Source organism: Flammeovirga agarivorans (genome assembly GCF_012641475.1).
GTDB classification, from domain to species: Bacteria; Bacteroidota; Bacteroidia; order Cytophagales; family Flammeovirgaceae; genus Flammeovirga; species Flammeovirga agarivorans.
On record NZ_JABAIL010000015.1, the window covers coordinates 57672 to 115342 of the forward strand.

Below are 57671 nucleotides of genomic sequence, written 5' to 3' on the forward strand. Positions count from 1 at the left end.
ATTGTAATTGTAATTGGTCTGCTTTAGCAAGTATGTACTTCCAACTGTGGCTCCACTGTGGTCTGCTTCGGCAAAATCAATCATCTCATTGACAGACATAGGCTTTCCTCCAACAGTTGGACTTCCCGCATCATCACTTATAATAGGCTTGTTAATTGACATTTGCCAACCTAACTTTTTAAATACAATACCTCTACCGAAAACACCCATCTGACGTACAATAGCATCTGTTCTATTTACTTCAGGGTAGTTAAAACCAGGGTTGTCCAAGATGAGATAGTTGTTTGATCCTACTCTTGATAAACGAGCAAGACCTTGCCAGAAGTGAATACCGGCACCTATATAATTTTTTTCAGCGACTTTCATTTGACCTTGAAAGTCATGGACATAAACGTTGTTATAGATATTCGAATATGTACCATCACTAGTTGCACCAAAGTGAGCAAACAGAAGGTATTTGTTTTCAATATTTGCATAGAACATCGTACGAATTCTACGCATAGAAAAGTCACTAAAATTAGAGATTGGCTCCTCAGATAACTTATTGATAGTTCCTGGGTTAGTTTCTCCCATTCTCCACCAACTTTGGATACCAATTATAGTTTTTAAATAAGAAGTTTTACTCTCGTTTAAATCAAGACGTAAACCTCTTTTAAAGACATCGACAGATTTTTGATAACTTGTTTTTTCCACTTTTGGCATTTCTGCCACTGATTGGGTAGAATCAGCCAATTGAGCGAAAGAGGAAACAGTAAATAATGTTATGAAAAATGTAGATAATAAAAATCGATTCATTTTTAAGGATAAGTGAGTTCTTTCAAGAATCACAAAGGTAAATTGATGTAGTTGTATAAAAAAGATGAATGATCTCTTTATTATCAGTTATTTCTATGATTTCAGTCATGTATTTGACTTAACTCTGCATCAATTTTAGATAATTTGTGCTTGATAATCTTCTGAGTATGATAATCAACCCAAACATCTTTAGGTAATCTTGTTTTAGGATGAAGCTCTTCATATCGCTTATAACTTAAGCCTAAAGCTGTAAACTCTTCGTGTAAATGTTCTTCAATGACTACGAAATTAAGAAATAAGTTGCCACTCAATTGTTTTACCTCTTCCATCTCTTGATGCACACTTTGTTGTACCAATTGTCGAATTTTCGTAAGCTCTAAACGCTCATGATGCTTAAGTTGTTGAGTGTATTCGTGATTATGTTCTTTTAATGAACTCCAATAAGATTCGTATTGCTCATGGTTTGGATGTGCATGTTTATCTTGTCCATAAGCATTAGTCAACCCTTGTATAATTATAAGGGCGAGTAGACAGCAGATTGTCTTCATAAGTTTGAAAATGAGATATAGTAAACAAAATAGACTTTACTTTTACTATTTTGTTAGAAATATAATATACTGATTGTGTGAAATGTAAAGTAGTAAAATGTACTCTATAAGCAGGGATGTTTGAAGAGGTAATAGATTGATTATAAGTTGCTTTAAGTAGTACGAAGTTACAATAAAAAAGCCACTACACATAAAAAGTATAGTGGCATGTATCTATAATATTATAGAATCTTGGATGATTACAAGTGGATACACTCGTCGTAAGCTAACGCAGCTGCTTCCATCACCGCTTCAGATAAAGTTGGGTGAGGGTGAACAGCAGTGATGATCTCATGACCTGTAACTTCTAATTTACGTCCAACAACTGCCTCAGCAATCATTTCAGTAACGTTAGAACCAATCATGTGACAACCTAACCATTCGCCATACTTAGCATCAAAGATTACTTTAACAAAACCTTCTTTATGACCTGCAGCAGAAGCTTTACCAGATGCAGAGAATGGGAATTTACCCACTTTCACTTCATAACCAGCTTCTTTTGCCATTTCTTCTGTCATACCTACTGAAGCTACTTCAGGAACAGTGTATGTACATCCTGGGATGTTACCATAGTTCATTGGCTCAGGAGTTAAACCAGCAAGTTTCTCAACACAGATGATACCTTCGTGAGAAGCAACGTGTGCAAGAGCAGGACCTTTAACGATGTCACCGATAGCGTGAACAGTAGGGATGTTAGTAGTATAGTAATCGTTTACTAATACTTTACCTCTGTCGTGAGCAACACCTACTTCTTCAAGACCGATACCTTCCAAGTTAGTTTCAACACCAACTGCAGAAAGAACTACATCACACTCGATAGTAGTTTCTTTATCTTTTTTGTTGTCTTTTACAGTAACTACACAACCTTTGCCTGATGTATCAACAGTTTGTACAGCAGCATTAGTCATTACGTTAATACCTTGTTTCTTGAAGTTACGCTCTAATTCTTTAGAAACGTCAGCATCTTCGTTAGGTACGATACGTGGTAAGTATTCAACAACAGTAACTTCAGTACCGATTGAGTTATAGAAGTAAGCAAACTCAACACCGATAGCACCAGAACCCATTACAACCATTTTCTTAGGTTGTTTTGGTAATGTCATTGCTTGACGGTAACCAATGATTTTTTCACCATCAATCTTAATATGTGGAAGTTCTTTTGCTCTACCACCTGTAGCTAAGATAATATTATCTGCATCGTAAACAGTAGCTTTACCTTCAGCATCAGTTACTTCAACTTGTTTAGGGCCTACTAATTTACCGAAACCTAGTAATTTCTCGATTTTGTTCTTTTTGATCAAGAACTCAACACCTTTACTCATACCAGCAGCAACACCACGGCTTCTTTGTACCATTGCAGGGAAATCAGCTTCTGCTTCACCTACATTAATACCGAAGTCTTTAGCATGGTTGATGTATTGGAATACCTGACCACTTTTTAAAAGTGCTTTCGTAGGAATACATCCCCAGTTTAAGCAGATACCACCCACTTCGGCTTTCTCTACTACGGCTACTTTCATACCTAGTTGAGAAGCTCGGATAGCTGCCACGTATCCACCAGGACCACTACCGATAACAATTAAATCAAATTTCGTTGCTGACATAATTCAAATGTTGTTAATATATAACTTTTCGTTTTTCGTTTTCTTTAGGGAATTGATAAAAATTCCCATGCAAAAATACACGTTCGTAAACAAAATAAAAACGATGCATCAATTACCTTTAATATATCGTACCTTTGTATAGAAAAAATTATTAATAATAAGCGAGAAATCAGCAAAGTATTTACTTTAATCTTTATTACGAATTAATATCAGTATAACATTGAATAGATGAATTATCTTTAATTAATTGGTATTGAGGAGAAACTTCCGTTTTAGAAACCTGTTTACTTAAATAAAGAGATTGCTATGAAAAGATCACCGTTTTTTAAATTACTTCAACACCGTACCTTCGATTTTACCACTCGTTATTATGATGCAGAAAAAGAAGAACGTGATGCTAGAATAAAAGCTCTTCATGAGAAATACTCTCAATCGGACGAAGAGAAAGAGAAGAATATAGAGAACATTGAAGACAGAATTGACTTTACAAGATCAAGGCAAAGAAAAACAGAACATAAGCCTATGATTATAAGAGCATTTATTGTAGCAGCAATGTTTGGTCTTATGTATTATCTGTTTAAATAACAAGTAAATAATTGGTAATCAATTATTAATAGTTGTTTGCTCGCTTATTAACAGTCTTTCTTCAAATACAGATGTTTAGCAACTCGAAATACTATATATTTGCAGCAACTATTAAATTATAGGCAATAGCCATACAAAAATACTTCTTACTTCAGATATTTTAATTTCATGTATATAGCAATAGCCGGGAACATTGGGTGTGGTAAGACCACTTTAACGCGTCTTCTGTCAGAACGATTCGGATGGAGAGCGTTGTATGAAAGCACAGTAAACAACCCATACTTAGAGGATTTTTACCAAGATATGGAAGCATGGGCTTTCCATTTACAAACATACTTCTTAAACCATAGATTTGAACAGGTAAAAGAAGCTACTGTAGAAAACCCAATTATCCAAGATAGAAGCTTATACGAGGGTACTTATGTATTTACAGAAAACCTTCGCCGATCAGGTGTGATGAATCAAAGAGATTTTGAAAACTACACTGCTCTATCTAAACTTTATGAGGCTAAAGCAACACCTCCACATCTTTTAATCTATTTAAGAGCCGATGTTTCGAAATTACTTCAGAATATCGAAAAAAGAGGTAGAGATTACGAAAAGACAATCCCAGTTGAATACCTACAAAATCTAAATGATTTATACGAAGAGTGGGTAGACAATTACGATAAGGGAGGTTTAGTTGTTGTTGATGTTAATGACGTAGATTTCGTAGGAAACTCTCAAGACTTCGAACGTATTGCTTCAGCTATTGAATCTGCGATGCGTATCCGTAAAGTACCTCAAGGTTCTTTTGCTTAATTCATTACTAACAAAAAAACAAAAAACATGTATATCGCAATCGCAGGCAATATTGGTAGTGGAAAAACAACGCTAACGGGTAAACTTGCTGAGCACTTTGGTTGGGAACCGCGCTATGAAAGTGCAGACGACAACCCTTACTTAGAAGATTTTTATGAGGACATGTCTAAATGGGCATTCCCTTTACAGATATATTTCTTAAACAGTCGTTACCGTCAGGTAATGGAAGTTTCAAGAACAGAACAGCCTATCATTCAAGACAGATCTTTATATGAAGATGCACACATCTTCTCTCGTCAATTGAATGCGGATGGTCATCTTACGGATAGAGATGCAGAATGCTTTAAGTCTGTATTCGATTCTGTTACAGAAACAGCTCCGGCTCCAGACTTATTGATTTACTTAAGAACAAGCGTACCACAATTATTGGATCATATTCGTAAACGTGGCCGTGAATACGAACAAAGTATTTCTAGAGCTTATCTTACAGGTTTAAATGAGTATTACGAAGAGTGGATTTCCAATTATGATAGCGGTAAATTATTAATTATCGATATGGAGGATAAAGATTTCGTAGAGAACTCGGCAGACCTTCAACAAATTATTGGAAGCATTGATGCTGAATTGCACGCACAAAAAGCTCGTGTATAAATCTGAACAAGAGGAATACTATTTTAAAAGCGTGTGTTATCTAAAATGACACACGTTTTTTGTGACTTCTTATCGATTATTTATTAACCTACATCACAAGTTTAGACTTCAAGATATAATGCAATACATTGCCATAGCAGGGAATATTGGTTCAGGGAAAACTACGCTTACAAAAATGTTATCAGAACACTTTGGTTGGAAAGCGGAGTTTGAAAGTACTGCCGATAATCCATATTTAGAGGATTTCTATAACGATATGAAAAGATGGGCTTTTCATACTCAGATTCGTTTTCTAGATAACAGCTTTCAGCAAATGCTTGATCTTCGTACTAGCAACAAGGCGGTTGTTCAAGACCGTTCATTTGATGAAAATGCTCATATCTTTGCCCGTAACCTTCATACTTCAGGTATTATGGATGAAAGAGACTTTGAATCTTACTGGAAGCTTTTTGTCAGTATGTCGTCTCAATTGCCAAAGCCTGACCTATTGATTTACCTTGATACAGATTATGAACGATTAATCTCTCAAATTCAGAAGCGAGGACGTTCGTATGAACAAACTATCCCAGAAGATTATTTGAAGGGACTGAACGTATTGTATAATGAATGGATCGATAACTACGAAGGACCTTTGCTCCGTTTAAAAATGGAAGATGTTGATTTTGTAGAGCGATCAGAAGATTTTTATAAAATTGTATCAGAAGTGGATGACTTACTTTCTGTAGTATAATACACAACTGAGCTCAATTTTAAGTCATATAGTATGTACAACAGTATATAAACTATATGACTTTTTTATTTCTTGGTAACTTGTTGATTTATAGCTGTTAATAAGATCAATTTTTCAGTGAATAAAGAAATAATAATTACCTAGTAATAAGAATATTTCAAAACTAATTACTTACCTTTGTCAGCCGACAAGCAAAACTGGGTTTTCTTAGCTTAAATAATCAATGGAAAATATCTGTTAAGAATTAATTGATATTTTTTTCTGACTAATGTTTAAACTATGGATTCTTAGGTAAATAGGCCGTTATCAGTCAATTAAAGGCACTTTTTATAAGTTGTTTCTGTTAATGTCATTGAAATTCAATCATAATAATAGGATTTTAATTGATTGTCAGTCATATTTGGTTTGTCATTTTGCAGAAGTATGCTTACTTTTGCAAGCCGAAAAATTCTAATCTTACATAGTACGATGAAAAGAACATTTCAACCTTCGAACCGCAAGAGAAGAAACAAGCATGGTTTCCGTCAACGTATGCTAACAGCAAACGGACGTAACGTTCTTGCAGCGAGAAGAAAAAAAGGAAGAAAGAGCCTTACAGTTTCTGACTCAAGAAAACACAAGGCGTAGTTAGCACTCTAAAATAGAGTGTGTTTCAGAACACTAAAAAATTAATGTGATGAAAACTCGTATCGCAAAAAAAATCTTGAAAAATCAAGAGAAATTGAATTACAACAAAGGTCAAGTTCAAAAAGCTGAACGCCTTGTTGCAAAAAAACAAAAAGCTGCCGCTAACGCTTAATTGACTGACATAGTCTAGCAGCTTTTTATCTTGCGTCTCTGTAGAGCATCTTTATGGTGCTCTACGGAAGCCCGCGAAAAGGTTAAAGAGCTGAAGGTTCGGCGGCAGCAAGTACGACGAACCTTCACTTTTTATTTAAAGACCTTTCAAAAAAGTGCAAAGTAGTTTCTTATGGAGCAGAATAATTTGCCGACATATACAAGGTCCACTTTCCCAAAGTGTGAGCACCTTAAGAGTAAGAGTAGAATAGAGCAGATGTTCAAGAAAGGGCAATCTGTTTTTTGTTTTCCATACAAAGTATATTACACTTTGTCGGATGATCTTACTACAGCTCCAATACCCCCTCAAGTTTTATTCTCAGTATCAAAGAGAACCTTCAAGAATGCCTCTGATAGAAACAGGGTTAAACGTCAATTGAAGGAAGCGTATCGCTTAAATAAGAATATCTTAAACATAGAAAATCCTCAAAAAAGCATTGAGGCAATTTCGTTTGTTTATGTCTCTAAAAAGAAAGAGCCTTACAATTTCCTTGAAAGAAAAATGAAGGCATCTCTTTATAGATTAGTAGATCAATATATCGAAAAAGAAGAAGTTGAATAATTATTCTATTTCTTCCTTTTTAGTTTTTTGATTTTTCTAGCAAACTCAGCTAAACTCTCTTTTTTACTGGCTCGATACTTCCAAACCAAGTCAAAAGGCTTCAACTCTGGAGCATTCTCAGCACCAAAAGTAACAGCATAAAATCTACTGTCTTTTGATTGTGCTTTTCTCAATTTGTGCAAGATATCAGTAGATAACTCTGGAATTTTCCCATCTGTAATCAATATCAAATCTGCCATTTTATAGTTTGGTTGTTGCATCTGATCGATAGCTGCATGTAACGCGGGTCCTGCATTGGTACCTGCACTAAATGACATAGAAAGGAAATGTATTAGAGGTTCTAAGCCTTCCCTTAAGTTGCTTAGGTCAATCTTCTCAATTTCATCCTCAGTCGCACCAAAAGAAAAAAGAATACATTCTCGTTTATTTTCCAAAGCCATTTTCATAATTGCAAAGCATAGCGTTTTGGCAATTTGCTCTGGCTTTCCTAACATGGATGCACTGGTGTCAATACAAAGAATTACCGGCCCAGCAACGTCTTCCTTAGTACTTACTTTCTGACTTTTCTTTCCTTCTTCTTTTACTGGAGGACGTTCTTCAGCTTTTAGCTCGAAAGTTTGCAGTTTATGCTCAACAAACTTTTTGTAAAAGATCAACTCAGTGTCTTCATTTCCTAATAAGGCAGCTTCTGTTGGTAATATTTGTGATAGATCATCACTTTCATGTACACCAATCAAAGACTCTTTGCCATGAGTGAAAGTCCTTCTAAAAGGTTGAATTGATATTTCTTCCAGTTGTTCCTTTTCCTCTTCAAGTTCTGCACTGGCATATCTACCTAGTAATTCTACTAACTCTTTTAGCATCTCCTCATCTTCGAGTAGACGTTCGTACCGAGTGAGTACATCAAAACCAGTACTTTGCCATTTCCCTTTAGCCTTTTCAAACCCTAGCCCAAGATGGTCCATCAATTGGCTGATCAGGTGTTGACTTTTGTCGAACTTTGTGGCATTATCACTAAGCTTCTTTTTGAGGTCGTCTTGCTTTTGTTGGGTTTTACCTCCAAGCATTTTACGAACACTCTCAATCAGCTTCGACATCATTCCTTTAGTAGATCGACCTTTATCACCGTTGGCGTTACCAGAACGCATTCCGAATGGTAAACTAAGGCGTTTCCTCTGACGATCAATTTGTGGGGGTTCTGAAGTTGTTTCTGCAATATTTTCAATATGCGTAATCAACTCCTTTACCACATGATCTCTCAAAGATGCATGTCGATGAATGGAATCTTTTAAACCAGGTGTTTCTAAGATATCATCAATAATAAACTTATAGCCAAGAGCCATATCAGAAAATTCTGAGTTTCTAATATCAGGCTGGTGTCCTCTGGCTATTTCCGTTAAATAAGAAGCTAAAACCTGGCGGTCATCGGTTTCTCCAAGTGAAGAGAACATTTTAAACTTCTCGATTTCATCAAAAGAAGTTTTATCCTCCATAACTACGTTTTAACTTTTCTGTTTGAAGTTTATAATTAAGAATTTGTTTCCACAGATCATTTAAACTTTCATCGATCAATGAACGCCAATTTTCTGAAAGGAAGATGTTTTTACCTACACCTTCTTCTCTACTGTGACGTACTTCTTCGATTTCTGTTGAAATCTTATCCAAATATTTTAATAGTAGATCAGCTTCTTTGTTAAGTTGAACTTTTACATCGTCGGTGATGCTTCTTGCTACTTTACCTAAACGCTGTTCTTTAGAAGATCTTAATTGATATTTATGATATTCATGTCCCATACGTACTTCGATTTCAATATCTGAAATCTTACCAATCGTAAAGGTTTCCGTTCTGCCTGTAGATGAGTATAATATAACATCAGAAGCACCTCGGCCCATCATCTCAAAGTCATCTGCTAAGATACGGTTATTGATTCCGATGAAGTTTTCGATCATGTAATAATCATCATCGATAATAGTAGGTGTTTCAATAAGAAGCTCTTTTTCTTCTTTTGTCATACTATCAACATCTTTCTCAAAAGATACCAACTGAGAACGGACAGTTTCCATGCTATACTTCGCACTCCAACCATATTTTTGAACAGCTCTGGTTACCCATTGTCTCACCATATCAATTTGATCAGGAGTATGCCAAATACAATTGGAAATAAGGAAACAATCTGATAGATCGATGCGGTCTCGACCATTCATAAAGGCAGAGGTTCTTAATAAACGAACAATCTTATGCCATCTACGGTCAGAAACATAAATGCTTTCTTCATTTTCTCCTTTAGAAGATTGGTTGTAACGTTCTATATACTTTCTAACAATCGAAATGACACTAAGTATCTCTTGTGGTACTTTTACAGTGTCAATAATAGGGCTCCAACCGTCTACTTCAGTTTCATCGAACTTCAATGATTCGTCTACAACAGGCGTAGTAAGTTTAGAAGACGTAATCATATCGAAAAACTTTTGTTCATCGATAATTCTATCCACATAAACTCTTACTAGGAAACGGTCCCATATAGCTTCTAGTCCTTCGCCTTTAGCAGGAAGTTCGTTAGAAGCAGATAAAAGTGCATGTACTTTTACTTCTATTTCTTGATCACCATTTCTAAATACTTTTTCATTTAGTACAGTAAGAAGGGCATTCTGAATAGAAGGTCCAGCTTTCCATATTTCATCAAGAAAGACTACAGAAGATCCCGGAAGGTAATTGTCTGTTAATCTTTCGTATTTATCTTCTTTACTAAGTTTTGATATAGAGATAGGGCCAAATATTTCATCTGGAGTACTAAATCTATTCATTAGATATTCAAATGAATCGCCGCCTTTGAAGGCATATTTCAATCGTCTTGCAATCATACTTTTACCAACACCGGGAGGGCCTAGCATAAAAATACTTTCGCCGGCAATGGCACTTAACATCGCTAATGAAAGAACATCTTCTTTTTCATGAAGATCTTCTCCAAGTAAACCCAGTAGTTTCTTTGATCGCTTACGTACGTCGTAGGCTAAGTTTGAGAGTTCGCTCATCGTCTCGCTTATTCTATTTTAATATCAATCTCTTCGTGATGAGACCGATAATTCCGATCTAAATAATGAAATGCTAACCTCTTAAGTTAGCGATAAGTGTAAATTAGTGCCCTAAAATATTGAATATTTTTTTCTTGAAAAGCGATTTATGTTCTTTGACGAAAGAATTTTTGATGATTTTATAATCAAAACGGCATTTTATGAAAGAAAAACACTCTAACACTATGTAGAAGTAAATAAATTGAAAAAATTTTGATTACAGTGATTACATATCTGTAAACGCCTTGTCTAAAGTGTGAAATATGGGTAAAAGAATAGAACAGAATGATTGTTTTATTAAAAACTAACTTCACTAATTAATCTTAATGGCGAAAGCCGAACTGGTTAAAAACAGAATCTGATTACTGTACTTCTCGTATGAAAGTACCGAATTACTATCAATTTTGAAGCTTGTTAATTTAAGCTGGCAAAAAATGAGAAAAGCAACCTTTATTCTACCGCTGAATAAGGTTGCTTTATTTTTTATCTATCTATTTCGATAATCAAGAAAATTACATGTTCTTAATTCCTCTTTTTACTTGTTGATAATCCAAGAAATACATTAATCGAACAGAAAGTGTATTTACTTGAGCTTCTTTCCACATCTCATTTACATTTTCTGTAAAGTTATAATGTGAGTTATAAGAATTTGACCCTAGTTCATTTCTCCACATAGCAGTAACAAAACTGCCAGGAAGGAATTCCCAACTATACGATACTTCCATATTAAATGTATTATAGTTGGCATCATGTTCTTTTTCTCCATCTTCATTGACATCAGAAAAGTCTGAAGTTAATAACTCTCCTGATTTAGCTAAATCGAAAAATTCATCATAAGCAACTTGTCTCCAATAATGTCTTAATCTCAATTTTAAGAACATCTTATTGTTGAAAGTATATTGCGTCCAGAAATTATTTTCTAAGGTCTTTACATTTCTATCTCCATATATTACTGCTTCGACATTATCACTTTCATCTTTTTCGGTAGTGACATATCCTTTTTCATTTCTATTTTGGCTCCATGCAATTTGGTGGTTCAAATCCCATTTGTCATTTACCCTATATGTTTGCCCATAACGGTAATAATCATCCAATTGATTGAAATGTTGTCTTTGCCATATGCTAGCTCTCATACTGATAGAGTACCTTTTACTACCATCAGAGTTAAGTGTAACCCCTGTATCATGTGATGGATATTGAGCAAAGCGATAGCCTTCTTCTCTTGGTCCGAAGTAATCGTAACTCATTTGCGGCGTAATAGCTGCATTTAACCTTACACTCCAGAAGTTATTGAAAAGCATGTCTGCATCACCCCATAGGTTCCTATACATAAATGCTTTAGGTGCATAAAGATGATCCTCGTTGTATCCAACCCTTACCCAATATCTTTGGTAAATTCCTTTTCCTTTATATTGATTCCATGAAGTATTTGCTCTTACTTGAATGGCGTTATTAGAACTATTATATCCTAAATCGTTAGGGTTGTAAGTATCCGATTCTACATTTGTAGATACCCAGTAGTGCCAGTTTCCTGAAACTTTACCATGTCCTAAATCAAAGCGATGTCCTAAAGTTGTTAACCTCTCGTCTTCACCATTATTGCCTACTTCAGTATTGAATTCTTGACTCAAAGCCCCAAAACCTCTAAAGCGGAACATGTTATTTCTATCATACAAGTTGAAGTGACCAGAGGATACATTAGAAGATTTATGTCCTTGGCCTCTACGAACATTTGTGTTGATCACACCAATAGATGAATTATTAGGTAAGTTTTGATCAACAGAAATGATATTGAAGTTGGTAAGAGGATCAGCTTCTACAGTTCTTGTTTCATTTGTTAGCGTATCTTCAATAATTGCATAACTAACATTAGTGATGGAATTAAGAATACCAACACCGAGTCCTTTTTCTGTTCTACCAGTAAGTTTTATAGAGTTGATTAAAGGAGCGTCATTAGGTTTGAAGATAAACTCTTCATTGTCTTGTAGGTGATCATCAGAAGGAGCAACATGACTCTGACCAATTCTTCTTGAATAAAATTGTCCCCACTTATTAAAGATTGAAGTACCTTGTCTAAAGAAATCCCTAAATTCTCCGTATTGAACTTCATAAGCCGATAGGTTGAGTACCTCATTATCTGCTTGAACTTGAGAGAAATCGGGAACTAAACTAACATCTAATGTAAAGCTTTGTCCTAACCCTAGTTTTAAATCGGCACCACCAGAGAATGTATTCGCAATTTTATCAGAACCTTGTTTACTTACTGCCACATTACTGATATAAGGTGATAATGTAAGTCTTAATGGAGGTTTGATGTCATATAACCCTCTTAATGACCCAAACTGATTAACATATCCTTGTTTTTCTGCATCAACATTATTCCAGAAAGCCGTCTCGTTAGAACGTTTAATTACCCTACCAAAGTTGACACCCCATACCATTTCTTTGGCGTTAGGCATTCTTAAAGCTCTGTAAGGTATTGCCATTTCGACAGCCCATCCTTCTTCATTCTTCTGAACTGCAGATTGCCATACTTCATTCCAGTTGCCATCCCAGCCAGACATACCTCTCATTCTGTCACTTTGTACACCAGCCGCAGTTACTTCGAATTCAAAACAATCCTGTTGTTTGTTGTATGTATCAAAAGAAACAATAAATGAATCTGCCGCTCCACTTCCAGAGTCTCTACCGCCTAGGTTTGTTCTTACAGAATCAGGAGCAGTATCGTATAGTTGAGCACTTACATAAATAGCATAATCATCATAGGCTACCTGTAATCTGGTTTTTTGTCTTGAAGGTTGATTATTGTTCGGCCAGTTCTGAGTAAAATATCCTTCATAGATATACTTATCAGCCTCATCATTATTTAAGTAATGGCCGTTAAGACTTGCCGTCAGATTTGTCATGTTCAATGGATCACTCCAGACTTCATCGTCTAGAATACCATCAATTTTCGGAGCATCATGTGTGTTCCATGCATGTATGTTCATGCGATGTAATTGTGCAAAAGATATACTCGGAAGGAATGCACACAGAAAGATGATATAGCTTCTGAAAGGGGACAAAATGGTAGTGGAATATTTAATTAAAAGTTCATTTATTTAGTTACACACTACAAAATGTACAATTCATAATAATTAATCAATGCGATTAATTAATATTAACTAATAAACTTATTTTACCTTAATTATACAGGTTGTTTTTATGATTTATTATCAATTTTTAAAACGGTAAAAATATATTTTCAGTAAATACTTTTAAATATCCTTTTTTAAAATCAACTCGAATAATAACGTGAATGTCAATGAATTCTAAACAAAATTGTTGATTGTATTTTGAAATGTTATTTTTGCGATCGGAATTAACACTTAGATGTGTATTAATTAATTTTTGAATCATTAAGCTCAGAATTAGGAGGACTGAAAATCCTCAACCTTCTGTCTTAAATTCCTAACGTAATGAGCGATTTAATTAAGGATATCAACTTTGTTGGTGAAGAAGTTGATAAGAAAGCTGTGACTTGTGAAGTTAAGGTAACTGACAACACTGCAGCTGAAGGACAACGTAAGTTATACATTGAAAGTTACGGTTGTCAGATGAATTTTTCTGACTCTGAAATTGTAGCTTCAGTAATGCAGGAAAATAACTTCGGAACAACAAATGATGTCGAAGAAGCAGACCTAGTTTTTTTAAATACATGTTCAATCCGTGAGAAAGCAGAGCAAACTGTTCGTAAGCGTCTAACTGTATTTAATAAGATAAAGAAAAGAAAACCTGGAATGATCATCGGTGTATTGGGTTGTATGGCTGAACGTCTAAAAACTCAATTACTGGAAGAAGAAAAAATGGTAGATATCGTGGCTGGACCCGATGCTTACAGAGATCTTCCTAAACTTGTCGGTGATGTTGATGAAGGAGATAAAGGTGTCAATGTATTTTTATCTAGAGATGAAACGTATGCGGATATTGCTCCAATCAGATTGAATTCAAATGGTATTACAGCAATGATCTCTATTATGAGAGGTTGTGATAACATGTGTTCTTTCTGTGTAGTGCCATTTACTCGTGGTCGTGAGCGCTCTAGAGATCCTCATTCTATTGTACAAGAAGCAAAAGAATTATTCGAACAAGGATATAAAGAAGTTACTTTATTAGGCCAAAATGTAGATTCATACAAGTGGTCTGGTGAAGAAAACAATAAAGCTCGATTAGAGAAAAAAGAGAAGGAGGAAGAAGTAGAAGAAGTGGTGAACTTTGCTAATTTGTTAGAAATGGTAGCACAAGTTTCTCCTGAACTTCGTATTCGTTTTTCAACTTCTCATCCTAAGGATATTACAGACGAGGTGTTATATACTATGAAAAAGTACGAAAACATCTGTAAGTTTATCCACCTTCCAGTACAGTCTGGAAACTCTAGAGTTCTTGATATTATGAACCGTACTTATGATAGAGAATGGTACATTAATAGAATTGATAAGATTAGAGAAATTTTAGGAAACGAGTGTGGTGTTTCTTCTGATATGATTGCTGGTTTCTGTACAGAAACAGAAGAGGAACATAAAGATACCTTGTCATTGATGGAGTATGTGAAATTCGATTTCAGTTATATGTTCTTCTATTCAGAGAGACCAGGAACATTAGCAGAAAAGAAATTTGAAGATGATATTCCTGAAGAAGTGAAAAAACGTCGTTTACAAGAAATTGTAACATTACAACGTATACATTCAGCAGAACGTAATGCTTTAAATGTTGGTCAAACTCAAAAAGTATTGATTGAAGGATATTCTAAACGTTCACAAGAACACTTCCAAGGTAGAAACTCTGCAAATAAAGTAGTAGTATTCCCTAAAGGAGATGCACAAATCGGTACATATGCACATGTTAAAGTACATGACTGTACAGGTGGTACATTGTTAGGTGAACTTGTAGAAGTTTAATACTTGAAATAAAAATCACAAGATTTGTGATGTTTATATTAGGGGTTTTAGAAGGGTAATAAGTCTTCTAAGACCCTTTTTTTATTCTTTATAACCCATTACTTGGAGAGCAACATCATCAATTACTATCTCAATATTTTGTATCTTCCCTTAAAATCAGTGCTTCACTATTAATTTACTTTTTATCTCAAAAAGCCATGTTGATAGAATTTTCTGTGACCAATTTTAGGTCTATTAAAAATGAACAGGTGTTGTCATTACTTCCATCAGGAAGAGTAAGAAAAATTTCCAAGGATAATAGATTGTTAACCCATTCCAATTATCCACAAACAGAGACTTTGGCTTCTGCAGTTGTTTTTGGTGCTAATGCTTCGGGAAAAAGTAACTTATTACGAGCGTTGGAAGCACTTAGCGTAATGGTACAAGAGGGACATGATAGTGTGTTAGGAGAAGGAGCTAAAGCTTATGTTCCTTTCCGTTTGGACCGAATGTCAAGAGAGCTTCCTACAAATTTCTATATTCGATTTATAGCTTCTGATGGAGTTCAGTATGAATATGAATTGTCTAGAGACGCCGAAAGTGTAACACATGAAGCTTTGTATTCTTACCCCAAAAACAGAAGAGTTAAGCTTTTTGAAAGAAGTGAAAATTTGCCTGTAGTCTTTGGTAAGAAACTTAAAGGTGATAAACAGTCTATAGCAAGGCATGTACTACCGCATCAGTTAATGTTAGCCAAGGGAGCTCAATTGGGTTTAGGTCAATTAATGGCTCCATGGAGGTTTTTCAAGAGTCATTTGAGAGCATATATCCTTTATCGATCAGTATATGATGATGCTTTATTACAAGGAATCGCAAAACACATTGTTAATGATGAATCAGGAAGATTTCTGAAGAATTTAAGTCAATTAGTGTATAATGCTGATACAGGGATAAAAGGCATTGATGTTGTTCAGGAAGATTCGGAGTTAATGGGGCTTTTTGAAGGAAGAAGAAGGTTTCAAATCAAAACTTTGCATTATTCTGAAGATACTGAAAAACCAGTATTATTTGAGTTGAAAGAGGAATCTATTGGTACTAGAAAACTAGTAGCTTTAGGAGGGTTAATATTAAGAGTATTAGAAGCGGGAGATACACTTGCTATTGATGAACTTGATCAGAGTATGCATCCTCACCTTACAAGAGCACTAATTAAACTTTTTCATAACCCAAATACGAACCCTAAAAGAGCACAATTGATATTTTCTACTCACGATGCTTCTTTATTAAATGATGATCTATTTCGTTTCGACCAAGTTTTTCTTTCAGAGAGATCAGAAGATGGAGAGACTGAAGTGTCATCGGTTTCTGATATTCCTAACTTGAAAAAAGAAGTACCACTAGAGGAATGGTATCTGACTGGTAAATTTGGAGGAACACCTGCAATTAATCAATTAGGTTTAGAGTTTGACTTTAACATACAAGGCGATGAGGAACAGAAGGAGAGATAAGAATAATTCCCTTCGCCAAAGAGTATTGATTCTTTGTGAGGGAGCTAAAACAGAACCCAATTATTTTAATGGTTTAAAACATGATGCAGCAAAAAGAAGAACTTTATCTGCTGTTGATATTGAAGTATATCAACCTAAAAGTCATAGCCCATTAGGTTTAGTGAGAGAAGCGATATTCAAAAAAAAGAAAGCCTTAACAAAAGGAAACCCATACGAAACTATTTGGCTAGTCTTTGATAGAGATTATCACAAACATATCGAAGAGGTGATCATTTTAGCAGGGAAAAATGACATCAAAGTAATTATCTCTAATATCTGTTTTGAGTTATGGTTTTTACTGCACTATGAAATGGTGGATGTCAATAAGCGCTATTTGAAATGTGGAAATTTAATCAAATACATCCAGCAAAATTATGTATCCCGTTACCATAAAAATGCAAAAAACTACCACGAGCTAAAACCTCTGACTGATTTGGCTATAGAAAGGGCAAAAAAGTTAGAAGAGCATTTTATCTCTGGTGTAAAATCAAATACTAAATTTCATGAAAGAGAACCATACACGAATGTCTATGTATTGGTAGAGTATCTTTTGGATTTATAATTTATTCCCACCCCATTGATTGCCAGATGACCAATTTTACAAAATAGGCAACAAGAAATACAACACTAGTCAGTAATATGAACATTAACCCTGCGAATATCATTAACCCTGTGGAGCTTTTTTGTACTTGGTTGATTGCTTGAGGGTTCTGATTATAATATCCTTCAATCAATTTTACATTATTTCTATTAGCTCTGTAGAATACATCTATGAAATCTCCAATGCCTGGTATTATTCCAATGAGGTAATCCAGTAATAGATTAAAAGTCATTGCCATGATTAGTCTTGCGGGTAAACCATTTCTTGCCACTGTAAATAAGGCAACTCCAGAAATAAAAACAGAGATAGTGTCACCAACTCCCGGGATCAACCCAACAAACGCATCTAATCCTATACTTTGTTTTGTTCCAGGAATTGGAATGGCCTCATCCATGATAGAACTAATTCTTTTTAAAGTTTTATAAGAGGGATCGTTGGCATACTGGGAAGTCTGATTTGTCATATTATTTCAATAAATATATTTTTTTTACGTATTTTCATATAAATAAAAATAAGCATCTACCATGAAAGATACCATAAAAGCTATTGCTTTACTTTTTGTTTTACTGATGTTCAGTGGAAACTTGTCTGCACAAACTTATGATTATGTGGAAGATAGTACCAAACAAAAAGATGCCTATACTCAACAACAGTACAAAAAACCTACACAATCGGAGGTGAATGCCCTTAAAGATCAAAAACATTCTGATAAACCGTTAAAAGATAAAATATTTTTTGGTGGAGGTTTAGGGTTTGGCTTTTCAAATTATTACACCCAAATCGCAGTTACACCAATGGTAGGTTACTTGATTACTCCAAACCTACAATTAGGTATTGGATTTGTATATGAGTACTACAATTATAAGTCAGATATCGGACCAGATTACAGCACTAATAATTATGGATTTAGACCATTTGCTAGATACATGATTAACGTAAGAGATGGTTTAAAAATATTTCCACAAATAGAATACTATGCCTTTAGTTACGAGCACATCGAAGATTATGATGCTTCTTCTAGAAGATATATTACGGATAGAAGATGGCAGGAACAGTTCTTAATTGGTGGTGGTGTTTCTCAAGGAGTAGGAAGAAAAGGAGGAGTGAATATTATTGCTTTGTATGATGTAGCCTACGATTCAAATAATGCATATTATGGTTCTCCTTATGTAACTTACGGTTCTCCTTGGGTAATTAGAGTCGAAGTTGCATTCTAAAATGTAAGAAAATATTAAAGGATTTGTAAAGCGGCTTTTTAGTCGCTTTTTTTGTTGTATGAAATTTGAAATTAGAGATATTACTGCTGCACAAACTTGGGCAATCCGACATAAAGTAATGTGGCCGAAAGAACCACTATCTTATGTCAAAATTCCAGATGATGATAAAGGAAGACATTTAGGATTATTTGTTGGAGAAGAATTAACATCTGTGATTTCATTATTTATGGATCCTGACAAGAATGTTCAGTTTAGAAAATTTGCCACTCTTCAAGAACAGCAAGGGAAAGGATATGGAAGTATTCTACTAAAGCATGTGATAAAGCTAGCAAAAGAAGAAGGAGCTAAAGTATTGTGGTGTAATGCAAGAGCAACAGCTACAATCTTATATGAAAGAGAGGGATTACATCAAACGGATACTTCTTTTATACGTAAAGGTATTCTATTTGTAAGAATGGAAAAACAACTATAAATAATCACCCTTAATTTTACTTTAAGTAAAAAAGGAAAATATAATTATATGTAGATGCTTGAATTTGATTTGGGCATCTACTTTTTTTATAAAAAAAATCGATTTGAGTGAATTAATTTTAAAAAGGCTGTGTTATAGTGTTATTATGTAAATATTTAATAACGTTATAATGCGACCACTCAACCTATTATCAATTAGCATTGTTCTGTTTCTTTTAATTGGTTGTACCAATGAGAAAGATAAAGAGATCAACACAGACGACCCTATTTCAGAAGGTAGCATTAATGATGTGACTGTCCCTTCTGGTTTCGATTACAAAACCACAAAAACAATTTATGTAAAAGTATCCTCATCTAATTTCGCAGGATCAAACCTAATTACAGCTTATTTATCAACTCCAGCAGGAGAGAAAATCAAAATGTTTTCAGGACTCAGTGATGAAAACGGAGTGCTAAACATGGAATTGTCGGTACCAACCTATATCGACGAACTGTACATTTCAAAGCAAGCAGCAGGATTGGAGTTTTTCGAAACTGCTTCTATCGCTACTGAATATGTAAATGTAGAATTTGATGTGGAATCAGAATTAGTACCATTTGAAGCATCACAAGCAAGAAAATCTAATACTTGTAATGACTTTATTTATGTAGTAAATGGTAATGGAGAATTCTTTTCTATCAATTTGGACAACGATTTAGCAATAACTGATTACCCGGATTTGTCGGGGGGAAGTTTTGCAGCTACGTATGACAGAGAGAACAATATCATTTATTATGATGTTAAAGGAAAACTCTACAGCTATGTAAAGGAAACAGGTACATCTACCTTGATTGCATCACTGAACACTTCAAGTAATAATCTAAATGATGGTTATCCAAGAATGGTAATCAATCCAAGTGATGGTTATTTATATATCGCAGCGAAAGAAGACTTCGCAATTATTGATCCTTCAGATGGTAGTGTTGTTAAAAATGCTAGAATTCAAGGTATCTCAGGTTCTCAAAATGGAGGAGGTGACTTTGACTTTTCCTCTGATGGTACATTATATCAAGTGTCTAGTGGAGGTATGTTCCGAATGGCATTTAATAGTGACTCAACAATTATCAACGCTACGCGTATTAGTGCTGATAATTTCCCTCACTATCTAACAGGTGTTACAATTGACAGGTTTGATCGTCTGTATGCGTCAACAAACCATTCAAATAGTAAATTGATCCAAATGGATATTAATGATGGATCTTATGTGATCCTTAGGAATATGGGAAGAAAAATGAACGATTTAAGTTCATTTAGATGTACTGAAGAAGACTTTGCAGGCCAAGATGCAGATGGAGATGGAGTTGTAGATGGTTTCGATTTATATCCTAATGATTCTACAAGAGCATTTGAATCTTATACTCCAGGTGAAAATGGCTTTGGTACTTATGCATTTGAGGATTTATACCCTGCTAAAGGTGACTACGATTTTAACGATATTATAGTACATTACAGACATACGAGTGTGAGTAATGCTGATAATAAAATTGTAGAGTTCAAGACAAAGTATATTGTAAAAACAGTACAGTCTGATTTGCCATCAGGTTTTGCCTTCGAATTACCGATACATGCAGATTCTATTTTAAGTGTAACAGGATCTAGAGTTACAGCAGGTGCCGTAACCTTGGATTCAAAAGGATTAGAAAGTGGTATTGCTCCTGAAAAACCAGTAGTGGTAGCTTTCGATGATCACTTTGCATTGATAAGTAGACCTGGTAAGATCAGTAAGAGTGATGAATTCGAAGTAGTGATCACCTTTACAGAACCTATTGATCCGTCATCATTACCGATTGGTGCATTTAATCCATTTATTTTCATCAATAAAGATAGAACGAAAGAAGTCCATTTAGCTAATTTCCCTACTACATCGAAATTCAATCAATCATTACAAACAGATGGCGTTGATGATGGTAATTTCAAAACAGCAGAAGGGCACCCATGGGCGATTCACTTACCGCACAAATTCCATCCACCGAAAGAAGCTATTGATATTACGAATGCGTATTCAAATTTTGAAAATTTCGTTGAATCCAGCGGTAGTGCAAATTCTAACTGGTATACTGATGATACTGGTAATAGAGTAGAATCAAAAATGCACTTAGATAACGAAGAATAACCCTAATACTACTATCTACTAATAAAAGAAAAACCCTCATCTATAAATGGTTCGCCATTTTAAGATGAGGGTTTGTTATTTTTTTGAAAAGTAAAACCTTTATAAGCCTGCAGCCAAAATTAAATCGAGATTCTTTAATGGTAGGTTGAACTTTTCCGCAATTGCTTGGTTTGTGATACTCCCTCGGTAAGTATATACTCCTTTTGAAAACCATGGATGTCTTCTCATCATGGTGTCCACATTCATTTCATCATTTATTTTCATAAGGATGGGAGTGAAGATATTACTAATTGCAGCTGTTGCAGTTCTAGAAACTCTTGATGCAATATTGGGAACACAATAATGAATTACACCATGTTTTTTGTACACAGGGTGTCTGTGATTTGTGGGTTCTGAGGTTTCAAAACAACCACCTTGATCGATACAAACATCAATAATGATAGAATTTTCCCTCATATCCATGACCATTTCTTCAGTAACGATCGATGGAGTTCTTGCCCCGTGAGTATGTATTGCTCCAATAACAACATCCGCTCTTTTTAAAGCTTCATTAATAGAGGTGCTATCTAAGGCAGACGTAAATAGATGAGGGTAATTCAGTTCTTTCTTTAGTCTTCTGAGTTTGTAAATGGCATTATCAAACACCTTTACCTCTGCACCCATACCTATAGCAGTTCTTGCCGCGTATTCGGCAACAGTACCGGCACCTAGAATCACAACTTTTGAAGGAGGGACACCTGTAATGCCGCCTAGGATAATTCCTTTTCCGCCATTATAACTACTTAGATATTCTGCAGCAATAAGCATCACAGTACTACCAGCAATCTCACTCATAGCTCGAACAAGAGGTAGTCCACCTACTTTATCTTCAATCAATTCAAAACCTAAGGCAGTGATTTTTTTCTTATTCAGAGCTACTAAGACATCTTTCTTGATTTCCCTCATGTGAATGGTAGAAATGATAGCCTTACCTTGTTTCATATCTGCAATCTCATCGATAGTAGGAGCTGAAATCTTAATTACGATATCACATTCCATCACCTCTTTGTGAGAATACACAATAGTAGCACCTGCTTCTGAATATTCGTTGTCTAAGTGATTGACATGCTTTCCGGCATTTGTCTCCACATAAACTTCGCATCCATTATTAATTAGAAGAGATATTGCTCCTGGTCGAAGAGCACATCTTTTTTCATCAAGGTTGATTTCTTTAGGAACACCAATTTTAAGAGGGTTCCCTCTTTTATGAACTGGACCTTCCATCACTTCTTGAGGATGGAATTGAAAATAACTTTCGGTAGCTTTTTCAAAGCCTTCACGTTGTTTGCCCATTTTAACTCAATAAAAAGTTACATGATAGTGACGATAATTTCTCTTGAATTTTCGTCGATAGTAGTGATGGAAATTTCAGTACAGTCATCAGGTAGTAGGCGTTCTACTTTAGAAGGCCATTCAATTAAACATAGATTCTGACTATAAAGATATTCTTCAAAACCAATATCAAAGGCTTCCATCTCATCCTTTATACGATACATATCAAAGTGATAAACTGTATCAGCATCATTGGTCATATATTCATTTACTAATGCAAACGTTGGACTGTTTACATGGTCAAGTACTCCTAATTCATCACAAATTGCCTTAATCAGTGTTGTTTTACCTGCTCCCATTTCTCCTTCGAAGAGCCAAACAGGAGAGCTGCTTTTAGTGAAATCTAATATTTTCTTTGCTGCTTCTGGTAAATCAGTAAGGGAATTCGTTGTGATTTTTAATGTATTAGCTTTCATATCCTTCAAAGATAACTGTTAGATCTTTATAGAGATAAGTTCAGAAACTGAATTTAAGTAAAATTCTTTTGAAAAAACCATGATGAATAATATTTCTTGAAGTCAGTGAATTATAATATACAATAAAGCCTTTCTTATACTTGAAAATATAAGAAAGGCTTTATTAATATTGGCGTTTGAACTTTTAAAAATTGGAGATGGTGATTCCTACAGTAATAGGTCTATCCTTAACGTTAATTAGGTTGCCATTAGTATCAACAAGAGTATTGTCTTGAAAAGTGTTAGTTAATCCATAAGTACAGAAAAAGTTAATCCATCCGTAACCTATTCGTCCTACAAGACTAGCTTTGAAGCGATTTAGATTAAACTCCCCTTTATCTTTTGCGATTCTTGTTTCACCATTGTCTTCATATTTTACTTTCGTATGCCCTCCCATTAATACACCTACTTTTGCTCCTAAAGCAAAACGGAAAGCATTTCTGCCAGGGTAGGTTCTAAATCGGAATTCAACAGGGACATCAAAATAATTGCCCACTAATTTCGATTTTTTTGTATTGTCATAAAGGTTATTAGTAGGTGTTGCTATTGTCTGGTCTCCTGCATGTGTTAACGTCATGCCACTTTTAAAGAATAAGTTTTCACCAGTATAACCTAAACCAGGATTGAATGTGAATTGACCACTAGGTGATAAAGAAAACTCATACATATAAGAAATCGAGATTGATCTTGATTGAGATTCTAAAGGTAGTCCGCTATCATCTTCCCAAAAAGTTAAGCCGAAGTCAACATAAAAATTACCAGGTATTTTTGATAATGCACCTTGTCCGAAGGAAGCATAGGATAGTACGATACAAAAAAATATAAGACTTAGTTTTTTCATGTTATGAAGTTTTAATTGTGATATCAAATATAATGTAGAAACAATGGATATCACGATAATTTGACAGTAAAAATTAAAGAGTAATTGATATACTATTTATATAAAAGAAAATTGATTTTGATAGTATGACAAGATTAGGTCTTATTTCTCTGTATCGTTAAAACTCTTCTTCTATTGATCCAAAGTTGGAGTAATGCACAAGCAGAACTTGAGTTTCTCTGGTGTACACATTTTTGTACAGTAAAAGATTAGAAAAGTACTATATAGGATATCTGTTAAATATCTTTTAGAAATAATACAATAAATTTAATCTACTGATTTTTAATTACTTATGATTTATTTTTTTAAATACAAAAAATGTAATAGTTTTTTTATTGCGTTGGATAGAAAATTTGACTAATAGTTTCTATATTTGCAAGTTCAAGAAAACCGCAAATTGCAAATGGCGTTCAGAAAAAACAAAAAGATCAACAACGATTTTACTTCAGTAACAGTGAGTTTAGCATCTCCAGAGTCAATCTTGGAGAGCTCACATGGTGAAGTAACTCAACCGGAAACCATCAACTACCGTACGTACAAGCCGGAGATGGGTGGTTTATTCTGTGAAAGAATTTTCGGTCCTGTAAAAGACTGGGAATGTCACTGTGGTAAATACAAGCGTATCCGTTATAAGGGTATTATTTGTGACCGCTGTGGTGTAGAAGTAACAGAGAAAAAGGTTCGTCGTGAGAGAATGGGTCATATCCAACTAGTTGTGCCAGTAGCACACATTTGGTACTTCCGTTCTTTACCGAACAAGATTGGTTACCTATTAGGTTTACCAACTAAGAAACTTGATCAAATCATATACTACGAGCGCTATGTAGTTATCCAAGAAGGTATTAAAGCTGCTGATGGTATCGCAAAAATGGACTTCCTTACTGAGGATGAGTACCTAGATATCATGGATAAACTTCCTAGCGAAAACAGACAATTAGAAGACGACCATCCAGATAAATTTATCGCTAAGATGGGTGCTGAAGCATTAGAAATGCTATTAGCTCGTACTCAATTGGATGATATGGCCGCAGCATTGCGTGACCAAGCTAATAATGATACTTCTCAACAACGTAAGGCGGAAGCTTTAAAGCGTCTTAGAGTAGTTGAGGCATTCAGAGATGCAAGAACAAGAATCGAAAACCGCCCAGAGTGGATGGTAATTCGTATGGTTCCTGTAATTCCACCAGAGTTACGTCCTTTAGTACCTCTAGATGGTGGCCGTTTCGCAACATCAGATCTTAACGATTTATACAGAAGAGTAATCATCCGTAACAATCGTCTGAAGCGTCTGATCGATATCAAAGCACCAGAAGTAATTTTACGTAACGAGAAGCGTATGCTTCAAGAAGCAGTTGATTCATTATTTGACAACTCTCGTAAAGTAAATGCAGTTCGTTCTGATGGTAACCGTCCATTGAAATCACTTTCAGATATGTTGAAAGGTAAGCAAGGTCGTTTCCGTCAAAACTTATTAGGTAAGCGTGTGGACTACTCAGGTCGTTCTGTAATTGTAGTAGGTCCAGAGCTTAAACTTCATGAGTGTGGTCTTCCTAAGAATATGGCAGCTGAATTATTCAAGCCGTTCATTATTCGTAAGTTGATCGAGCGTGGTATCGTAAAAACGGTAAAATCAGCGAAGAAAATCGTTGATCGTAAAGATCCAGTAGTTTGGGATATCCTAGAAAATGTATTGAAAGGACACCCAGTACTTCTAAACCGTGCCCCTACACTTCACAGATTGGGTATTCAAGCTTTCCAACCGAAATTAATCGAAGGTAAAGCAATCCAATTACACCCATTAGTAACAACAGCCTTTAACGCCGATTTCGATGGTGACCAGATGGCCGTTCACGTTCCTCTTGGACATGAAGCTGTATTAGAGGCATCTTTATTGATGTTAGCATCGCATAACATCCTTAACCCAGCCAATGGTAAGCCTATCGCCGTACCTTCTCAGGATATGGTATTAGGTCTATATTATATGACAAAAGGTCGTCGTACAACCGATACTGAAGTAGTAAAAGGTGAAGGTATGACGTTCTACTCTTCTGAAGAGGTGATCATTGCATTAAACGAAGGAACTATCTCTCGTCATGCTTGGGTCAATGTCAAAACAAAAGTATTGAATGACGAAACTAACGAACTTGAAGAAAAGTTTGTTGAGACTGTTGCTGGTCGTGTGTTATTCAACCAACACGTTCCTGAAGAAGTAGGTTTCGTAAACGAACTACTTTCTAAGAAAGCTTTACAGGTAATTATCGCGAAAGTGGTAGATATCGTAGGTATGGCACGTGCTGCACAATTCCTAGATGATATCAAGCATGAAGGTTTCCAAATGGCCTACAAAGGTGGTTTGTCATTCGGTCTTGATGAAATCATTATTCCAAAAGAGAAAGTAGACTTAATTGAAGAAGCGAAAGGTGAAGTAGATATCATCCGTAACAACTTCATGATGGGTCTTATTACTGATAACGAACGTTACAATCAAGTAATTGACGTTTGGACGAAAACAAACAACACGTTGACGTCTACAGTAATGACTCAAATGGAAGAGGATAACCAAGGATTCAACTCAATCTATATGATGATGCACTCAGGAGCTCGTGGTTCAAGAGAGCAGATTCGTCAGTTAGGTGGTATGAGGGGTCTAATGGCGAAACCTCAGAAGAACTTAGGTGGTGCTTCAGCAGCAAACATTATTGAGAACCCAATTCTTTCAAACTTTAAAGAAGGTCTTGACGTTCTTGAGTACTTTATCTCAACTCACGGTGCTCGTAAGGGTCTTGCCGATACAGCCTTGAAAACAGCCGATGCGGGTTACTTAACTCGTCGTTTGGTAGACGTTGCTCAAGATGTTGTAGTAACTGAGGTAGATTGTGGTACTCTTCGTGGATTGACTGTAACAGCATTAAAAGAAAACGACGAAATTAAGGAAGCATTAGCAGATAGAATTGAAGGTCGTACTTCTCTAAATGATGTTGAGCATCCAGAAACTGGTGAAATCATTGTTCCTGCAACGGGTTCAATTACTCCAGAAATTGCTCAGGCTATCGAAGAAGCGGGTATCGAAGAAGTAGAGGTACGTTCAGTACTTACTTGTGAAACTCGTAAAGGTGTTTGTGAGAAATGTTACGGTAAAAACCTTGCAACTGGCGGTGTAGCTGGAAAAGGTGAATCTGTAGGTGTAATCGCAGCACAATCAATTGGTGAGCCAGGTACACAGCTTACTTTACGTACGTTCCACGTCGGTGGTGTGGCATCAAACATTGCGATTGATGCATCATTAAAGTCGAAGAAAGCAGGTAAAGTAACATTTGAGGAAATGCGTTCTGTAAAATCGAAAGATGCGAACGGAGATCCTAAAGATGTAGTAATGGCCCGTACTGCCGAATTGAATGTAATCGACGAAGAAGGTAAAGTAGCTTTCAACGCTCACGTTCAATATGGTTCATATCTTCATGTTAAAGAAGGAGATATGGTTGAGGAAGGTGATGTAATCTCTAACTGGGATCCATTCAACGCCGTAATCCTTGCTCAGTACGATGGTGTTACTGAATTCGAATCAATCGAAAGAGATATTACTTACCGAGTAGAAACAGACGAAATGACTGGCTACGAGGAGAAAGTAATTATTGATACTAAGGACAAGACGAAAAACCCAATTATCCACATCGCTGGTGATAAAGGGGAAACAGTAGCGTCCAACCTTCCAACAGACGCTCGTCTGATTGTTGAAGATGGTCAGAAAGTAAAAGCAGGTGACATTCTAGTGAAGATTCCTCGTTCAGCAGGTAAATCACGAGATATTACTGGTGGTCTTCCACGTGTGACGGAATTATTCGAAGCGCGTAACCCATCATCTCCAGCTGTAGTTTCTGAGATCGACGGTATTGTTACTTATGGTGCGGTAAAACGTGCAAACCGTGAGTTATTCGTAGAGTCACGTGACGGTGTGAAGCGTCGTTACATGGTGAACTTGTCGAAACATATTTTAGTGCAAGAGAATGACTATGTGAGAGCGGGTATGCCACTTTCAGATGGTGCAATTACTCCTGCAGACATCTTGAAAATTAAAGGTCCTACTGCAGTTCAGGAGTACCTAGTAAATGAGATTCAAGATGTATACCGTTTACAAGGTGTAAAGATCAACGATAAGCATATCGAGGTGATCGTTCGCCAAATGATGCAAAAAGTAGTTATCGAAGATAACGGTGATACTACATTCTTGCCAGGTCAAGTAGTAGAGAAATTTACTTTCCGTGAAGAAAACGACAAGGTGTTAGCCATGAAGATCGTTACTGATGCGGGTGATTCTGCAAGATTCAAAGCGGGTGCTTTAATCACATTCAGAGAAATGAGAGATGAGAACTCGAACTTGAAGCGTAGAGACTTGAAAGAAATGAAGGTTCGTGATGCACAGCCAGCTATTTCAAGACCAACGTTACAAGGTATTACTCAAGCGTCATTGGATACGAAATCGTTTATTTCAGCTGCCTCTTTCCAAGAGACAACTAAAGTGTTAAGTGAAGCTTCTATTAGAGGTAAGCGTGACGAATTAGTAGGCTTGAAAGAAAACGTAATTGTAGGACACTTGATCCCTGCTGGTACAGGTCTTCGTGATTATGATTCAATCCGCGTAGGTTCTAAAGAAGAATACGAAGCGTTAATTGATTCTAGAGAAAGACATACTATGCACTCAGGTCTTTAATATTTGCAAGCGGTTTTAAAAAAAAAGCCCCTCCCGAAAGGTGAGGGGCTTTTTTTATGTTAATTGTATTATTCTAATATATCATATAATGATCTAGTTGTAAGGTTATTCTTGATATATCAAATTGTGATGATTGCTATCTCAGAGATAGCCGAGTTATTAACTTTTGTTTTGTATAATTCTAAACGATGTTTTACACCCTTGTTTGAATTATAACTGAATGATCATTTTTGTAAAGTTGCATTTTGAGTAGGTAAATAAAAGTAAATAAAATAAGTGTATTTTTGAAACTTTTACAAAAATACCCTATGTTGATTATTATCATTGTAAAAAATTCATATTTTTATTGTATATTTGCTAAACTATGAATGGAAAACATATCAAATGTTTTAATTATTCATTACAACAAACAGACTAACATAAAAGGTGGGGCAAGTTGCTCCGTTCTATTAGATATTACTATTTAAAATCGCATCGGTATGCTATTTGGAATTTTAAGAGAAAATGATCACCGTGTGTCCGTTACTCCAGAATTAGCTAAAAAGTTTATTTCTGAAGGTCACGAGGTGTGTTTTGAAATTGGAGCTGGGACTACAGCTTATTTTAATGACAGTTCATATACTGCTGTTGGAGCAACTGAAAAATCTAGAGAGGATATTTTAAAGACTGCAAATGTTTTAATCACTCTTGATCCTATTTCTAAAGAAGAAGTAGAGCTATTGAGTGAAGGAACGTTTTTGTTCTCTTCTTTCGAGCCTTTTCAAGACGCATCAATCTGTGAATTGTACGCTACTAAAGGAATCTCAGCATTTAGCTTTGATATGATTCCTAGAACTACTATTGCTCAATCTATGGATGTATTATCATCTATGGCTTCAATTGCTGGTTATAAAGCGGTGTTGAAAGCAACAGAATTGCTTCCTCGTTATATGCCAATGCTTTCTACTGCGGCAGGCACTGTACCTCCTTCAAAAGTATTGATTTTAGGTGCTGGTGTTGCAGGTTTACAAGCAATTGCAACTGCTAAACGTTTAGGTGCTCAAGTAGAGGCTTTTGATACTCGTGCTGCATCTAAAGAAGAAGTACAATCATTGGGTGCGAAGTTTGTTGAAGTAGCGGGAGCTAATGATGATACAAATGCTGGTGGTTATGCTGTAGAGCAATCAGAAGAATATAAAAAGAAACAAGCAGAATTAATTAATCAGAAAATTGAAAAAGCTGATGTTGTTATTACTACTGCTCAGTTAAGAGGTAGACCTGCTCCAACACTGATTTCGGAAGAAGCAGTGAAAAGCATGAAACCTGGTTCAGTAATCGTTGATATCGCATCTTCTACAGGTGGTAACTGTGCCTTAACAGAAGACGCTAAGGTGGTGAAGAAACACGATGTATTTATCGTTGGTAACTCAAACCTAGCAGCAGATATCAGTGAGCAAGCTTCAGTACTATTCAGTAAGAACGTTCAGAATTACTTTAAATTAATGTTGACAAAAGAAGGTTTCAACTTTGATTTTAGTGATGAGATTATTCTTCAAAGCTGTATAGTATACAAAGGTGAAGTGATTTATGGTAATGAGGCAAAGCAACAAGCTTTAGTTCCTGCCCCTCAAGTTGAAGAAACGGCAGAAGCTTAATCATTACTACTGAACAAACAAAAAACACAAACAATGGAACAATTAATTCAATTTTTAGATGATAATACTCTAGCAATGTTATCATTGTTAGTACTTGCTTCATTCTTAGGAATGGAGATTATTGGAAAAGTACCTACCGTTTTGCATACTCCTCTTATGTCGGGTGCAAACGCAATTTCAGGTGTAGTTGTTATCGGTGCAATTATTCTAATTCGTAAGGCATCAGCGGATGATTACCTAACTCTTTCATTAGGTTTTATCGGTATTGCATTAGCTATGATCAACGTAGTTGGTGGTTTTGCTGTAACGAACAGAATGCTTGACATGTTCAAGAAAAAAGACCGTAAAGCTTAAGTTAAACTCTAAAATCTGAAATTAAAAAACAATGGAGTATTCTAATATCATCGACTTATTATACTTAGTAAGTATAGTCGTTTTCATTATAGGATTAAAAGGTCTGTCTCACCCGGAATCAGCTCGTAAAGGTAACTTAGTCGCTGCTTTAGGTATGGGTATGGCTATCGTAATATCTTTATTTGCCCCTCAAGCTTCAGGAGATAATAACTATCTGTGGATTTTAGGAGCAATGTTAGTAGGTGGTGGTATCGGTATGGTATCAGCAAAGAAAGTAGCCATGACAAAAATGCCAGAGATGGTATCTTTATTCAATGGTTTAGGTGGTGCTTGTGCCATGTTAATTGGTATTGCTGAATTCAACAACTTACCTGCTGGTACTGAAATGATGAGTGGTGCTGTTTTAACAAACATCTTTGCGATGTTTGTAGGTGCTGTTTCGTTAACAGGTTCATTAGTAGCTTATGGTAAATTGAATGGTTCTTTAAGAGATAACTTCTCGTTACCTGCTCCTCAATTAATCAACATTGCTTCTTTAATTGGTGTATTCGTTTTGGCTGGTATGATCATGACTCAACCAGAATTGAACATGCCTTTAGTATATGCTTTATTAGGGTTATCATTATTCTATGGTATTGCTTTCGTAACGCCAATTGGTGGAGGAGATATGCCAGTAGTTATTTCATTACTAAATTCAGTAACTGGTATTGGAGCAACTGGTGCGGGTCTTATCTACAGTAACAATATTATGATCATTGGTGGTATCCTTGTAGGTGCATCAGGTATTATTCTTACTGTGATGATGTGTGAAGCTATGAACCGTTCATTAGTTAACGTATTAGTAGGTAACTTAGGTGCATCAGGTGGTGGATCTGGATCATCTCGTGAAGAGATTGTAAAAGAAGTAAATGTATCGGATTTAGCGATCCAATTAAAATATGCAGACAGAGTATGTATCGTTCCTGGTTACGGTTTAGCTGTAGCTCAAGCACAACATATTTGTCATGAAATTGAATCAGTATTAGAAGAGGAAGGTGTTGAAGTAAGATATGCAATTCACCCAGTAGCAGGTCGTATGCCAGGTCATATGAACGTATTATTGGCAGAGTCGGATGTATCTTATGACAAGTTATTAGAACTTGAGCCTGCAAACGATGCATTCCCTTCAACTGATGTTGTTTTAGTAATTGGTGCAAATGACGTTGTTAACCCATCTGCAAAAGATGATACTTCGTCTCCAATCTACGGTATGCCGATCTTAGACGTTGAGACTGCTAAAAATGTAGTAGTATTTAAGCGTGGTATGAGTACAGGTTATGCTGGTGTTCAGAACCCATTATTCTTTGGGGATAGAACAAAAATGTTATTCGGTGATGCTAAAGCTTCATTGAATAAATTAAAAGATGAAATTGCAAATGCTTAACCAAGCAGATGAAATAAATTAAGTGTGAAGCCCTGTACCTAATACGTACAGGGCTTTCTTTTTATATTAATTTTGTGATTGATCCATTTCAACTTGTGTTTCTACTTGAGCGATAAAGTCTAATAGATTCTCCCCTTTCTCTAAATTCAGTTTCTTTCTTAATCTATATCTAGACGTTTCAACGCCTCTAACAGATAAGTTAAGTGCATTGGCGATGTCTTTTGTTGACATATTCATCTTGATGTAAGCACAAATCTTAAGTTCTTGTGTACTTAATTGTGGATAGTTTTCTTTAAAATATTCAAAGAAATCTGAGTGTATCAGGTTGAAGTGATCTTTGAATCTAGCCCAATCTTTTTCATCATCAATTTCTTTCGATATTCTAACAGCAAGATGGTGTAATTCTTTAGATGTACGAACATCTTCTGCAGAAGTGGATACTTTAATCAAGTCTGTTTTTATAGAAGTAAGCAATGCATTTCTTTGTGATAAATGAAAAGCAGAGAGTGCTAGTTCTTTATTTTTAAAGTCAATTTCTTGGTGGTGCTTTTCATCCAAAAGCTTTTTAATGGTACCATCTTGATCTTCAATTTGCTGTTCTTTTTGACCTAGTATACTTAACCATTTTTTACTATATCTCTTTTTAGAAATTCTTGTGATTAAGAATACAAATCCAGCAGTAAGTATAAGATAAATAAGATAGGCAAAACTAGTTCTGTACCAAGGTGCCAAAATGGTAAATTTGACTTTCTGCATTTTACTCACCTCACCATAAATATTTTTTGAAGTTACCTGAAAAGTATATTCTCCCTCTTTTAAGTTGGTATAGGATATATTAGGCTGTGTATTCCAAGGTTTAGGCAGTTTATCAAAACCTTCTAGAAAAGTTTGGTATGAATTGTATTCCAGTCCATCAAAGAAAGGTGTAGCATAGGAAAAACTAATATCGTTATTGGCATAGTTGATTTTAATATCAGCTCCTTCATTGAGTTCGTTTTTGTAATCAATACCATTACTACTACTAAATTGAGTAATACTCAAAGGTATATTATTATGAACTACTTGTTTAAAGCGCGGATTGTAACGGATAAAACCTTCTTTGGCAGTAATAAGTACATTGGAAGGGTCAATAACAATAATGCTTTCAAGGTCATCTGAAATGTATTTATTGATCCTCTCGAATAGTTGACGCTCTACGTAAGGACTGTTGGATTTTGGAGAATAAACTGCTCCTACTTTATTATTTTGAATGAAGTAAAGGTTTCCTTCTTCATCGTTTGTAAGACTAGAAACTCTTTCCGTTCCTAATAGCTTTGTATATAACTCATGGATGATAAACCTATCACTCTTTTGATCGTAGGTATATACACCATTTTCACCACAGAAAATCAGTTCATTATTTACGGTAAAGAGGTTAATCAAAACATTGGAGTAAAAACCTTTTTCTTTACCATAAAAATCAGCTTTTGTGATCTGATTTGTCGAATAATCAATCTTTAGACGAAAAACACCCTTGAAGCCATGACTCATCCAAATGGTATTGTAGTTATCTACTTTTATTAATCGGCAAGACTCATTAAAACCTTTTAGTTTTTGTGTATTCCATTGGCCATTTTTAAATCGATGAATTAACAACCCGTCATAAGCTCCTTGTAAATAGGCATCTTTTTCTGGAATATATATGGCATTCCATGCTCCCTTATTGGAAGTGACAATATCATTTTTAGTGTCTTTTAGTGCGTATAAACCTTCATGTTGACCTTGGAATAAATAGCCATTACTTACTGTTAAATTATAGGTGTGTCCTATATTTATTTTATTATAATTTGGTTCAAGAAAAGGGCCTTTAGGATCATATTTAAATACTCCATTTGATGTGCCTAGGTAGAGTGTATTTTGAAAAAATGAAGCAGCATATCCACCACCATCGATACCAATTTGCTCATTGATTAATGAAAAAGGAGAATGAATCTCAATATATGATAGACCATTACGGTGTGCTAACCATAGGTTTTCTGTTTGATCTTGGAAAATTTGGTATACTGACATATCAGAGAGCCCATTTTTCTTATTGATATGCAGCTGAACTTTACCTTCTTCGTCTAAGATGTATACCCCATCATTTTGGGTTGCAATCGCTAGAGAATTATCCTTTAACAATAAAGCAGAGTTTATTTTAGCATCTTTAAAAGTATCCCAAGTGTCTGTTGCCCAAGGTTCAAAACCATCACCAGAATTCATTAATAGTTTACCATCATGAGATAATGCTAACAACAAGCCATTGGGAAAATTGATAATGGACCGAACCATATGACCTTTAAGTAATTTTGTGCCTTTATATTGGGGTAAGATTCTTTTATTATTCCAATTTAGTAACCCAATTTCAGGGCTACTGGAAATAAAATCTCCATTGATATAAAAGGTGTAAAAAATATTTTGAGGAGGGGTGATACTCGTAATCTTTGAGCCATCAAACCTAAAGACTTTTCGGTGTGAACAAAAGATGATTTCATTATCATTACGTCCAGAATATATGTTCCATATTTCGTCAAACTCTTCTTTACTATCAATTAGTGGAAGTAGTGATACATACTTCAGTTCATGTTTTGTGTTTCTTTCGAAGTACCCAAATTCATGCTGTCCTCCGACATATATTCTTTTATTAATAGCTAGTACAGACTTTAAATTGTTATTCCCTTTATTCATGGTAAAGGTATTCCAGTTCACTCCATTAAATTCTAAGAGGCCAAAGTTGTTAGCGATATAAATAAAACCATCTTCGTTTTGTGAGATGCCCCAGTTCTGAGAACCAGCACCATACTCAGATGCAGAATATCTATTAACTATAGGAATACCGTAATGCTCATTGGATGAAAATGCAGTGAGAAAATTAAATAATAATAGAAGTAAAATGTATAACCTAGTGATCATAATGTAACTGTTTTCGTCGTCAAGAATAGCCTTAAAAAGTATTATTGGTCTTTGTTTAATTAGTGTAAGATGTACGTTAGCAATATCAATATTTTATTTTAGAATGTCTTACGCCAAGTGTGAATCAAGGTACTTCAAAACTACGTCAACCTTCGAAAAACACTACTTCTTCCTTGTTTTTGTGTGTTTTTGATACACTTAAAGCTGTATACTCGAATTGTGAACATGAAAGAAGTGAGTTGATTGAGATTAAAGTATTGGTCTCAGTTTATCTTAAAAGACACTAACATTATTAAGTCGAGTACTATGAAAAATAAGAATATCATGTATCCTATTATGGTTGCTTCTATTGTAGCGATAGGAGGTTTCCTTTTAGGGTTTGATGGGGTAGTAAATTCAGGGGCTATTCCTTTTTATAAACACACCTTTGATATAGCAGAAACTCCTTTATTAATAGGTATCTCTAGTAGTATGATTATCCTCGGTGGTTTTTTAGGAAACTTGATGGCGGGATTTATTAGTGATAAATACGGGAGAAAGAAAAGCCTTTTACTAACCTCATTATTGTTTAGTGTTGGAGCATTAGGAACTGCTTTAGCTACCGATATCTATTTCTTTATATTGTGCAAATTTATAGCAGGTTTAGGAGTTGGTGTAGCCATTTTGGTAGCTCCAATGTATATATCAGAAATAGCTCCTCCTAAACAGAGAGGATGGTTGGTCACCTTTAATCAATTGAATATTGTCTTAGGTTTATCTATCGCTTACTTCTCTAACTATTATATATTACAAATGATAGAAGATCCTGATCTGAATTGGAGATGGATGTTAGGTGTAGGAGCTATTCCTGCTTTGGTATATATGTTATTGTTATTAATAATACCTGAAAGTCCAAGGTGGCTCATTCAGCAATCAAGTCATGATGAAGCAAAGGCGGTATTGTCTAAGATTGGAGGAGAAGATTATGCACAAAAAGAATTCGAACAAATAAAAGCAGCTTTAGACAAATCAGGGAAGAAACAATTAGATAGTAAAGCATTAAGAAAAGAACTTTTTAGTAAAAAGCTCAGGTTAGTAATGATGATTGGTGTTGGACTGGCAGTTTTTCAACAAGTATCAGGTATTAATGCAATTCTATATTATGCTCCTATGATTTTTGAAATGACAGGTGAGGGGCAGGATGCAGCATTTATGCAGTCTATTATTATTGGTTTAGTATTCGTAGTAATGACTGTATTATCAATGTTTTTGATAGATAGATTAGGTAGAAGACCATTATTAATTATTGGTTCTACGATAATGAGTTTTTCTTTGTTTATGACAAGTTATTACTTCTCTGAAGCTACTTACAGCTTAGATGCGAGGAATATTGATAACATAAAGTCAGGTTTATCTCATCAAATTGTAATGGAAAAAGCGAAAGTTGAAGATCCTTCTTTTGAAGGTTTTGATCATTATCAATGGATAGAAGGAGAATTAGTCCTTACGAAAGATGGAAAAACGGTAAAGAAATTAAGTACAAACATTGATCAAACATTGGGAGAATTGACGCAAGTGGAAATTCTAACAGCTGCAATGAATACTTTAAAGGGGCAAGAGTTTAGTTCCGAAATTGCTTTTTTCGATGAAATAAAGGTGAATATGAAAACTCTTTTCTTTAATGAAACAATCAATGAAATGAGTAATTCTGCATCTTCTCCATTCTTTAGTCAGGCAAGAAAAGACATATTGAAAGGAAAGGATTATAAGGAAGCATTTAATTCAGCAATCAATAAGGTATTCTCAAGAGATTATCAATCGCCTATTTTAAATGCAAGTATTCATATTAATGCTTTATGGGTATTACTTGGGATTTTAGGGTTTATCTCTGGTTTTTCAATTTCTGTAGGGCCCGTTATGTGGGCGATGCTACCAGAGATCTTACCGAATAAATTAAGAGGAATAGGTATTTCAATTATTGGAGGTGTAAACTCAGCAACAAGCTTCTTGGTAGCAACCATGTTCCCGTTAGAACTAGAACTATTAGGTGCTTCTACCACTTTTATGATATTTGGTTTTGGAATGATTGCCTGTTTACTATTCTCTTCTTTGATCGTAAAAGAAACAAAAGGCAAATCATTAGAAGAAATCGAAAAAGAGCTAATTGGTGAGCAAATAAGTTCATCATCTGATGAGGTGGAAGGCATTACTCCAATGGCACATTAATAAATTATTATGACAAATATTATACAAAACCCTATCTTGAAAGGGTTTAACCCTGACCCTTCGATTGTAAGGGTCGGGGATGATTACTTTATAGCTACATCAACATTTGAGTGGTATCCTGGTGTTCAGATTCATCATTCGAAGGATTTAAAAAATTGGAAACTGATAGGTCATCCTTTGAAAAGCTTATCCCAATTGGATTTAAGAGGTGTTCCGGATTCATGTGGTGTTTGGGCTCCATGTTTATCTTATGATAAAGGAACATTTTATTTGGTGTATTCTAATGTGAAAAACTTTGAAGGACCATGGAAAGATACCCCAAATTATGTGGTAACGACTAATAATATTTTTGGGGAGTGGAGTGAGCCGTCATTCCTTACTTCTTGCGGTTTTGATGGTTCATTATTTCATGATGATGATGGTAAAAAGTATTTTTTAAGTATGATCGTTGATCATAGAGGAGGAAAATTCTTTGGAGGAATCGTAATTCAAGAATATGATGTAGAAAGCAAACAATTAGTAGGTGAAATGCATCATATCTATGAAGGTTCTGAGTTGGGTTTAACCGAAGGGCCGCATATAATTAAGAAAGATGGCTATTATTATCTAATTACTGCAGAAGGAGGAACGGAATATGATCATGCTGTCAGTATAGCTCGATCAAAGGAGCTATTTGGGACTTACGAGACGGCTCCTAATAATCCATTAGTATCAGCAAAAGATTTTCCAGATAATGCACTTCAGAAATCAGGTCATGGTGATCTATTCCAAGCGGAAAATGGAGAATGGTATTGTGTCTTTCTTACAGGGCGACCGTTAACAAAACGAGGAAAGTGTACACTGGGAAGAGAAACATCCATAGAGAAAATCATTTGGGAAAAGGGAGAATGGCCGAGAACATTCTCAGGGTCTAAAGCGCCTAGGTTGGAAGTAGAAGGTATTGGAAAGAATTACACATTTTCAAATGAAGATCCTTTCCAAGAAAATTTTGCAAATGAAAAGCTATCACCACACTTCGCGTCACTACGCGAACCTTTTGATAAGTCTTGGATAAACATTGAAAACGGTGAGTTAGTGATAAAAGGGAGAAGCTCTCTATCATCATATCATACACAAAGTATGGTGGCGAGAAGAGTACAATCTCATGCTGTAGAAACAGCAGTGAAATTAAATTACTCTCCTGAGAACTTTCAGCAAATGGCAGGGTTAGTCTGTTATTATAATACTCAGCATTTTCATTATTTATATCTTACTTCTCATGATAATGGAAAGACAAAACAATTACAGATTATTTCTGCGAATAGATTTCAATACGACGAAGTGGATGTGAAGGAAACATCTTTTCCAATTGATCAGACGGTTTATTTAAAAGTAAAATTTGAAAGAGAGAACATTCAGTTTTACTATTCTCTGAACGATAAAGATTTTATTGAGTTTGGACCAATGCTAAATGGTTCCATTCTTTCTGATGATTATATACAATACGATGGGACTGGTAGATACCGTCCTGCTTTCACTGGATCATTTATAGGAATGACTTGTCAAGACTTATCTGGACAGCTAAAAGAAGCTGCTTTTGGTTACTTCCATTATAAGGAGTATCAAGAAAAGTTAGAAACAAGTACAGAAGAAACTCATTGAGTTACTGAATCAAGTAATTTTAATAATTAATCGTAGAAAGGCGGTGCATTTTGTACCGTTTTTTTTATTTCTAATGGTAAATGAAGTGTTTTTCTACATTCTATTCTCTTTTGAGAGAATACGGGTACATTTTGAAGTACTTCATTACTGCATTTATGGTCTAATAGACATGTTATCAGTGATTTTTGAGTTGATTGACGAGTTTGTAATAACAAATAATCCAAAGATTTTTTAAGAGTATTATCTATAAAGTCTCTTAAAATATTGAAAAAACATGCCCTGTGAGTGAAATAAAAGGATTGAAGTGTTCTTTTTACACATGTAGTATAGTTGAGTAGTGCTTGAAGTAGTCGTGAAGTAGTGCATTTTTTGAATCTCAAGTATAAATATTCCTTAATTGCATTAGCGAAATGAAAAACTTGTCTTTAAGATTTCACTACTAACTCTCTCAATTTTTTATGAGATGAAATTGTCCTTCTTACTTCACATGTTACTCTTAAAGATTAACGACGCAAATGAATTATACTATGAATAATTTACAAATGAAGAAACCTTTCTCTTTTCTGTCTAAGCTCTATTTTCTGAGTTTACTTTTTGGTCTTTTGGCAATCTCTGCCGAAGCACAGGAGAGAGTAATCAAAGGTACAGTTAAAGATTATAATGGTTCGGTACCTGGGGTTAACGTTACAATTTTAGGTACATCACAAGGTACAGTTACTGACTTTGATGGTAATTTTAAAATTACTGCAAATGAAGGAGATGTTTTAAGCATTACTTTTGTTGGATACAAACAACAATCAATCACAATAGGTACTCAAACATTTATTGACGTTGTTCTTGAAGAAGACGTAAAACAAATGGAAGAGGTAGTTGTAATTGGTTATGGTACGCAAAGCAAAAAAGATGTTACAGGTTCTGTTGCTTCTGTTGATAACGAAGCATTAGCAATAGCCGTAGAACCAAGTGCTGAAATGGCCATGCAAGGTAAAGTAGCTGGTGTTACTGTATCGCAAAGCTCGGGTTCACCAGGTTCTGCATCGACGATTACAATTAGAGGTCAAGGTACTATTGGTGATGCAACACCTTTATATGTTGTTGATGGTATTTTAACAACAGATATTTCTTTCTTAAACCCAGCTGATATCGAAAAGATGGATGTATTGAAAGATGCATCAGCAACTGCAATCTATGGTTCAAGAGGAGCAAATGGTGTAATCATTATTACGACTAAAAAAGGTAAAGAAGGAAAAGTAAACATTTCTTTCGATGCTTATGCAGGTGTACAGGAAGTGGCAAAAAGAATTCCTTTAACAAACCAATACGAATTAGCTTTTTTAATTAATGAAGCAAGTATCAATGATGGAAGAGGTGAAAGATATTCTTTCGATGAATTACAAGCTTTTAAACAAAGTCCTGGTACAGATTGGCAAGATGAAGTATTTAGTAAGCCTTCGGAAGCAGCTATCCAAAACTACCAGTTTACTGCTTCAGGTGGTAATGCTAAATCACAGTTCTTGATGAGTTTTAACTACTTTGATCAAAAAGGTATTATTGCTCCTTCAGCTTACAATAGACTTTCAGGTAGAGTAAATGTTAAATCTCAAGTATCAGATATCTTTGCAGTAGGCTCTAACATTGTAATTACCCGTTCAGATCAAGAAGTAATTCCTCAAAATAATGAGTATGAAGATCCAATCATGCACATGTTGAGTATGGATCCAATGGCCACTGTTTATGCTCCTGAAAATGACGAAGGAAAAGTATACGGTGCGTCTAATATCTCAGACCAGTTTACAAACCCAGTAGGTAGATTAGCATTAAACAACGATAATATTATTGTAGATCGTTACCTAGCCAACTTCTTTGCAGAGTTAGAACCAATCAGAGGTTTAACTTTCAAGACAATGTTTGGTATGGACAGAGTTTACCTTGAAAGAAAAACATTCAACCCTAAGTTTGAAGATACTAATAACCTTAAGCTTTCTAGAGAATCTGGAAACTTGTTTATTGGTCAGGAGAAACATTTCTCTTACACTTGGGATAATACAGTAACGTTTAAAAGAAATTGGAATAATAAGCATGATTTAACTTTACTAGGAGGTTTCTCATTATATAATGAGTATCATGAATTCTTTAATGGTGGTAAGAGCGGTTTACCAAATGCTGAATACTTAAGATTTTTAGATGCAGGTGTTGACCAAGAGTCAGATAATGCACCAAGAAACTTTGCGCAAGATGCAGGTATAATGTCTTACTTAGGTCGTGTGATGTATGGTTATGATGACCGTTATTTATTAACTGCTTCATTCCGTATGGATGGATCTTCAAGATTAACTGAAGAAAACCGTTGGGGAGTATTCCCATCGTTCGCATTGGCTTGGAAAGTTTCTAATGAAGACTTCATGAGCGGTGTGGATTTTGTGAAAGATCTTAAGCTTAGAGGTGGTTGGGGACAAGTTGCCAACGATAAAATGCCAAACAACTTAGGTTTCTACCCTACGATTTCTACAATCTCAAATGGTTTAAGATACCCAACAGGAACTGGTGCTATTGCAGATGGAGCATCACTTACTACTGGTCCAACAACAAACCTTATTTGGGAAACTTCAGAACAGTTGAATGTAGGTCTTGATGCATCATTCTTTAATAGTAGATTATCAACTTCGGTAGATTTCTACAATAAGAAAACATTAGATATGCTTTTCCAAGCTGATATCTTAGGTTCATCTGGTTTTACTGAAAATCCTTGGACAAACGGTGCTTCAGTGCAAAACACAGGTGTTGAATTGGTATTAGGTTGGTCTGATGAGACAAAGAGCGGATTCTCTTATAGCCTTACAGGTAACTACTCATACAATAAAAATGAAGTATTAAGTACAGGAGCTAAGACACCATTCTACACTGCACCATTCTTTGGTAAAGATGTACTAATTACGACGGAAGGTCATTCGATTGGATCTATCTATGGTTACGAAACTGCAGGTGTTTACCAAAAAGAACCAACAGGAGCAGTATTGAATCCAAATGTAAAAGCAGGTGATTTAATCTATGTTGATGCCAACGAAGACGGAAGCATTACTCCTGATGATAGAAAAATTCTTGGTAATACTATTCCAGTATATACTTACGGTTTAACAACAAACCTAGGTTATAAAGGATTTGATTTAGTAATCTTCTTACAAGGTATGGGTGGTCACCAAATTTTCAATGGTATCAAGTACAACTCAAATGCTCCGAATACAAACTATATGAAACTGACATATGATAACCGTTGGAATGGTCCTGGTTCGACAAATGAGCATCCAAGAGTTACAGGTACAGCAAACAACAAGTTGTATTCAGACTATTATGTAGAAGATGGTGATTTCTTAAGATTAAGAAACTTACAATTAGGTTATACGATCCCAAGAGAAATCACACAGAAAATTGGTGTGAACAAGTTTAGAGTATACATCGCAGGTCAAAACTTATTTACACTAACGAAGTATACAGGTTTCGATCCAGAAATTGGTCAAAACTTATCAACTGCTCAAAGTGCTATCGACTTTAGTATTGATAGAGGTAACTATCCAGTTCCAAGAATCTATACAGCAGGTGTAAACATTAGCTTCTAATCTGAACGAATAAACATGAGAAATCTATATAAAATATTAATAGCAAGTACGCTTATTGGTTTTACTTCTACAGGGTGTTCTAACTTCCTTGATAGAGAACCATTAGCGAGAGAAACAACGGAAACTTTTGTATCTGATCCAGATAACTTAGAGTTGATGGTCATTGCAGGTTATGATCCAATTCAGTGGAGATTTGATGGTGTTCAGTTCTACAACTATTTCATCTTTGGTGATATCGCTTCAGATGATGCTGATAAAGGCGGTTTATCTGAAACAGACTTAGACTATATGACACTAGTTCAGAAATTCCAATGGAACCCCGCTGAACCATTATTCGAATCTGTTTGGAAACGTCACTTTGCAGGTGTATTCAGAGCAAATACAGTACTTTCAAATATTGAGGTAGCAAAGTCAATTGTTGATGAGTCAGTTTACAACCAAATTAGAGGTGAAGGTCTGTTCTTAAGAGGATGGCACTATTTCCAGTTAACAAAAATGTTTGGTGGTGTACCTTTATTTACTTCTTTAGAAGATTATGAAAACCTGAATACAACAGGAAGATCTACTGAAAGTGAAGTATACGATGTCATTCTTCAAGACTTTAAAGAAGCCGGTACTTTACTGAAACTGAAAAGTCAATATGATGAGAACTACCTTGGAAGAGCGACTTCTGGTATGGCGAAATCATATTTTGCAAAAGCGGCTCTTTACTCTAAAGATGAAAGTACTTATGAAGAGGCTTACAACTTAGCAAAAGAGGTAATCGGAACAGGAGAGTATGCATTATTGGAAGATTACACTCAAATTTGGCGCTTAGAGGAAGAAAATGGTTCTGAATCTATTTTCGAAATCCAATACGAACCATCAAACTTCAACAACTGGAGTAGAGAAGGTGAAGGTGCTGGTGAAAATATGATGCAATCTCCAAGAGCTGGTGGTAATTCGGGTAACGATTCTGCAATTGGAGAAGGATGGGGCTTTAACCTACCTACTGCTGCATTAGAGCAAGCATTTAGAGATGCAGGTGATGATATTCGTAGAGAGCAGACAATTATCTATGATGGTGAAGAAGTATATGAAGGTGAGCCAAGAATTAGAGTAGCTCAACCTGGAGACAATGACAGTGATTGGTACAATACAACTGGTTTTGCTCCTCAGAAGTACTTCTTACCTCAAAGAGAACTTACAGCTGGTTTTGGTGATAATAGATATAATGGTCATTCAAACTATAGAATGTTTAGATATGCTGATCTATTATTATTCGCTTCAGAATTGGCTTTAGAAACAGGAAAAGGAGATGCTGCAACTTACTTAAATGAAGTAAGAGCAAGAGTAGGCCTTGATGCTATTGCTGCTCCAACATTACAGGATGTTTATAATGAACGTCGTTTAGAGTTGGCATTAGAAGGTCACCGTTTCTTTGATCAAGTAAGAACAGGGCAAATTACAACTGAACTGGCTAATGAAGGTTATGTTCAGGGAGTACACGAGAAGTTCCCAATTCCACAATCAGAAATCGATCTTACGGATGGTTTGATTGTAGGGAACCCTAGTAATTAATAGTATATAACTCCCCGTTAGTCGAAATGTGAAATTCTTATTTTCCTAACGGGGTCGATATAAACTACTTCTTTCATTCGATGGTAATTTTTTACCATGCTGGCACCATACTGCCTAAACTTTTTACATGGGCATATAGAATGCTCAAGAAATCATTAAACTTTGAATTGAAATGAAAAAATTAAACTTCGTTAATTGGCTTATTTTAGGGATCATTGCTTTCGCATTTGGCGCTTGTGATGATAATGAAACAACAGTAACAGGTCCAACAGGAACGTTAACTTACACTCAAGCTGAAGGTGCAGACTATGAAGTAACTTTTACTATAGAGAATCCTGTAGATGTTCTATCTTACTCTTTTGATTTTGGTGATGGTTCAACTGCAAATTCAGGTGAAACTTCAGTAACACATACATATGTTGAAACTGGTGATTTCGATGTTGTTGTAACATTAAATAGTGCATCTGATCAAGCACAATTAAAAACTACAGTAACTGTAACTACAATCGATGTTTCAGGAATCTGTAATAGCGAATACTATACATTACTAACAGGTGGTTGTGTTAATGATGGTCCAGGTGAAGGTAAAACATGGAAGTTATCAAATGCATATGGTTCACATGGTGTAGGTCCAGCAGATGGAGAAGAAGCAGTTTGGTGGAACTCTGAGTATGACCACTGGAATGGTAATAACGGTGAAGGTTTTGCAATGCCTGAAACTATGGAATCTCGTTTTACATTTGGTGTAGTGCCAAATACAATGGCTGTTAGTGCAACGCATCAAATTAATAACTGGCAAACAGATGGTGAAGCAACACCTTTCCATGACTACCAAGCTACTTATGGTGGTGAAAGCTCATATGGTTACTCAATCACTGAGGAAGAAGGAAAAATGTACTTAAATATTGCAAATGGTGGTTACATGGCGTACTATCAAGAAGTTGATGGAGCTACACCTACTAAGTATGAGATTGTTACTTTAACTGAAACTGAATTATATGTTAGATACTTAAACGTATTAAACTATAATGATGGAGAAGATAAAAACTACAGATACTTACGTTATGTTCAAGAAGATGTAGTTGAAGAAGCTCCAGAGGAAGTTGTAAAAGACCTTGAGTACAGAGCAATTTCTGCTTCATTCAATGGAACTATGGATGCTACTGTTGGTGATGAAACTATTGCATTTATCAACGAAGCTGATATTGTAACTGCATTTGTTGCTGACCCTACTGATGACGGTGTTCAAGTTTTATCTTATACTAAAAATGGTACTGTAGATGATGTTCAAGTAACATTAAACCACAGAATGGATCTATCTACAAATAACACATTCAAGTTAAAAGTTTACTTCCCATCTTCTAATGATTATGAAACTGTTGATGATTCTGCTGAAGATTGGACAGATTCTGAAGGTAAACTAGCTTCTATGGTGAACTTGAAGTTATATGATACTAAAATGGGAGGTAATGCTTGGCATACTGAGGCTACTGTACGAGTTTCTGATGATACTAGAGACGAGTGGGTAGAATTAGAATTCTCATATGATGGATTAGAAGTAACGAACAGAAATGACCAATCTGTAGTTTGGGAAGATGCTGCAGAGTCAGATACTTATGATAAAATCATTATCCAAATTGGTGGTGAAGGACATAAACGTTCAGGTACTTTCTACATTAAAGATTTCGAATTAGTTGAAAATGCTGTAAACTAATTTAAAAGTTGAAATAGATTATTTTCATCCCCCTTCTTTATTGAAGGGGGATTTTTTAAAAGGTGATATCATGAGAAAAGGAATCCTATTTTTGATTTGTTTTTTCTCCTTACAATGGACTATAGGACAAACAAGAAATTCATGTCTTTCTGGTCTCGCTAAATTTGCACCTGTAGACGGAAAACGTCTACTTATTATGGGGCAAGATTTAGGAGCTGTAGGAGGATTAGATCAATATACTGATGGTTATGTTGATCATTTTAGTCAGATGCCTGCAGGAATTACAACGTATACTTCATTACCCTCATTGGGTGGTTTGTATAGTGTAGTGAATTATGGAGCAGGGGATGTTTCAGGGGAAGTTTACTTAGACGATGCTACTTTTGATAGTACTGCATTAGTAATAGGTCTTTACTTGGTCGATCAAGAAAAGCGTATCGTTGACGGAGATTTAGATGATAAAATTAGAACAATGGCGAATTGGATTAAAAATACCAATCGACCAGTATTTCTAAGAATAGGTTATGAGTTTGATGGTGAACATAACCATTATAGTGTGACATACTTCAAAAATATGTGGAGAAGAATCGTAGATATATTTGATGAAGAGTCAGTAGCAAACTGCGATTTTGTATGGCAATCGGATGGAGTTCACTCTACTTCGACAATGCAAAGATATTACCCTGGAAGTGAATATGTAGATTGGTTTGCTTTCTCATATTTTCAGAAAAATGCAGGGAATGATTTAATACGACTAGCAAAAACATATGAGAAGCCTGTAATGATCGCCGAGGCTACACCAAGAGGATATGACTTGAAAACAGTTAATGGTGATCAATTATGGAATTCATGGTTTCAACCACTTATTCAATTAATGGATGATAACCCAATTATTAAAGGTTTAGCCTATATCAATACAGATTGGGATAGCCAACAGATGTGGAAAGGTGAAGGTTGGGGAGATACAAGAATCGAAGTGAATGAGGCATTGACACAACATTGGGAGAATGAATTGCAAAAAGAAAACTGGGTATACGGAAACTCAGAATTATTTGAGACGATAGGTTACCCTTTCGCTGATATTTCTTCAGATTGTTTTCCACCAAAGGATATTGTGAATGCTACGGATGATACTCCTTATCAATGGGGGTATGTTTGTAATAATGAACCGAATAACTTAAAAGTCAATCTTAAAGATTTTTCTAAAGTAAAGAGAATAAACTTATTAGATGCTACATCAGGTAAAGTAATGAAAGAATTATTTCACCCCGAACAAAATGTATTGAACATTATCGCATCTAAAGGAGTGTATATATTAAGTGTTGAAGACTTTAACGGACAGATCAATAGAATTAAAGTCTTAGTGTGTAATTAACAAAACAACAGTTGATAATCTGGTTTTTGATAAGTGTTAGTCATCCCGTAATAATTACAGGATGACTTTTTTATTTCTAGTTTATTCCATCGCATCTGTTACTAAAAAGGGAACATTGGCAGTGCCAACTTTACCTTTCTGATCAAATACATAGACAAACAAACGATACTCCCCTTCTTCTTTAGGAAGTTGAATACTGATTTTATTTTGTTGATTTTCGATAAACGTTATTGGGTATACTTCAGGTTTTTGTTCAAAAGCTCCACCCTGACTTTTTACTTTTACTTCACCTAATAACTCCCATTTATATACTAATTCATCACCTTCGTGGTCGTAAGTTTCTACTTCAACTTGAAGTGTGTTTAACTGATGAGAGACAGTGATATTATCCGTCGCGATATTATTATTGATTGTCATTTTATTGACCTCAGGAGCTCTGTTTTCAGGATATTCTCCACTCCAATAATAGGTTAACTCATCTACTCTGGCATCACATTCTCCGCTGGATAAAAACATACCATACCAAGTTGGAGTACGCTCTTGTTTATTTCCCCATAAAAAGGCAAAGCTTCCTAACAATAGCTCTGGTTTTTGGTTGATATAAGCAGTTTTAATCCTATTTCTGAGACCTTTGGCTTTCTCAGTAGATGTTTCTTCAATTTCTCGTCCCCATTTTGTTGTAGGCCTTTCCCAATGTCCTAAAGGCCCATATTCAGAAATAATGAACGGAATAGAAAGATTCAGTCTTTTGGTGGCTAGTGGTAAATTAGATAGATCACCATACACTTGAAAAGAAATGAAATCCAAAGAAGGAGTACGTTCTAAACCAACTTTAATATGATCAGATATAATCCCCGCAAAAGTAGTAGTAACAGGATGAATACTATCTACACTGTGAATGTATTGAACTATATCTTCTAAGGCATTATAGACTTTAGGATTAACAGTACCTAAAGTTCCATCTTCTTTGAATAGTAAGTTCAATTCATTGCCAACTACCCAACACAGCAGCTGTTTTTCATCTTTATACTTTAATACTTTCTCCTTTATTTCATTAAACTGTTGTGCAATAGCAGTGCTATCATTATAGTCGAAACCATGTAATTCCTGGCCGACTTCGATACCCAAAGCAACTTTTAGGTTGTATTTATCAGCAGAATCGAATTCGACATCGGCAGTGGTAGACCTCCAAGTTCTAAATGCATTACCACCCGCATTTTTCAATGCCTGAAAATATTGAGGACCATTATTGTCAATACCTGCACCTTTTATAAAGAATTGATCTCCATAAAATAATTTTAATCGTGGATTATCCTGTTGAGCAAATAATTGTGATTGAAAGAGAAAGCTCAAAAGAATACAATAGTTGAATAATTTCATTGTAAAAAGTTTATATCGGTGCTCACAGAAATATTATTAATGATAATAATAAAAGCTCACACTTGTAGAACATGTGTGAGCAGTGTGAGATAAAAAGTGAAAATAATTAGATACGTTCTTCTACTACTTCAGATGTAGAGAATTTATAACGCATATTACGATATACAGCGATATCAGTAATGTCTTCAGGTGTCCCCTCTGGCATTGCTCTAAAATTTGTAGATACTCTATAAGTACCTGTAATTGGTAAAACCCTGTGCCAGCAATGCCCATGAAGAAGTACTACTGTTCCTTTTTTTGGTTTAAGAACAATCTGGTTTTCTATTACTTCATCAGGTACGCCAGCAGAGATTTCTCCGTATTTATGAGTACCAGGGACAACTAATGTTTGTCCTCCAATTTCATCAGTGATATCATGAGTATAAACCAGACGGTTTAGATTGTATTGTGCTTTATTCTCTGGAGGACAGTCTTGATGCCATGCTTGGCCCTTGGTTCCTTTTTTCGAGAACATGATCATACAGTATAATTCATTCCAGTCATCCCCAAGAATTTCTTTTGTAAGGTTAACCATCAAAGGGTCATCATTTACTTCTCTAAATGCCATTTCTCCTTCTCTTTCAGGAAACCAAGGAACCACCTCAGTAGCAGACTTATCTAAAAACTCATCGTTATGTTCAAAGTTGGGATCCATTCCAAAATGAGTAATGATTTTGTTATTTAACTGGTCCATTAGTTCAGCGGCAAAGTATTCCTCAATAACTACATATCCGTTGGCCCAGAATTGCTCTGCTAATTTTTTTACATCCATAATAAGTATTGTTTAAGTTTCTAATGAAATTATTAAGGACACAACCAAAAGTTGTCTTTCATTAGTTGGTGAATAGATTGATTGAATAGTTAGCGAAATGAAAAACTTTGAATACAAAGTAGTAGTATTACTTGAAAGAAATAGCCGTTTAGAGTGTATAGAGCTTAATTGACGTATCCATGAAGTAGCACCTAGAAAACTTGCAGTATCAATACACTAAACAAAAATGAAGAACTTTGAAGTATCGAAATGAAAGAAGTTATTTGACTTATCTCTTCAACAATTAGAAAAGGTATTATGGGTTGGTCACCCTCATGGAATAAATAGTAAGAAAATGTTGAGAACAGTTTTTATAGGGGCTGTTTCTTTATTAATAGGACTAACTGGGTGTGTCGAGCAGCAAGAAAATCCATCTATTAGAGAAGCATCAATAACCCCACCGTTATTGTCAAATAGTATTAATAAAAAAGGAGAGAGACCATTAGCCAAGTTTGAGCCTGAAGATGGAAAAGTTTTGGTCTTCATTGGACAGGAGTTGACAGCTATTGGAGGTTTGGAAAAATATAATGATGGTTATCTAGATCATTTTGAAAAAAGACCGGCAGGGTTTACTTCATACACTTTCCTAACACCCGGAGATACAACATTTGGGTTTGTACATAAAGGGTTAGACGGTATTGAAACTACTGATGATTGGGGAGACAATGATTATAATATGAGTCTTCAATTAAGCGATCCAGATTATGCCAATATGGCATTAGCAATTGGTTTAGGAATGGTTAACCATGAAGGTAAGATTGCTAATGGTGAGCATGATGAAATGGTCAAAGAGTTAGGGAATTACTTGAAATCATTAGCTCCAAGACCCGTTTTTCTGAGAATTGGCTATGAGTTTGATGGTCATCCTTGGAACCATTACAACAAGAAAGAGTATTTAAAGGCATATCGTAGAATAAAGGATACTCTAGATGGACAAGGTGTAACAAATGTTGCTTATGTATGGCAATCAACAGGCTTTGTCTCTACCCCAGATCAATTAGAAGAATGGTATCCTGGTGATGAATATGTGGATTGGTGTGCTTTTTCATTCTTTTCTCGATGGAGAGAGCAGGAGATGGTAGAATTTGCAAGGAAAAAAGGCAAGCCTGTATTTATTGCAGAAGCATCACCAACGGTTTCTGGTCCGAACATGAAGTTTGATAATGAAACTTTACCAATGGACTTTAATAATCAACATGATGTAGAATTAGCTTGGGATAAATGGTTTATTCCTTTCTTTAAGACCATTGATGAAAACCCTGATGTGATTAAAGCTTTTTCATATATCAACTGTAACTGGAAAGAACATAGAATGTGGTTTGAAAACCCAACATTTAAAGGAATAGATGCAAGATTACAAATCAATGAAGGTTTGAAAAAAAGATGGATAGACGAAATGGAAAAAGATAAATATTTAATGTCGTCACCAACACTATACACGGATTTATAATTATAGAGACTATAAGTACCTATCATTCATTCTAGACAAACAAACTTAATTAAAAACGAGTCACTCATTTTGAGTGACTTTTTTTTATGTCTTCTCGTTTTATAAACTATCGTTTTTATCATTATAAACTTGAAATTTCTGATGGTGAATTGCCTATAGAATCATGAGGATAACTATTGAAAAAGAACACATGAATTACTGTAAAAAAGCCTTCCTATCTATAGATTTTCATTTGATTAAAAACACTGAAAATGTGCATTTTTTGTATCGGGAACTGTTTCGGGAGCGGTTGCGAACACGGTTTCATTGTAATTTCATTATCAGATATTTGACATCAGAACCCTATTGTTTCTAACTAGCAAGTGTTACAAGGACATTTCAATAAATAAACTTTCATTGAGAAGGTAAGAGCGAATTTTTTAAAGACATATACTTAAACATTACAGCCATGTTAGAAACAGCAGCAGAATCAAAAGTAATTTTAGGAGAAAAAGAATTTTTTAAAGGAATTGGTAAAATCCAATTTGAAGGACCTGAATCTAGAAACCCTTTAGCTTTCCGTTACTATGATGAGAACAGAGTAGTAGCAGGAAAAACAATGAAAGAGCATTTCAAGTTTGCTGGAGCTTACTGGCATAACATGTGTGGAGAAGGTAGTGATCCATTTGGTCCTGGTACTCGTGATTTCCCTTATGCTAATGTGGGCGATGCAGTAGAAAAGGCAAAAATGAAAATGGATTTTGCTTTTGAATTCTTTACAAAGTTAGGTCTTCCTTATTATTGCTTCCATGATTTCGATTTAGTTGATGAAGGTTCAACAGTTTTAGAATCTGAAAAAAGATTATCTGCCATCGTAGATTATGCAAAGCAAAAGCAAGAAGCTTCAGGAATGAAGTTACTATGGGGTACAGCAAATGCATTCTCTAACCCACGTTATATGAATGGAGCTTCAACAAATCCAGATTTTTCTGTTGTTGCTCATGCAGGTACTCAAGTGAAAAATGCATTAGATGCAACTATCGCTTTAGATGGTGAAAACTATGTATTCTGGGGTGGTAGAGAAGGTTATATGAGCCTTTTAAATACTGATATGAAACGTGAGCAAGAACATATGGCTAGATTCTTAACGATGGCCAGAGATTATGCTCGTAAACAAGGATTTAAAGGTAATTTCTTTATCGAACCAAAACCGGCAGAACCTACTAAGCACCAGTATGATTTTGATTCAGCTACAGTATTAGGGTTCTTAGAGAAATATGATCTAGCAGACGACTTCTACTTAAACTTAGAAGTAAACCACGCAACATTAGCAAGCCATACTTTCACTCATGAATTACAAGTAGCAGTTGATGCGGGTAAATTAGGATCTATCGATGCCAACAGAGGTGATTACCAAAATGGATGGGATACTGATCAATTCCCGAATAATATCTATGAAATCGTTGAAGCAATGTTGATTATTCTTCCTGCTGGCGGTTTTAAAGGTGGTGGAGTAAACTTCGATGCGAAGGTAAGAAGAAATTCAACTGATTTAGCAGATATGTTCTATGCACATATTGGTGGTATGGACCTTTTTGCTAGAGCTCTACTGATCGCTAACGATATCTTGGAGAATTCTGAGTACAACAAAATCAGAACAGACCGTTATGCTTCTTTTGATAATGGTGAAGGTAAATTATTTGAAGACGGTAAGTTGTCTCTAGAAGACTTGCGTAACATCGCAATTAAAACAGGCGAGCCTGTACCAACTTCAGGTAAGCAAGAATACCTTGAAAACTTGATTAATATGTATATCTAATCATTTCAGAGAATAAGTATATATAGTAAATGGATAACTAACACAAGGAGAGTCTTCTTGTGTTGGTTACCTATACTTTTTCAACTATCAACTCACGAACTCTCACTCAACTAAGGAATTAAAGCAATGAATGAAATGGACAACAATACTATACTAGAACATAAAATAGAACAAAAATCGCAGGTCAATTTTGGGTTTGTCATCAAGGTAACACTTGTGGCCGCATTAGGCGGATTACTCTTCGGATATGATACTGCAGTTATTTCAGGGGCTATAGGATCTCTTGAAACATTTTTTCAACTATCAGCAGCAGAGAAAGGTTGGGCAGCATCCAGTGCTTTGGTTGGTTGTATTATAGGAGCAGCAGCTGCAGGAAACTTAGCTACAATTCTAGGGCGTAAAAAGTCATTAATTATTGCAGGTATACTATTTTTTATATCTGCTTTTGGATCAGCAATACCTGAATCCTTCACAGTGTTTATCATCTTCCGAATCATCGGAGGGTTAGGAGTAGGTATTGCGTCTATGTTATCTCCAATGTATATCGCAGAGATAGCTCCGGCAGCTTACAGAGGTAGGTTGGTTTCATGCAATCAATTCGCCATTATTTTTGGTATGTTGGTCGTTTATTTTGTGAACTACTATATCGCAGGTCTAGGGGATAACAGTTGGATAGATACAGTAGGATGGAGATGGATGTTTGCTTCAGAATGTATTCCTGCATTAACGTTTACAGGATTACTATTTATTGTTCCAGAAAGCCCAAGGTGGTTGGCAATGAAAAATAGAGACGATGAAGCATTGAAAATATTAGATCAGATTTCGGAAAACGCTTCTTTATCATTAAATGATATAAAGCTATCACTTCATGCTTCTAAAAACGAAGTAAAAGTAAGTGTATTCCAGAAGCCATATATGTTTATTGTTTTTGTTGGTGTGATGTTATCCATCTTCCAACAAGTAACAGGAATTAATGTGTTCTTGTATTACGCTCCAGAGATTTTTAAAAAACTAGGAGGTGGAAATACAGATACAGCCTTATTACAAACCATAGTTGTGGGTAGTGTAAACCTATTATTTACAGTGATTGCAATTTTCTCTGTAGATAAATTTGGAAGAAAACCTCTCATGCTCATTGGGTCACTAGGAATGGGAATTTGTATCAGTGCAATTGGAACAGCAGCATACTTTGGCAATACAGACGTTTGGCTTTTAGCTTTTGTTTTAGGCTATATCGCTTGTTTTGCATTGTCACTAGGTCCAGTCGTTTGGGTCTTATTGTCTGAGATTATGCCTAACGCAGTAAGGGGAGTAGGGTTATCCATTGCTGTAGCATTTCAATGGATCTTCAACTTTATCGTTTCTCAGACCTTCCCAATGATGATGGATAATGACTATCTCTTCAATACGTATCATGGAGCATTTCCATTCTGGGTATATGGTTTTATGTGTTTGTTGACCATTCTTTTTGTTTGGAAGTATGTACCAGAAACAAAAGGAAAGTCTTTAGAGGAAATGGAAACTCTTTTCAAGTAATAGATCATTGCCTCATTTGAATGAGTAAGATAATTACAGCGATCAAAAAAATAATTTAATACGATGCAGTTTTTAGGTTTAGATATCGGAAGTTCATCAGTAAAAGTATCAGTTACTGATGAAATCGGAAAAGTGATAGTATCCGCTCAATATCCTGAAAAGGAAATGAAAATTGATGCTCCTCAGCCAGGTTTTGCAGAGCAAGATCCTGAAATGTGGTGGGATGCTATCAAAAAAGCAATTGAACAACTAAAGAAAGATCCTGCATTCAAAGGAGATGAACTTGGTGCTATTGGTATCACTTACCAAATGCATGGGTTAGTGATTGTTGATAATAAGAAAGAAGTGATCCGACCTTCTATTATCTGGTGTGATAGTAGAGCAGTTGAAATTGGTCAAGAAGCATTTGAGGCCATTGGAGAAGCAAACTGTTTAAAGCAGTTTATGAATTCTCCTGGAAACTTTACTGCATCAAAATTGAAGTGGGTAAAGGAAAATGAACCAGAGAACTTCAAAAAAATACACAAATTTATGTTACCTGGAGACTATATCAACATGAAGTTGACAGGAGAAATAAATACAACTATATCAGGTTTATCTGAAGGTATTTTATGGAACTTCAAGCACAACAGACTGAATACCGAGCTCCTAGAGCATTATGGAATACCATTCAATTTAGTGGCTGATTATAAAGAGGTGTTTACGGAACATGGTAAAGTTTCTTCACAAATCGCATTAGAATTAGGTATTAAAGAAGGAATTCCTGTTACGTATAAAGCAGGAGATCAACCCAATAATGCTTTTTCTCTAAATGTCGTTAACCCAGGTGAAATTGCAGCTACAGGTGGAACTTCTGGAGTTGTTTATGGGGTAACTGATGAAGTAAAATACGATCCAAAATCAAGAGTAAATCCATTTGCTCATGTAAATCATACTGAAGATACTCTTCGATTAGGTGTTTTATTATGTATCAATGGTACAGGTATTGCAAATTCTTGGCTCCAAAAAAATATTGCAGGCAATATGGATTATGAGGCAATGAATGTTGCAGCAGTAAAATCACCTATTGGAGCCAAAGGGGTAGTGTACCTACCGTTTGGTAATGGTGCTGAAAGAGTTTTGGAAAACAATAATGTTGGAGCGCACTATCTAAACTTAGACTTTAATAGACATTCTACAAACGAACTGATTAGAGCCACGCAGGAAGGAATCGTATTTTCATTCCAATATGGTATAGAAGTGATGCAAGAAATGGGCTTAAAACCAGCTGTAATTAGAGCAGGTTATGCCAATATGTTTATGAGTCCATTGTTCAGACAAACATTGGCAAACATCACAGGTGCTCCAATTGAATTATTAGATACAGATGGAGCAAGAGGTGCAGCGATAGGTGGAGCAGTAGGTGTTAAACACTTTTCATCATTAGAAGATGCATTCCAATCATTGAATGTGATCGAAACAATATATCCAAATATCGATGAGGTAGAAGAAACAAAACTAGCCTATCAAAATTGGAAAAAAATGCTTTTAAATATTTTAGATAAAGAGCCTCAAATGGTTTAATCTAGTTCATCAAATAATATAAAATCGATAGTTATGAAATTCTTTATTGACACAGCAAACTTAGGTGATATCGCACAAGCATATGACATGGGTATCTTGGACGGTGTAACTACTAACCCTTCTTTAATGGCTAAAGAAAATATAGTAGGTAATGCTAATATCAAGGCACACTATGCTAAAATCTGTGATATCGTAGAAGATAAGGTAAGTGCTGAGGTATTATCTACTGATTTGGAAGGAATGATCAAAGAAGGTGAAGAACTTGCAGCTATCTCTCCAAAAATCGTTGTAAAAATACCAATGATTAAAGATGGTTTAAAAGCAATCAAACATTTTTCGAAAAAAGGGATCCGTACAAACTGTACATTAATTTTTTCTGCAGGTCAAGCGCTTCTAGCGGCAAAAGCAGGAGCAACTTATGTATCACCTTTTATCGGTAGATTAGATGATGTATCACAAGATGGTATGTTACTAATTGAAGAAATCAAAGAAATTTTCTCTCAATATCCTGAGTTGAACACAGAAATTCTTGCAGCATCTGTACGTCATACAATGCACCTATTGAAATGTGCAAAAGTAGGAGCAGATGTAGCAACATGTCCTCTATCAGTTTTTGAAGCACTATTAAACCACCCTCTAACAGACAAAGGGTTGGCTCAGTTTATAGAAGCGGCGAAAACGATGCAAGAGGAATCGGCTTTAGTATAAACTTTAATTCCATGGGAAAGGAGGTCTTCTTTGATGGCCTTTTTTCTCTTTTTTTATATCAATGAAACCCAGCAAATAAGATCATTATCTGATCATTTCAACTAATTATATACCGAAATAAGATGAAAAATATTAATACACAGGCAGCTGATAATATTAGAATATTAGCAGCAGCGATGGTAGAAAAAGCAAAATCTGGCCACCCAGGAGGTGCGATGGGCGGAGCAGATTTTATTGAAATTTTATATAGTGAATTTTTAAATTTTGATCCTAAAGACCCTTCATGGCATGCAAGAGATCGTTTCTTTTTAGATCCTGGTCATATGTCGGCGATGCTTTATGGACAATTGTCTTTATTGAACTGTTTCTCAATGGAAGAGTTAAAACAATTTAGACAGTGGGGGAGCCCAACTTCAGGTCATCCAGAAGTTGATGTGCACAGAATGATAGAAAACACTTCAGGTCCTCTTGGGCAGGGACACGTTTTTGCGGTAGGTTCTGCTATTTCAGAGCGTTTTTTACAAAGTCGTTTTGGTAAAACTGTAGAGCATAAAACTTATGCATATATATCAGATGGCGGTATTCAAGAGGAGATATCACAAGGAGCAGGTAGAATCGCAGGTCATTTAGGTTTAAGTAACCTAATTATGTTCTATGATGCGAATGATATTCAATTATCAACAACTGTAGAAGAAGTAACAACTGAGGATACAGCTAAGAAATACGAAGCATGGCACTGGAATGTAATCACAATTGATGGCAATGACCCCGAGGCAATACGTTCAGCATTAAAAGCAGCAAATTCTGAAAAAGAAAGACCGACACTAATTATTGGTAAAACAGTAATGGGTAAAGGAGCGATTGATCAAGAGGGACAAAGTTTTGAAGGAAAATGTTCAACTCATGGTCAGCCTTTATCAAATTCAGGAGCAAGTTTCTCAGAAACAATAAAGAAATTAGGAGGTAACCCTGAAGATCCATTCCAAATTTTTGATGAAGTGAAGGCTCATTATGCAGAAGTAATTAAGAAGAAACAAGCTGCTGCTGATGAGAGAAAAGCTCAAGAAGAAGGGTGGAGTAAAATGTATCCTGAATTAGCAAACAAATTAGTTTCATTCTATGATCGAAAAAATACGGTTGTAGATTGGTCAAATATCACTCAAACTGAAGGTGTAGCTACTAGAGCAGCCTCAGGTAAAGTACTTGCTCACTTAGCGACTAGAGTTGAAAATATGATTGTTGCTTCTGCAGATTTAGCAGATTCAGATAAAACAGAAGCATTTTTAAAGAAAACAACTGCCTTTAAAAAGAATGATTTTAAAGGAGCATTCTTACAAGCAGGAGTGTCTGAGTTAACAATGGCTGCAATAGCAGTTGGAATGGGGTTACATG

42 protein-coding genes (2 of these 42 cut by a window edge) are annotated in these 57671 nt (G+C 35.4%); 29 read left to right on the forward strand and 13 right to left on the reverse strand.

The features are described from left to right. From HGP29_RS26555 to lpdA, 3 genes are all read right to left on the reverse strand, one after another. Positions 1-795 carry the 5' portion of a hypothetical protein gene (locus HGP29_RS26555; protein ID WP_168885505.1) on the reverse strand. 681 nt of this gene lie to the left of the window's left edge, so 795 of the gene's 1476 nt are visible here — the first part of the coding sequence; it begins with the start codon at positions 793-795; its stop codon lies off the left edge, out of view. A 101-nt stretch (positions 796-896) separates the two neighbouring features. After that, a complete protein-coding gene (locus tag HGP29_RS26560; RefSeq protein ID WP_168885506.1) occupies positions 897-1343 on the reverse strand; it encodes a hypothetical protein in 447 nt (148 codons plus the stop codon). 239 nt (positions 1344-1582) lie between these two features. Beyond that, positions 1583-2986 (reverse strand): dihydrolipoyl dehydrogenase, encoded by a 1404-nt coding sequence (gene lpdA, locus HGP29_RS26565; RefSeq protein ID WP_168885507.1) that lies wholly within the window; start codon positions 2984-2986, stop codon positions 1583-1585. 306 nt (positions 2987-3292) lie between these two features. Between lpdA and HGP29_RS26570 the strand changes: the two genes are divergently transcribed. The 7 genes from HGP29_RS26570 (at position 3293) to rnpA (ending at position 7152) form a co-directional block, all read left to right on the forward strand. Continuing rightward, positions 3293-3571, forward strand: a complete 279-nt coding sequence (locus tag HGP29_RS26570) for a hypothetical protein (protein WP_168885508.1) — start codon at positions 3293-3295, stop codon at positions 3569-3571. A 168-nt stretch (positions 3572-3739) separates the two neighbouring features. Continuing rightward, positions 3740-4372: a deoxynucleoside kinase gene (locus tag HGP29_RS26575; protein ID WP_168885509.1), complete on the forward strand. Its 633-nt coding sequence runs from the start codon at positions 3740-3742 to the stop codon at positions 4370-4372. A gap of 27 nt (positions 4373-4399) precedes the next feature. Continuing rightward, on the forward strand, positions 4400-5023 hold the full coding sequence (locus HGP29_RS26580; protein WP_168885510.1) for a deoxynucleoside kinase: 624 nt from the start codon (positions 4400-4402) through the stop codon (positions 5021-5023). Between the two features lie 118 nt (positions 5024-5141). Beyond that, on the forward strand, positions 5142-5753 hold the full coding sequence (locus HGP29_RS26585) for a deoxynucleoside kinase (protein WP_168885511.1): 612 nt from the start codon (positions 5142-5144) through the stop codon (positions 5751-5753). A 468-nt stretch (positions 5754-6221) separates the two neighbouring features. Beyond that, positions 6222-6380, forward strand: a complete 159-nt coding sequence (rpmH, locus tag HGP29_RS26590) for a 50S ribosomal protein L34 (RefSeq protein WP_062619986.1) — start codon at positions 6222-6224, stop codon at positions 6378-6380. 49 nt (positions 6381-6429) lie between these two features. Next, complete coding sequence (locus HGP29_RS29030) at positions 6430-6552, forward strand: hypothetical protein (RefSeq protein ID WP_257794019.1); 123 nt, start codon at positions 6430-6432, stop codon at positions 6550-6552. Positions 6553-6723: 171 nt separating this feature from the next. After that, positions 6724-7152 carry a ribonuclease P protein component gene (gene rnpA, locus HGP29_RS26595; RefSeq protein ID WP_168885512.1) on the forward strand — a complete coding sequence of 143 codons (429 nt, stop codon included), beginning with the start codon at positions 6724-6726 and terminating at the stop codon, positions 7150-7152. Positions 7153-7157: 5 nt separating this feature from the next. On the opposite strand, the gene HGP29_RS26600 is transcribed toward rnpA, so the two are convergent. The 3 genes from HGP29_RS26600 to HGP29_RS26610 form a co-directional block, all read right to left on the reverse strand. After that, entirely contained in the window at positions 7158-8252 is a 1095-nt protein-coding gene (locus tag HGP29_RS26600; RefSeq protein ID WP_394354075.1) for a VWA domain-containing protein, read from the reverse strand. 382 nt (positions 8253-8634) lie between these two features. After that, positions 8635-10185, reverse strand: coding sequence for an AAA family ATPase (locus HGP29_RS26605; protein ID WP_168885514.1), 1551 nt, complete (start codon positions 10183-10185; stop codon positions 8635-8637). A 551-nt stretch (positions 10186-10736) separates the two neighbouring features. Next, positions 10737-13214 (reverse strand): DUF5916 domain-containing protein, encoded by a 2478-nt coding sequence (locus HGP29_RS26610; protein ID WP_168885515.1) that lies wholly within the window; start codon positions 13212-13214, stop codon positions 10737-10739. Positions 13215-13682: 468 nt separating this feature from the next. Between HGP29_RS26610 and miaB the strand changes: the two genes are divergently transcribed. The 3 genes from miaB (at position 13683) to HGP29_RS26625 (ending at position 17249) form a co-directional block, all read left to right on the forward strand. Continuing rightward, the gene (gene miaB, locus HGP29_RS26615; RefSeq protein WP_168885516.1) at positions 13683-15161 is read left to right on the forward strand and encodes a tRNA (N6-isopentenyl adenosine(37)-C2)-methylthiotransferase MiaB; all 1479 of its coding nucleotides are present in this window, start codon (positions 13683-13685) and stop codon (positions 15159-15161) included. Positions 15162-15358: 197 nt separating this feature from the next. Beyond that, on the forward strand, positions 15359-16648 hold the full coding sequence (locus HGP29_RS26620) for an AAA family ATPase (protein WP_168885517.1): 1290 nt from the start codon (positions 15359-15361) through the stop codon (positions 16646-16648). Beyond that, positions 16626-17249, forward strand: coding sequence for an RloB family protein (locus HGP29_RS26625; RefSeq protein WP_168885518.1), 624 nt, complete (start codon positions 16626-16628; stop codon positions 17247-17249). The genes HGP29_RS26620 and HGP29_RS26625 overlap by 23 nt, the downstream gene beginning before the upstream one ends. A 1-nt stretch (position 17250) precedes the next feature. On the opposite strand, the gene HGP29_RS26630 is transcribed toward HGP29_RS26625, so the two are convergent. Then, complete coding sequence (locus tag HGP29_RS26630) at positions 17251-17751, reverse strand: DUF4112 domain-containing protein (protein WP_168885519.1); 501 nt, start codon at positions 17749-17751, stop codon at positions 17251-17253. 61 nt (positions 17752-17812) lie between these two features. Between HGP29_RS26630 and HGP29_RS26635 the strand changes: the two genes are divergently transcribed. From HGP29_RS26635 to HGP29_RS26645, 3 genes are all read left to right on the forward strand, one after another. Then, positions 17813-18505: a hypothetical protein gene (locus HGP29_RS26635; RefSeq protein WP_168885520.1), complete on the forward strand. Its 693-nt coding sequence runs from the start codon at positions 17813-17815 to the stop codon at positions 18503-18505. Positions 18506-18563: 58 nt separating this feature from the next. Beyond that, a complete protein-coding gene (locus HGP29_RS26640) occupies positions 18564-18977 on the forward strand; it encodes a GNAT family N-acetyltransferase (RefSeq protein ID WP_168885521.1) in 414 nt (137 codons plus the stop codon). Positions 18978-19146: 169 nt separating this feature from the next. Continuing rightward, on the forward strand, positions 19147-21129 hold the full coding sequence (locus tag HGP29_RS26645) for an LruC domain-containing protein (RefSeq protein ID WP_168885522.1): 1983 nt from the start codon (positions 19147-19149) through the stop codon (positions 21127-21129). A 99-nt stretch (positions 21130-21228) separates the two neighbouring features. Here HGP29_RS26645 and HGP29_RS26650 read toward each other — a convergent pair whose 3' ends face one another. The 3 genes from HGP29_RS26650 to HGP29_RS26660 all read right to left on the reverse strand — a co-directional run bounded on the left by HGP29_RS26650 (position 21229) and on the right by HGP29_RS26660 (position 23796). After that, positions 21229-22461, reverse strand: a complete 1233-nt coding sequence (locus HGP29_RS26650) for an alanine dehydrogenase (RefSeq protein WP_168885523.1) — start codon at positions 22459-22461, stop codon at positions 21229-21231. Between the two features lie 17 nt (positions 22462-22478). Next, positions 22479-22916: a tRNA (adenosine(37)-N6)-threonylcarbamoyltransferase complex ATPase subunit type 1 TsaE gene (gene tsaE, locus HGP29_RS26655; RefSeq protein WP_168885524.1), complete on the reverse strand. Its 438-nt coding sequence runs from the start codon at positions 22914-22916 to the stop codon at positions 22479-22481. 184 nt (positions 22917-23100) lie between these two features. Further along, on the reverse strand, positions 23101-23796 hold the full coding sequence (locus HGP29_RS26660) for an outer membrane beta-barrel protein (protein ID WP_168885525.1): 696 nt from the start codon (positions 23794-23796) through the stop codon (positions 23101-23103). A gap of 442 nt (positions 23797-24238) precedes the next feature. On the opposite strand from HGP29_RS26660, the gene rpoC reads away from it, so the two are divergent. The 4 genes from rpoC (at position 24239) to HGP29_RS26680 (ending at position 31954) form a co-directional block, all read left to right on the forward strand. Next, a complete protein-coding gene (gene rpoC / locus HGP29_RS26665) occupies positions 24239-28543 on the forward strand; it encodes a DNA-directed RNA polymerase subunit beta' (RefSeq protein ID WP_168885526.1) in 4305 nt (1434 codons plus the stop codon). Positions 28544-29022: 479 nt separating this feature from the next. After that, on the forward strand, positions 29023-30177 hold the full coding sequence (locus tag HGP29_RS26670) for an NAD(P) transhydrogenase subunit alpha (protein ID WP_168885527.1): 1155 nt from the start codon (positions 29023-29025) through the stop codon (positions 30175-30177). A gap of 33 nt (positions 30178-30210) precedes the next feature. Then, positions 30211-30531 carry an NAD(P) transhydrogenase subunit alpha gene (locus HGP29_RS26675; protein ID WP_168885528.1) on the forward strand — a complete coding sequence of 107 codons (321 nt, stop codon included), beginning with the start codon at positions 30211-30213 and terminating at the stop codon, positions 30529-30531. Positions 30532-30562: 31 nt separating this feature from the next. Further along, entirely contained in the window at positions 30563-31954 is a 1392-nt protein-coding gene (locus HGP29_RS26680; RefSeq protein ID WP_168885529.1) for an NAD(P)(+) transhydrogenase (Re/Si-specific) subunit beta, read from the forward strand. A gap of 66 nt (positions 31955-32020) precedes the next feature. Here the strand turns inward: HGP29_RS26680 and HGP29_RS26685 are convergent, their stop codons facing one another. Beyond that, the gene (locus tag HGP29_RS26685; RefSeq protein WP_168885530.1) at positions 32021-34885 is read right to left on the reverse strand and encodes a LuxR C-terminal-related transcriptional regulator; all 2865 of its coding nucleotides are present in this window, start codon (positions 34883-34885) and stop codon (positions 32021-32023) included. A 306-nt stretch (positions 34886-35191) separates the two neighbouring features. Between HGP29_RS26685 and HGP29_RS26690 the strand changes: the two genes are divergently transcribed. From HGP29_RS26690 to HGP29_RS26715, 6 genes are all read left to right on the forward strand, one after another. Further along, entirely contained in the window at positions 35192-37090 is a 1899-nt protein-coding gene (locus HGP29_RS26690) for a sugar porter family MFS transporter (protein ID WP_168885531.1), read from the forward strand. Between the two features lie 9 nt (positions 37091-37099). Next, positions 37100-38731: a glycoside hydrolase family 43 protein gene (locus HGP29_RS26695; protein WP_168885532.1), complete on the forward strand. Its 1632-nt coding sequence runs from the start codon at positions 37100-37102 to the stop codon at positions 38729-38731. Positions 38732-39258: 527 nt separating this feature from the next. Beyond that, positions 39259-42345 (forward strand): SusC/RagA family TonB-linked outer membrane protein, encoded by a 3087-nt coding sequence (locus HGP29_RS26700; protein WP_168885533.1) that lies wholly within the window; start codon positions 39259-39261, stop codon positions 42343-42345. A gap of 15 nt (positions 42346-42360) precedes the next feature. Beyond that, positions 42361-43905 (forward strand): RagB/SusD family nutrient uptake outer membrane protein, encoded by a 1545-nt coding sequence (locus HGP29_RS26705; RefSeq protein ID WP_168885534.1) that lies wholly within the window; start codon positions 42361-42363, stop codon positions 43903-43905. 172 nt (positions 43906-44077) lie between these two features. Beyond that, entirely contained in the window at positions 44078-45619 is a 1542-nt protein-coding gene (locus HGP29_RS26710) for a PKD domain-containing protein (protein WP_168885535.1), read from the forward strand. 70 nt (positions 45620-45689) lie between these two features. After that, on the forward strand, positions 45690-46994 hold the full coding sequence (locus HGP29_RS26715; RefSeq protein ID WP_168885536.1) for a glycosyl hydrolase: 1305 nt from the start codon (positions 45690-45692) through the stop codon (positions 46992-46994). Between the two features lie 81 nt (positions 46995-47075). Here HGP29_RS26715 and HGP29_RS26720 read toward each other — a convergent pair whose 3' ends face one another. Beyond that, positions 47076-48374 (reverse strand): glycoside hydrolase 5 family protein, encoded by a 1299-nt coding sequence (locus HGP29_RS26720; protein ID WP_168885537.1) that lies wholly within the window; start codon positions 48372-48374, stop codon positions 47076-47078. Between the two features lie 106 nt (positions 48375-48480). Continuing rightward, positions 48481-49185 (reverse strand): phytanoyl-CoA dioxygenase family protein, encoded by a 705-nt coding sequence (locus tag HGP29_RS26725; protein ID WP_168885538.1) that lies wholly within the window; start codon positions 49183-49185, stop codon positions 48481-48483. A gap of 334 nt (positions 49186-49519) precedes the next feature. Here HGP29_RS26725 and HGP29_RS26730 point away from each other — a divergent pair, with 334 nt between their 5' ends. The 6 genes from HGP29_RS26730 to HGP29_RS26755 form a co-directional block, all read left to right on the forward strand. Continuing rightward, the gene (locus HGP29_RS26730) at positions 49520-50674 is read left to right on the forward strand and encodes a glycoside hydrolase family 26 protein (protein ID WP_168885539.1); all 1155 of its coding nucleotides are present in this window, start codon (positions 49520-49522) and stop codon (positions 50672-50674) included. A gap of 448 nt (positions 50675-51122) precedes the next feature. After that, a complete protein-coding gene (gene xylA / locus HGP29_RS26735) occupies positions 51123-52472 on the forward strand; it encodes a xylose isomerase (protein ID WP_168885540.1) in 1350 nt (449 codons plus the stop codon). 135 nt (positions 52473-52607) lie between these two features. Then, a complete protein-coding gene (locus HGP29_RS26740; RefSeq protein ID WP_168885541.1) occupies positions 52608-54008 on the forward strand; it encodes a sugar porter family MFS transporter in 1401 nt (466 codons plus the stop codon). A gap of 63 nt (positions 54009-54071) precedes the next feature. Next, positions 54072-55571 carry a xylulokinase gene (locus HGP29_RS26745; RefSeq protein ID WP_168885542.1) on the forward strand — a complete coding sequence of 500 codons (1500 nt, stop codon included), beginning with the start codon at positions 54072-54074 and terminating at the stop codon, positions 55569-55571. Between the two features lie 33 nt (positions 55572-55604). After that, complete coding sequence (gene fsa / locus HGP29_RS26750) at positions 55605-56279, forward strand: fructose-6-phosphate aldolase (protein ID WP_168885543.1); 675 nt, start codon at positions 55605-55607, stop codon at positions 56277-56279. 122 nt (positions 56280-56401) lie between these two features. After that, on the forward strand, positions 56402-57671 hold the 5' portion of the coding sequence (locus HGP29_RS26755) for a transketolase family protein (protein WP_211093431.1). 788 nt of this gene lie beyond the right edge of the window; 1270 of the gene's 2058 nt are visible here — the first part of the coding sequence; its start codon is at positions 56402-56404; its stop codon lies off the right edge, out of view.

Excerpts from the sequence above, each read along its gene's own strand:
- HGP29_RS26560 (WP_168885506.1), bottom strand. The coding sequence starts at position 1,343 with ATGAAGACAATCTGCTGTCTACTCGCCCTTATAATTATACAAGGGTTG.
- lpdA (WP_168885507.1), bottom strand. The coding sequence starts at position 2,986 with ATGTCAGCAACGAAATTTGATTTAATTGTTATCGGTAGTGGTCCTGGT.
- HGP29_RS26570 (WP_168885508.1), top strand. The coding sequence starts at position 3,293 with ATGAAAAGATCACCGTTTTTTAAATTACTTCAACACCGTACCTTCGAT.
- HGP29_RS26575 (WP_168885509.1), top strand. The coding sequence starts at position 3,740 with ATGTATATAGCAATAGCCGGGAACATTGGGTGTGGTAAGACCACTTTA.
- HGP29_RS26580 (WP_168885510.1), top strand. The coding sequence starts at position 4,400 with ATGTATATCGCAATCGCAGGCAATATTGGTAGTGGAAAAACAACGCTA.
- HGP29_RS26585 (WP_168885511.1), top strand. The coding sequence starts at position 5,142 with ATGCAATACATTGCCATAGCAGGGAATATTGGTTCAGGGAAAACTACG.
- rpmH (WP_062619986.1), top strand. The coding sequence starts at position 6,222 with ATGAAAAGAACATTTCAACCTTCGAACCGCAAGAGAAGAAACAAGCAT.
- HGP29_RS29030 (WP_257794019.1), top strand. The coding sequence starts at position 6,430 with ATGAAAACTCGTATCGCAAAAAAAATCTTGAAAAATCAAGAGAAATTG.
- rnpA (WP_168885512.1), top strand. The coding sequence starts at position 6,724 with ATGGAGCAGAATAATTTGCCGACATATACAAGGTCCACTTTCCCAAAG.
- HGP29_RS26600 (WP_394354075.1), bottom strand. The coding sequence starts at position 8,252 with ATGATGTCGAAGCTGATTGAGAGTGTTCGTAAAATGCTTGGAGGTAAA.
- HGP29_RS26605 (WP_168885514.1), bottom strand. The coding sequence starts at position 10,185 with ATGAGCGAACTCTCAAACTTAGCCTACGACGTACGTAAGCGATCAAAG.
- HGP29_RS26610 (WP_168885515.1), bottom strand. The coding sequence starts at position 13,214 with ATGAACATACATGCATGGAACACACATGATGCTCCGAAAATTGATGGT.
- miaB (WP_168885516.1), top strand. The coding sequence starts at position 13,683 with ATGAGCGATTTAATTAAGGATATCAACTTTGTTGGTGAAGAAGTTGAT.
- HGP29_RS26620 (WP_168885517.1), top strand. The coding sequence starts at position 15,359 with ATGTTGATAGAATTTTCTGTGACCAATTTTAGGTCTATTAAAAATGAA.
- HGP29_RS26625 (WP_168885518.1), top strand. The coding sequence starts at position 16,626 with ATGAGGAACAGAAGGAGAGATAAGAATAATTCCCTTCGCCAAAGAGTA.
- HGP29_RS26630 (WP_168885519.1), bottom strand. The coding sequence starts at position 17,751 with ATGACAAATCAGACTTCCCAGTATGCCAACGATCCCTCTTATAAAACT.
- HGP29_RS26635 (WP_168885520.1), top strand. The coding sequence starts at position 17,813 with ATGAAAGATACCATAAAAGCTATTGCTTTACTTTTTGTTTTACTGATG.
- HGP29_RS26640 (WP_168885521.1), top strand. The coding sequence starts at position 18,564 with ATGAAATTTGAAATTAGAGATATTACTGCTGCACAAACTTGGGCAATC.
- HGP29_RS26645 (WP_168885522.1), top strand. The coding sequence starts at position 19,147 with ATGCGACCACTCAACCTATTATCAATTAGCATTGTTCTGTTTCTTTTA.
- HGP29_RS26650 (WP_168885523.1), bottom strand. The coding sequence starts at position 22,461 with ATGGGCAAACAACGTGAAGGCTTTGAAAAAGCTACCGAAAGTTATTTT.
- tsaE (WP_168885524.1), bottom strand. The coding sequence starts at position 22,916 with ATGAAAGCTAATACATTAAAAATCACAACGAATTCCCTTACTGATTTA.
- HGP29_RS26660 (WP_168885525.1), bottom strand. The coding sequence starts at position 23,796 with ATGAAAAAACTAAGTCTTATATTTTTTTGTATCGTACTATCCTATGCT.
- rpoC (WP_168885526.1), top strand. The coding sequence starts at position 24,239 with ATGGCGTTCAGAAAAAACAAAAAGATCAACAACGATTTTACTTCAGTA.
- HGP29_RS26670 (WP_168885527.1), top strand. The coding sequence starts at position 29,023 with ATGCTATTTGGAATTTTAAGAGAAAATGATCACCGTGTGTCCGTTACT.
- HGP29_RS26675 (WP_168885528.1), top strand. The coding sequence starts at position 30,211 with ATGGAACAATTAATTCAATTTTTAGATGATAATACTCTAGCAATGTTA.
- HGP29_RS26680 (WP_168885529.1), top strand. The coding sequence starts at position 30,563 with ATGGAGTATTCTAATATCATCGACTTATTATACTTAGTAAGTATAGTC.
- HGP29_RS26685 (WP_168885530.1), bottom strand. The coding sequence starts at position 34,885 with ATGATCACTAGGTTATACATTTTACTTCTATTATTATTTAATTTTCTC.
- HGP29_RS26690 (WP_168885531.1), top strand. The coding sequence starts at position 35,192 with ATGAAAAATAAGAATATCATGTATCCTATTATGGTTGCTTCTATTGTA.
- HGP29_RS26695 (WP_168885532.1), top strand. The coding sequence starts at position 37,100 with ATGACAAATATTATACAAAACCCTATCTTGAAAGGGTTTAACCCTGAC.
- HGP29_RS26700 (WP_168885533.1), top strand. The coding sequence starts at position 39,259 with ATGAATAATTTACAAATGAAGAAACCTTTCTCTTTTCTGTCTAAGCTC.
- HGP29_RS26705 (WP_168885534.1), top strand. The coding sequence starts at position 42,361 with ATGAGAAATCTATATAAAATATTAATAGCAAGTACGCTTATTGGTTTT.
- HGP29_RS26710 (WP_168885535.1), top strand. The coding sequence starts at position 44,078 with ATGAAAAAATTAAACTTCGTTAATTGGCTTATTTTAGGGATCATTGCT.
- HGP29_RS26715 (WP_168885536.1), top strand. The coding sequence starts at position 45,690 with ATGAGAAAAGGAATCCTATTTTTGATTTGTTTTTTCTCCTTACAATGG.
- HGP29_RS26720 (WP_168885537.1), bottom strand. The coding sequence starts at position 48,374 with ATGAAATTATTCAACTATTGTATTCTTTTGAGCTTTCTCTTTCAATCA.
- HGP29_RS26725 (WP_168885538.1), bottom strand. The coding sequence starts at position 49,185 with ATGGATGTAAAAAAATTAGCAGAGCAATTCTGGGCCAACGGATATGTA.
- HGP29_RS26730 (WP_168885539.1), top strand. The coding sequence starts at position 49,520 with ATGTTGAGAACAGTTTTTATAGGGGCTGTTTCTTTATTAATAGGACTA.
- xylA (WP_168885540.1), top strand. The coding sequence starts at position 51,123 with ATGTTAGAAACAGCAGCAGAATCAAAAGTAATTTTAGGAGAAAAAGAA.
- HGP29_RS26740 (WP_168885541.1), top strand. The coding sequence starts at position 52,608 with ATGGACAACAATACTATACTAGAACATAAAATAGAACAAAAATCGCAG.
- HGP29_RS26745 (WP_168885542.1), top strand. The coding sequence starts at position 54,072 with ATGCAGTTTTTAGGTTTAGATATCGGAAGTTCATCAGTAAAAGTATCA.
- fsa (WP_168885543.1), top strand. The coding sequence starts at position 55,605 with ATGAAATTCTTTATTGACACAGCAAACTTAGGTGATATCGCACAAGCA.